This is a genomic window from Bifidobacterium sp. UTBIF-78 (assembly GCF_006408945.1).
Lineage (GTDB): Bacteria > Actinomycetota > Actinomycetes > Actinomycetales > Bifidobacteriaceae > Bifidobacterium > Bifidobacterium myosotis.
Window position 1 is genome coordinate 1 of record NZ_JFAO01000023.1, and the last position, 57,671, is coordinate 57,671.

A 57,671-nucleotide genomic window follows, 5' to 3' on the forward strand; every position below is an offset into this window, starting at 1 on the left:
CTTGTCGTTGCCCTCGTACCAGCCGGACAGCGTCTTGGCGGTGTACTCGCCCTTCAGAGCGTCCTTCTGGGCCGCGGTCTGGGAGTATTCCTCCAGACCGGCCGGCAGGTCGACCTTGGAGCCCTCGTACACGTACAGCACCTGCTGGGCGTCGGCGATGTCAGCGTAGCCAAGGTTCAGCACCAGCTTCGCGGCATGGGCGCTATCCCAGCCGGCGGAGATCTTCAGGATGTTGCCGGCGGTGATGTGGTCATGCTGCCCGGACAGCGGCTTGGAGAAATCGACCGGGGTCCGGGTGCCGGCGTAGTACCAGCCGGTGAACACGTAGCCGGCCTTGACCGGGGCGACCGGCTTGACCGGGGCCTTGTCGGCGGTGGTGACCACATCGGAGGTGGAGGACGGCGTGCTGACATGGCCCTCACGGTCGCCGATGGTCGCGTACGCGCCGTTGAAGTTGTACTGGACGGTAGCGTTCGCCAGAGCGTTGGACTTGGACGCGATGATGGTCAGATCAGGATCCGCGCCAGCAGGATCACCCTGCGGGTGGCTGCCCGGCACGTTCACGACGTTCTTGGTGAAGTCGTAGTCGGAGCCGTCAGTTTTCTTCCAACCCGCGAACGAAGCGTCCGGGAAGGACTTGGCCCAGGTCTCCGGGGCGCGGAAGCCCTGGAACACGGAGTCAATCAGCGTGTAGCGGGTCACGTAGTTGTCCTTGTTGCCCTGCTCCTGGAAGCGGACCACGGCCAGGTTCTCGCCCGTGTCGTAACGCGGGTACAGGGTCGTGTCCGCGGTGATCGGGGTGCTGTTGTACAGGTCGCTGGTGCCCTTGTGGGAAGCGGACGGGGTCAGCGTCCAGCCAGCGAACTCGCCGGCCGGGTCGGTCGGCTCGTTCGCGTAGCCGTCACTGTCGGTGTCGAGGGCTGCGAGGTAGTCCTCGACGGTCAGCGCCGAGCCCTTCGCGATCTTCACGGACGCGTCACCGGCATCCGCCTTGCCATCCTTGTTGGTGTCGAACGTGACCTTGACCGCGTCCTTGTAATGCGCGTACAGCTTCACATCACCAGTCACCACATACGGGACCGTGGCCTTCTCAGCACCCGCCTGGTCATAGGACAAGTAATCCAGCACACGATTCGCAGCGGCAAAGCTGTCGAAGTAGGCCTGCGTCAAAACATCGCCATACGACTTCGACACAACCGCAGGAGCGTTGTAACCATACGCGACCTCAGCCGTGGAACGATCGGAGCCGGTCAGCTCGTACGGGTAGGTGGCATCATAGATCTTCACCGTGGCATTGCCGACCGTGTCGGTACCGGGCGTGAACGTCGTCTGCGTATCCGGAACGGCCGGAGTCAGCGCGTTCGCCGTGCCGGCGGCCACGCCCATGGTCGCGATCATCGCGACCGAGGCGAGGCCGGCGAGCGGCGCGCGCCAAACCTTGTTGTTTCCTGTCATAGTCAGGAACCTTTCTTCTAGGGACATCGGGTTTTTGTATGGAGACCTTCTCCATCCCGACTAAGTTACTTTCTACCCCCACCCCCCAGACATTGTCAACCTCGGTCCTGCAGGCAAGTCAAAAGACCCTTTATGAGCTTTCCCGGCTCAGTCCCACTTACCATTCATCGTTCGTTAAACAGCCGAAGCGCCAATTCACAACTATTGCACCATCCTTGCCCTTGGAATTACGGGTGTCTACGTAAGTTATCCACAGCTCTCATAACATGTGGTTTCACGCAGTTCGGCGCCTTTAAGTTTCTTATCTGTTTCAGCGTGCTATAAGAGAACAGAATATCTTCGGCGTGTCGTAGGACTTCCAACCCTACAAACAACGAATCGATGCACGCCACAACAGTCGCGACACGCCCAATACACACGCAAGGCGAAATCTGCAATTCTGTCCATGAATAGCCTTATCGTTCGATGCAGGCGCAGGATTTGTGTGCGAGCATAGGTTTTGTACCTGTAGCTGTGATGCATAACGCAAATGCGTCACATACTTTTCGGGACATCGCGGTGTTGTCAGCCTCCACAGGCATTCAGTCTGTGGAGGCTGACAACATTCTGGAGCAATTTCATGTCAGCACCAGCCAACGAGCTACGCGCATACAAATCCCCAACTCACCACAGAATACAAAGGGTGTGTGAAGTCTTCACATCTATAGACTCCACACACCCCTTATTCATGACACCTCAGCCAACGGCGTACCAGCCAATGCCTTCATCATGCCAGCCATGCGCTACCAAATTAGACACCTCATCCTTGCTGAGGGTGTAATTATGGGCACCGACGACCGCATTCGGGTTATATTGCCGGTACACGGGGAAGTTTCTCTCCGTGTCTGACGAATACCATCCAATACCTTCGTAACGCCAACCACGGCCGACCAAATCATCACGTTCCTTAACGGACATAGTGTAATGGTGATCAGAAGCATTTGGATTATACAGGCGGTATACAGGCGTATTCGAATGCGATGGAGCTATCCAGCCGCCATCTTCATGTCGCCATCCAGCGCCGCGAAGCTCGTTAAGCTCTTCCGCGCTTTCGGTATAGAAATGTTCACCGGTATTAGGGTTGTATAGTCGATACACAGTGACTCTTTCGATTGCTTCACTTCCCTGCTCCGCTATACGCCACTGCTGCCCGGCCGTGCCGATCTGCGTGTACACCTGCAACGCCTCGCCGGAAACGGCGTTACCAGAGGGCACGTCAAGAGCCTTGTTGGACTTGGCGTTGATCAGCGTTGCCACGCCATTGCCGGCATTACGGACCAGCCAATGCTGCGCAGGGGTGCCATTGGACTGATACTGCTGAACTACCGCGCCGTTGCCGATCATACCGTTGTAAACGTCGATGCTCTTGCCGGAGTTGACATTGCGAATCTCGTACGTGCCGTTACCAGCCTTGATGAACCTGAACGACTGAGCGTCTGATCCGTTCTTCTTGTAGAGCTGCAGAGCAGTGAAATTCTCTGTGGAAGCACTGGGCACGTCAATCACCACATCCGTGTTCTTGGCGGAGGCGATGGTGACAGTCTTATCCTCATATACATTCACACCAGCGGACGCCAGCAGATACCCCTGAGCAGCGGTACCGTTCGGAGTCCAGACCTGCAATACAGTGCCATTGGCAGTGGACCCGTTCATGGCATCCAGCACCAGATTGCCAAGTGCAGACTGCAGGTAGTATGCCGCTCCTGCTGCATCCGACCCAGCATCACGGATGAACCAACGCTGGCCAGTTGTTCCATTCGAGTCATACTGCTGCACGGCGGCACCCGCAGCCGCACGGCCGTCGGCCACCTCCAACGCCTTGCCAGTGCTGACATTCGTAATCACATAGCTGCCATCAGCCTGGCGAGCGAAATGGAACTTCTGGCTGCTCTCGCTACCGTAACCCCACAGTTGGGCGCGAGCGCCATTCGTTGCGCTGGCATTCGGAATATCCACACTGGAGGAATCCTTGGCCCATGAATTGATGTAGTAGTCGCCGTCGCTGACGATCACCGCATTAAGTTTGGTGGCGTCAATAACCGTAGTCGTGCTGCCACCGGAAGCGGAACCATCCGTAGTACCAAAAGCATTAAGGTCAGCCGATCCCGCAATACCAGGCACATTGCCGCCGGACGTGTATTGCCAGCCACGCTTGGTCGTGGACCAACCCGTAAAGCCCATATAACCGGCATACTGGGCCACCCAACTCGTTTTAGAGTGGATGTTGGAGCTGTTCAGTGGACCGTTGAGATATGTGGTATATGAATACACACCCAAGTTGTTGTATCCGGCAGACTGCATCTGGCCGTACCAAGCGTTGACAATAGTGTCATATACAGCCGGACTGGTCGGCGGCGTGTATCCAGTCCACGACCATTGCTCAAGGTCGTAATACACCGGGTAGGAAAGATCGCTTGGACTCACGCCAGCCTGCTGCAGCAGCTGGGCGGTGTACTGGCCTTCTCCGACGGCTCCGCCCTGGTTGTAAGCGTACGAATACATGTAAATGCCAAACGGGATGCCAAGACGCTTGCATTCACTGATGTTGTACAACGCATACTTATCGTATCCGTTGCCCCAACCGTATGTGAGGCGGATGATGGCGCCTTCAACGCCATTGGCCTTGGCCTTGGCCCAATCGATCTGCCCCTGCCATTCGGACACGTCGACCACGCCCTTGGCGTTCTTGACGAAGACGTTACCGCCGGCATCGAAGAAGGCTGGCGAACCGTTGTAGCTGCCCCAGTAGGCGCCGTATTCGTTGTTGCCGAGCGCCGCGAGACGGACCTTTGCTTCGGTGCTTGTCGCGGAGTTCTGGGCTTTGGCCTTTGTCCCGTTCTCGGCCGTATTCTTGTCCGCGCTTTTGGCCGCGGCAGAATCGGCGACCGCCTGCTTGACGTCCGAAGCCTTAACCGGGATGAACGAATCGCCGTTGGTCTTGGCCAGCGGGTCGGGCTGCTTGTCCTTGGTGCCCACCAGCTCCGGATCGGTGACGGTCTTGCCGGTTTCGAGGTCCTTCACCTTGCCGTCGTTGGTGACGGCCAGATTCTCGGACACCACCGTGGCGTTATCGGGAATCTTGCCGCTGACCTTGTTCGGCAGGTCGGCATTCGGATTGCCGGGCATGGCGTCTGTGGTAGACGTCGTCTCCTGATCGGCCAAAGTGACGGTGCTACCGCCATCGGCGGATACCGGCGTATCGGTCAATGCCGAAGCCGGAGCGGCTCCCACGACGCACAGCAGCGCGGCCGAAGCCAATGCCGCGCAACATGCTTTCAATTTCAGTCTCATTCGCGGTTTCCCTCAACTTCCCAAGTACGATCATTGGCCCAAGATAGGCACAACCGGGCACTAGCGTAGCCGGTTTTGCTTGGGGTGGCTGAGTGGGTGACCGCATATTCATGCAAAACACTGACAATGTTTGCAGGAGAACGGCTTACGGCAGAGGCATCCGAAACGGCTAATCCGCCGCACGGCTATGGCAAAGTCGCTTGGCACGGGCGATGAGCCATCTGCCAGCCATCACCGCGACCGCCACGGCCACGTATACGACCACGGCTTTGAGGAAAGGAAGACTGCTGAGTTTGCCCAAAACACGGGACAGTATGTCTGGATGAATCCAGTTGATTACGAGGATATGGAAGAGGTACACGCCTAGCGATGCGCCTGAGACCAGCTTCAGCCACTGCATGGCTTTTGCCGATATATTCCGCAGCTTTGGTTCGAACGACTGGAACAGCAGGAACAAGGCTAGCGTCTGCAGCACGCAGAGTGGAGACGTGATGCCCGCATAGTATGAGTCGTAGGCTCCTGCATGTCCGTACTCGTTGGAACGGAGCCCCATCCACGTCATGCCGATCACGCACAGCACGAACACCGTGCCAGCGAGCGCCGCCTGATGCCTGACGGGCTTCCAATACACATGGAAATAGTATCCGGCGAGGAAATACAGCAGCGAGATCGAAGAGAACAGTGGCCAGCCGAACAGGGTGTTGACGTATGCGGGCGCAAGATGGAAGCGCTCCGCCAGCGGAAACACCACCGCGACCAATGCGGTCAATGCCAGCATGTATTCGACGCAGCGCCGGTTCCTCACCACCAGCGACAGCACCGGGGTAAGCACATACAAATAGATGATCGAGTAGAAGAACCAGTAGGTGTCGTTGATCTGGTTGGTTAGGAACCTCTTGACGAAATCCACGATGCCGAACTTGCCGATGAAGGAGTCCGTGCCGTAGAACGAACTGGAGAACAGGCCGTAAAGCAGGTAGCACACCACGCTACCGAGCAGGATGGCCCGTCCCACGCGCCACAGGCGCTTCCTGAAGAAGGTCTCCGTGGAGTACCGGTCACGGTAGCCCAGCAGATTCATACCACTGATCATGAAGAAGATCGGCACGGCGAAGATGGCGAGCGCCTGCAGCCCGACCATCCTCATCCACAGGTGCGTAGGCGTAGGGCCGTACACAGGAAGCGTGGTGTGCAGCAGCACGACCGCGAAGCAGGAGAGGATGTTCAGGCAGTATACGAACACGAGCGGCGCAGACCTGTCTGCTGTGGGTCGGCCTGCGGGCTTGCCATCATCACGGACTGTTGCGGCTGTTGCTACCGTTGCCGACGAGGTCGATGCTGTCGGTGACATCGCGGTCATTGGTGTGGGGTCCTCCATGGGGTAGGTCTTATGCGTTCTTCTGATCATCGGGCTCTTTGGCTTGGCCGTCGTTCGTCTGCGCCGTGCGTCCATCGTGCGTCGCAGCCATCCCGATCAGAATCACACCCATCACCGGCAGCACGCACACCAACGGCAGTACGTACCGCACGGCCTCGTTGTACAACGACGTGGGGCCTGCCCACAGGGACAGCACGGTCATGGCAATCGGCATGAGCATCACCAGTGCTTGAGCCTTCCTGCGGCCACGCTTCATCCGAAGCACGATGAACACCAGGAAGAACGGAATCACCGAGGCCCAGAGGCTCTTATAGAACAGCGCGCTCACCAAAGGCATCCCCAAGAACGCTTCACGGTACATCCGATACATCTGCTCCCCCGCCAGCGTGTCCGAATCCCAATGGATCAGTGCGTCCAGCTGTTCCATGTGGTGCGACGAATTCGGGAATGCCCGCAGTAGCGTCCAATCGGAATTCGAAAGCGCATCGAACGAGAACCATCCGGCTACCAGTCCGCCCCACGCGCCGAAATAGTCGGACGGATGTTTGAGTCCCTGCTGTGTCCACATACGGACAAAAGCCGAGCGGTCGGTTCGCGCCGGCCCGCTACCCTTTACCGGGTCCGCGGCCATATATGAGTACGCTTTGCCCAGCTTGTCCATCGACATGTGGTAGGTGCGGTTCATCATGGCGAGCTCGTCATGGGAGAAACCCGACGGGTCGTTCTTGGCCACGTGAGCCAGCTGCTGCAACGGTACGGCGAGCATCTCGCTGCTCTCCCCCGGCTGCACATGCAGGGCGGGCAGCACTGCCTTCGGAATGGCCACGACCATGATGGAGGACAGCAGAATGGTCACTGCCACCAACGCGATCCTGCTTTTCGCCTTTTGCCGGAGCAGCAGCATGACCAGCAGCGTGGGGACGATGATGTACACGCCGGTCTTCTTGGTCAGGCAGGCCAGCAGCGCCATCACAATCAACAACGTGTAAAACACGCACGGGCGCGCAACAGCTCCCTTGACACGAATACTCTCACAGACCAACAAGCAGAAGATGATGAAGAACGGGGCTGCAACGCTGTCCTTGGACAGCGACGAGAAAATCGTCGGGAAGAAGGGAAACAGGCAGAAGAAGGCATACACGGCGATCCCGATTCCCCAAGGAATCCGGAAGCGGGCCAGATATCCGGCGGCACAGGTCAACGCCGTTACCGCGAGAATCTGCTGAATGACGATCAGAATGAACAGGCCGTACATCGGGTTGTTCCACAGATTGTTCCCTATTTCGGCGAACCATCCGAACAGGTAGGTGTCCATGAACGGGTGGTGGTCGGTGATTGCCTGCGGCGACTGGAAGTATTGGTACAGCTGCCACGAGGTGTCATACCAGTACAACCCCGGAAAATAGCCGATGAGATACGGCAACCAACACAAGAACATCACGCCGGATTGTACTGCCACGGTGCGGGGCCTCAGATCCGTGGGGAACCAGGTTCGCGCTTTGCCGCCTGTTGTTTTTGCCCCGTCTGACCATCGGGAGACATAGCGCAGCAGCAGCCGGCGAGCGAATCGGAAAGCCACGCAGAACAGCACTCCGTACAGCACAAAGTAGGCCATGAAAAGCGGCGATCCCATGGTCAACTCGCCCTTATTCCCACCGGAATACGTCCCGACGGCAAAACAGAACGCCAGCAGCAACGGGATGCCATACGACCAGCGGACGCTTCGCAGCATCGTGATTACAGACATATCTTCTCTTCCCCACGCATAGGCACTGTTCGCTTCCGCGCCTTCCTGACCAGTGCCATCCTATAACCCATCACACGTTATCGTACCGTCGGTTATTCGCCATCTTTTTTTGAAAGTGTGCCTCCTCTCACAAGACGCACATAGCGATGACCGTGAACTACGTTGTCCAATGTAGATGGGTACAGTTTCTGATTTTCATTGATTACGACTGCCATACTGTAGTTGCCTACACCGTCTATAGTGGGCTGCATGCCAGGAGAACAGAGGAAACCATCCATCGCCGTATTACTGCCTTGTTACAACGAGGAAGTGACCATCGGCAAGGTGGTGCGAGACTTCCGCGCCGCGCTGCCGGACGCGACTGTGTACGTATATGACAACAACTCCACCGATCGGACCGCTGAAATCGCCACAGCTGAAGGCGCTGTGGTACGCCGTGAGCCGCGGCAGGGCAAAGGCAATGTGATTCGTGCCATGTTCGAGGACATCGACGCCGACGTGTACGTGATGGCCGACGGCGACGACACCTATCCGGCGGACGCCGCCCCGGCCATGGTGAATAAAGTGGTCGAGGGCTACGACATGGTCATCGGCGACCGGCTTTCCTCCACGTATTTCCAGGAGAACAAGCGCCCGTTCCATAATTTCGGCAACCGTTTGGTGCGCGGATCCATCAACGGGCTGTTCGGTGCGCATGTGACGGATATCATGACCGGATACCGCGCGTTCTCGTTCACGTTTGCGAAGACCTACCCAGTGCTTTCGCGTGGGTTCGAGGTCGAGACCGAGATGACCATCCACTCGCTGAACAACAACCTCAAGCTGTACGAGATGCCGATTCAATACCGCGACCGGCCGGCCGGGTCCGTATCCAAGCTGGACACGGTGGGCGACGGCATCAAGGTGCTGTCGACCATCTTCCGCATGATCCGCGAGTACAAGCCGCTGCCGTTCTTTGGCGGATCGGGCGTGATTATTGGGCTGCTGGGATTCCTGCTGACCGGCAGCGTGCTGGTCGATTTCTGGCACACCGGCATGGTGTCGCGTTTCCCGACTCTGATCGGCTCCGTGATGATGATCGTGGCAGGGCTGCTGTTGATTTCCACCGGGATTATTTTGGACAACATGGCGAAGAACGACCGGAAACGGTTCGTCATTGATGCGAATAATGCGGCGTTCTTGCGGCGGCATGTTATGGGAGAGTCGGATTAGGGTTTTGCTGTGGACTCCCCCCAGTCGGCTGCGCCGACAGCTCCCCTCAGAGAGGGGAGCCTGCTTTTAGTTAGCTGTAGGCACGAAATACACAACATCTCCATGGCTCCCCTCTCTGAGGGGAGCTGCCAACATAGCTGGCTGAGGGGAGGAGCGGAGCCAGAAGTATGATTATGCTTTACCTCCACGGAGCCTGCATTCGGTCGGCTGTAGACACGAGATATAAGTCGCTCTATGGCTTCTCCGGAGATGTGAGAGGTGCTCTTGTCTTTACTGGAGTGTACCGACGGTGAAGGTGACGGCTTTGGTGGTGCCGTCGAACTTGGGGACCATCACGGTGTTGGAGTCGGAGGCGATGGTGGGGCGGGAATAGCCCTGCACGGCTCCTAGGTATTCGACTTCGGAACGCTGCCAGTTGAAGGCGTACATGCCGGCGTTGTCGGCTTGGGAGCCGGAACCCCAGACGATCCAGTCGTTGTTCATCGAGGCGACCACACTGGCGGATTTAACGTGAATCCAACCGAGGTTGGTCTTGAAATCGTCGGCCCAGAGTCCGATGTAGTTGCCGGACTGCTGGGTGCCGTCGGAGAAGGCCACGGCCCGGTATGTGCCGTGGGCCCAGACGCCGGCAATGCCCCATGCGTTGTTGGCTGAGTGGACAGTGAAAATTGTGGTGGGCGCGGCGGGCTGGGTGCCGGAGTTGCTGGATTGGGCTGGCGCGCCGGACTGATCACGGTCGCCGGTGGCCGTATCTGTGGCTCTTTTGAGCGCAGCATAGGCACGGAAGTCATTGTTCTGGGTAGCATCCGTGGCGAAAATCACGCCGTCATCCACTGCGGCGGGGAAATTGCCGGCTGCAACGATTCGCGATCTGGAAGTGCTCTCGGCACTTTGGCCGGCAACATCCAGCGGGTATTGGAGAATTGACTCCTGCCATACATTGTTCTTGAATACGTTCGCGGCGAAATAGGCATTGCGCTGGTTGAACGTGGGAACCACCTCGCCATAGGTGGGCGGCGTGTCATCGCGACCGTTCAGGTCTTTCGCCGTGCCAAGCGTAACAGCCTTGCCATCGGCCTTGTTCCACGTTTGCAACCGCCAATTATCCACGTTGTTCTGGGCCACGGTGTTCATCGTGGACGATCGCCATACCACGCGATTCGTGTCGCCGGTGCCGTCCTGCGGTTCGTAGAACGTGCCGGATTGGGCGTCGGGGTCGATGTTCTGGGCAGTGGCGCTGTGGTCGTTGACCCCGTTACTTCCCGCGTTTCCGGCATTCTCGCCACGGTTGATGAGCGCGGCGTAATAAGCCCGCAAATCATCAGGATTGGTAGTTGAGGAGCCGAAGACGGTGTTCGCGGAGACCGGTAACGAACCGATCTGCGAAAAATCACCGCCGAACGTCCAGGAATCCCCGAGCGAGGCCGGCTGCGCACCTTCCGCAACCTCTACGACGTCACCATTAGCGGGCACACCGTCAACGGAGAACGGGAGAGCGGTCGAAGTCAAAGGACCTTTATTCTGCTGCGTGACGGAGGCACCGGCAGACCGGGCGGATGTGATGGCCGGCCCCTCATATTCGGGGTGCGGCCATACGATAATCCCAACGATTGCCGCGATTATTGCCGCAACCGCAATCGCGGCAATAATCAACGTTGCTCGTCGGATACGTCGCTGATTCGACTGCTGATTGTGCACTGCCGGCTCTGTATCTGCCATGTACCAGTGAATCCCACTCAGCGCGCGGTGATGATGGCAGCAGGATCGCTGTCAAGGCTCCACGTCATGTAGTGCTCGCGGAACGGGCCAAGACGATCCCAGAACTTCTGCGAGCCACCATACGAGGCCAACGGGTCAGCGATTAGCACGCCATCATCCTGAGTGTTGTATGCGTCAACCACCATGGCGTGGCCAAACGAGGCATTCGCATGGCCATTGGGATGTGCGCCGCCACGGCGCTCGTAGGTAAACAGCATCGGAGCGTAACCGGTCTCATACGAATGCATGACCTCATTGCGCAGCGCCTCATAGCTGGGGTAGCCGTGTGCCGTGAACATCGGCGTGCCGACCCAGTTATTCATGCCGTTCACGGCGTCCGCCTCCCACGTACCAGCGGGCAACGCCGTGTGCATGTACTGGGCCATGGCTTCAATCGAGAGCGGCGCGCCACCGGCGGCCGTGTTACGACCGGCAGTGGCAAAAATCATATAGCCGGAAGCCGGCGCGCAATAGAAGTTATTCGGCTGACCGGCCCACCGGACGTTATGCGAATACACGCCTGCCGGCATGCCGCCCTGCCAATACGAGCCATGCTCGAAGTCCTGACGGGTGTGGCCACGGTCGTTGTATTCTTCAGAAGTTGGAAAACCGCGATCACCACGCTCAGCATTTTGAGACTGATAACGTCGGAGGAATTCACCGGAAATGGTGTATGAGCCGATGTGTGGACGCCAATAGATTGCGCCATGCTCAAACGACTGCCACACACCCTTCCTCACAGTCGCAGTCTCATGTGACGTCGGCAATCCAAGTTTGCCGTCTGCGCCACCCTGTTTGGCGTATTCGGTAAGGATACCTCCATGTACATCGCAAATATCGCCGGTTCCGGAAACGTAGACTATGCCGCCTCTGAATTTCTGTAGGTAACCGCTCTCGCCCATGGTTTCAACATCATCAATGGGTACGCCAAGATAACTTGCTATGCCACCAAGTTTGAACCAGTAGTCGTAGATGTCACCATCCATTACTGTCGCGGCGGATGCATCGGTCTCAGACGTGGTAAAAATCGCGCCCTTCGTGTACTCGTGAATATAATACTTCCCGCTTTTCACCGTGATATTGCTGGAAGATGTTCCAAGCGACCAGCTGCCAGTCTGCGCGTACTTGCTACGAATACTCGGCACTGTGTCACCGTTAGGATAGACATAGACCGTACCGCCGTCAAACTCCTGCGCCGTACGACCACCAGCAATCTCAGCACTGGTCTTAGGCCAGCCGAGCCAGCCGGTCGCGCCCTTTTGGGAAATCCAATAATTGGAAATCTCCTCGCTCATGGCGAGGACGTTGCTGCCATCATTGCGAGAGATGATGCTGCCATGTTCAAAAGTCTGGGCGATTCTATCCTTGGACGTTTGTACATCCGTAATTGGGTAGCCAAGCCAGCCTGTTGGCCCACCTTCCTCGGCATACAAACCGTACATGGAGCCTTGCACGGAGTATACGGCGCTCTTCACATCGTCATCGGTCTTGGCGTAAACCGTACCGCTGGCGAATTCCTGAATCAAATAGTGATCCGCATTCTGCTCATTGGCTTTTGGCTCACCAAGCGTTTTATGCTGCTGCCAATAGGATTCAACAATTCCATATACGTAGGGAGACGTATCCAATGACCAACGCTGGGCGTTGGAACCATTAGCTCGGTACAGTCGCACATTGGTCTTGTTGCGGGCCAGACCGCCGGCAACATCCAATACTAGATTCGCATCCAAGCCTGAGTGAAACACGTATCCGTTGCCGCCACTCGCAGGTACCGCCACCCAGCGTTGAGCTGCAGTGCCATTGGCAGAATACTGCTGCACATTGGCTTTAACCTTGGCGGCAGCGCCATGCACATCTAGAACCTTGCCGCTCTTCAAATTAGTCAGCACGATGAAACCATCGGCATCATGCGTTACCTTCCAGCGTTGGGCGGACGTGTGATTGTTGCTATACGTCTGCACATTGGCGCCATTAGCCCCCGAACCAGCGTTTACATCCATTACTTGACCGCCACCGACACCACTGGCGAATGCATATATGCCATCTTTGATGACGTCTTTATTGTCTGCGGCCAGCTGCGCGAGCACTTCGTATTCGGTTGTGGGGGTGCTTGCGCTTTTTGCTTGGCTGTCGTCGATTGGTTGTGACGCATTAGTGGCGTTGCTTTGCCGGCCCTGTGATGCCTTTTGAATAGTCGGCGTGTACGCCGCGCCCTTTGACAGGTTGTCTTGAGCGTCGGGCGTCAGCGAGGCATGAGATTGCTCCGCTGACTCTTGTGATGTTTGCTGATGATCCGGCTGCTGGGACTGCACGGTGGCCGCGCTGCCGCTTTGCGGCTGCGACGACTCATTGCCATACGCTGTGACAGCGGGCACCGCACCCAACAGGCATACGGCAATCGTTGTCATGGCGCCGATAAGGCTCTTCCTCATCCCCTGAACAATGCGAGGCATAACTCTCCAAATCCTCGATGGTTCTTCTCTCCCGGCCGAACTTGCGGAGGCACCCCTTCTCCAGTCGGCGACTACGGCCATGATAACCCTTTTGGCGCGCGGCGGCGGGCGATATTCCGGGGTTTCTTGGGGTGTTAGGCGAACGGAGGGTGAACAGTTTTGGTGGAATCTGTTCGACGGTATGGCTGTCGTCGGCTAGAGTCGTTAAGAATATGGCTACCCCTCAACCCCCTCAGACCGCTTCGCGGCCAGCTATCCCTAATGCCGACTTATCAAACACACTGCGCACGTTCACACGTCGCTGCTACACCCGCCGCAACAACCTCTGCAACGGCTTGAGGAGGAAATTGTCGGCGATGAGGGCGAAGAGGAGGGCAGCCAGCAGCGTGGCGAGGAACATGAGGACACTCACACCGGCGTATTCGAGGTCGTTGGTCGGGGTGGGCAGGAAGCGGCCGATTGCCACCTTGGAGAGCGGCGAATGGACCAGATAAATGGTGTAGGAGTAGCCGGCAAGCCAGATGATGGCCTTGCGCACACGTTCCGAGCGGATGTGCACGTCGTAGCGGAAGAACAGGAACACGGCGGAGACCACCACGGCATAGGCCACGGTGAGCGTGCGGTTGACTTGGGCGGGATGGCCGGGGAACAGCGTGGGCGTGGCGACCGTCCATGCGAGGGCGAACGGGGCGATCGCGTACAGCGCGTGACGGGCTCGCTTGCTCGGCGGATAGTATTCGAGCACGTATCCCAGCAGGTAGTAGAACAGCAGTCCGCGCCACGGGAACGAACTCAGGAACGTGAGCGGATAGCCGGCGAGCGCGCAGATCTGCTCGGCGGCTGCCACCGCGGCGGCGAGTCCGATGAGCAGCCATGCGCCGGTGCGGCCGATGCGTTGCATCATCGGCGCGAGGAACGGCGTGGCCAGCACGAATCCGGCGAGCATGAACACGAACCAGTACACGGAATCGTCGTACCCGGAGAACAGGTCGAACAGCGTGCCGGCCACCGCACCGCCCACCGAACGATGGTCCATCACCAGATATGCCACGAAACCGAGGCCGCCCGCGTACAGCAGGTATGGGACGATTAGCGACACGAATCGCTTGTAGTAATAGCGGAAATAGGGGGCGAGGGCCGCACGGACCGATGGCTGGTCGCCGTAGGACGGACGCGAATCATCGGCCTGTTGTGAGGTCGTCTGTTGTAAGGTCGCCACTCCCGATCCATCCCCGTCCGGAGCCGATTCCGAGCCCGACGCTGATCCCGACGTCCCGGACAGCCGGTTGTCATCACCATTCGCCTCTTCACTGCGACGGAAGCCAGCCTCTCCGGCGGCCTCCCCCACGCGGAACGTAAGGTTGAAGCGGCCGGAGACCATGATGAACAGCGGATTGCACGTCATGAACAGGGCGAACAGCGTGAACCGCACGGTTTCGGCCGGGCCGGTGAGCGTCATTTTGACGGGCATGTAGTTGTTGACCACATGCACGCCGATCACCAGACACATCGCCGCCACGCGCAGCAGGTCGTAGTTCACGTCGCGCTGATGATGCTCACGAGACTTCGCGTGTCTCGCCATGAGCATCACCACCTTTCACCGCATAATCCATCACCATCAGACGGCACCGGCGAGGGTTTTAATGTCCACCGGGCAGGAGAGTTGGCTCTTGAGCTTGTCTAGGGCGTTGAGGCCGGCGGTCGGATCCTTGACGGTAGTGCCGGCGGTGCCGTTCGCGGTAGTGCCGTTCTGTCCGTTGGCCGACTGGCCGCCGAGCTGGCCCGCCTGGCCGTTCGTCGTCGTGCCGGTGCCGTCGTTCGCGGCCTGACCATCCGTTTGCGTACCGGTCTGGCCGTTTGCAGTGCCGTTTGCGCTATCGCCCGCAACGCCATCCGCACCGGTGCCGACGCCGGCACCCGTGCCGTCAGTGCCAGCCGCAGCCCCGCCGTTTGCCTGTGCGGCGGCGGAACCCGTGCCGCCGGCGGGACATTCGTCGGTCACCTTGCCGTCCGAGCCGGTTTCGATGCCGTCCTTGTTCACCACCGGCGTGGTCACCACGTCGAGCGGCTGGGTGGCGGTGTTCTTGACGCGCACGGTGAAGGCGATGGTCCGCTCCTCACCCGGCGCAATCCAGTCCTGATCGAACGACAGGTACTGGCGGTCGTACAGCGTGCCGTAATTGGCGCCCCACTTGACCGCATCGGCCTGTACCACGGTGATCTCGCCGCCCACGGGCGCGGTGAGCACCACACGGTACAGCTGGCCGCCGGGAATCTCGGAGTCCGTGCCGCCGGTGATGAATTCGGGGAAGGTCTTGGCCTCCTCCTTGGTCATCGTGTTCCTCATCGTGAACGTCACGGTGTATTCCTCGCCCAGCTGATCGGCCGGAATCGTGCTCACCTGAGTACCGATCACCGGCTGGATGATGCGGTTGTCGAGCGAGCCGGTCGCGGCGGCGTTATCGGCCGCGAACGTGTCCCCGCACGTCTTGGTGACGGTCGTGGTGGTCTTGAGATACCAGTCCTGCTTGCCCTGCTGCAGCTCGGACAGGTAGATGCCGGCCTGCGGCTTGGTCTCATCGGTGGACAGCTCGCCGCCGGCCTTGTCGTCGATGAGGCCGGTGGAGATCAGCGAGTACTGCTCGGCCTGATTCGCCATCCACAGCTTGAGGTGCCCGCCGGCGGACGTTTCGCGCACCGACTTCAGCAGCGCGGAGAGAGTGGAACCGTTGGCGTTGCCCAGCACATGGGTCATGATCTCGTGCGCGGCCTCGGACACGTACTTGTTCTGGTCGTCGAACTTCGGGTGCTCGATGTACAGGTCGTGCAGCATGAACGGCACGGTGGTGTCGCCGTTGAGCACCTTGCCGTCCGAGAGCGTCACCTCGCCGGTGGCGTCGAGCAGCGACTCGAGGAACACCGGGTCGAGGCCGATCACGCCTGCCACGTTCTTGTTCTCATGGCCCTTCTGGTGCAGCCACAGGTACTTGTTGTACTGGGCCACGCGCTGGAATTCCGGGTTGATGGTGGTGGTGGCCGGGTACTCGTCGAAGGTGTGGCCGAAGACGTCGCGCTCCTGATACACGGTGTCGTCCAGCGGCTCATCCGGGATGTCCCAGTTGATTGTCGAGGCGAAATCGCCGATCGTCACTTTGCCGTTGTGTGCGGTCACGGCCGCGATCGTGCCGACCATGCCGCCGGCGGACCGCAGCTCGGCAGGGTTCTGGACGAGCACCAGATACGTGCGCTCCTCGTTCTGGCCCAGCAGCTGCGGCAGCAGGTTGACCAGGTCGTCGTATTCGGTCAGCATCGAATCGACCGTCTTAAGCGCGGTCTTCTCGGTGCTCAGAATCGAAGCCACGCGGCCGATGGTCGGCGTATCGATGGCGTCGAGCCGGGCAATCTGCGCCTTCAGGTCCTTGTGCGTATCGGCCACGATGTTCGGCATGTCCATGAGGGCGCTGACGTCCACCGTGCCGTTCTTCATCGAAAAGCCCTGCAGGCGGCCCGCCAGATTGAGCAAATCGGTGAACGGGCCGTTGACGAGCACATCCACCGAGGCGAGCATCTCGCGCGCGGCGGTGATGTCGTTGCCATAGCGCGTGTGGTCGCGCACGAAGTCCCACTGCGGACCGTTCAGCTCCTCGTTGAGGTTGTTCGTGGCATCAACGAGGTCGAGGGCCATCTCGGACAGGCTCTGGTCGCTGCCACAGCCGAGCGCGGTGTTGGCGAGCCCCTGCGCCGAAGTCAGCACCTCCTGCGCGTTCGACACCATGCGCGCGGCGGACGCGGCGTACAGCGTTACCACACAGGAGACCGCGGCGAACAACGTCATCAGGAACACCACGAGCACGCGGGCCCAAATCGGTGTGCGGGCGAGCAGCGAACGCCCCTTGCGGCCCACATGCTGGGGCGTGCCGAACTTCAGATGGCCGCCGGAGCCGGAGGATACGACGTCCTTATTGACGACGTCCTTATTGATGTGATTCTTGCTGACGCCATCCTTGCCGATGCGATTATCGTCATGAGCCGTGGAACCATGCACATCATGGTCACCGTGGTCACCGGTCGCAGCACCCGCGCCATCCACGCTGTTCGCGCCGTTCGCATCACCTGCACCGCTCACGCTGTCGCCGGGCGTTCCGGACAGGCCCTCCAGCCGGCTGTCATCATCCGCGCGGAAACTCCTGGCGCGACGTCCGTGACGTCCTGAACTGGATCGCATACCCACCTGCCCATCTCACAATCGCACATTCGCACAATCTCGCTCGCTGCAACGCTCCGCGCACAGTCCGCCCACGCACGTTCGTATGCACGCTCGCATGCAAACGCACACGCATATGCCACGCACGCCATACGGCTTCCATATAGCTTCCATGCGGCACACCGCACAGGCAGCGACCAGGCAGCAACATGGCGCACATGGCAGCGCGGCACCCGCATGGCGGCGCGACGACGGCCGGACCCAACAGAGCGCAATCTCTTGACAGTGTACCTACTGCCCCGCAACAGCGGGCAAATCGGGCTGCAAACATGGGCAAATCCGCGCACGACCGCCACATCGCGTTCAGCATGTTCTCAGGGTTCGTTGAGAGGTATAACAGTAATGCGCAAGAAAACGGTCACGATGCGCAGCAATAGTGGGAGCCGTATGATTTGTTCGGCTTAGGAGAACGGGAGAAGTAGCACATGTTCGTCCTCAGCAACGCCTGGCGGGCTTTGATGCGTTCGAAGGGGCGCACGGCCCTTACCGCGTTCGTCACGTTGGCGGTCACGTTCGGCACGGTTGCCGGGCTGGCCATCATTCAGGAAAACACCACCGCACACACCACTACATACGACGCGCAGAAGGCCGATTTGGCCATCCGTCCCACGGCCGCCGCATGGAAGAAGGTCTCGGCCACCGACTCCGCCTCCACCAAGCAGTACATGACGTGGACGAGCTACACCGAGTACGCCACGGCCATCCAACAGGCCACCAGCACGCTTGACTTCACGGTCACGGAGACCGTGCCGGCGCGCGTCTCCGGCGACCTCAAGGCGCTGGACGGCGGCCCTCTGGGCTCCGCCTCGGACAATGAGACCGGCGGTCAGCTCATCTGGCGCGCGTTCTGGACCAAAGACGCCGCCAAGGCCAACGACCTCGGCACCTACACCATCACCGACGGCAAAGCCCTGAGCTACGACAACCAGTCCGACAACCCGGACACGACGGGCGCGCTGGTCTCCGCCGCCTTCGCCAAGGCCAATAACCTCAAGGTGGGCGACAAGTTCAAGGTGGCCGCCGCGGCGGACAAGTCCAAGACCACGGAACTCACGGTGCGCGGCATCTACGAGTACACGGCCGACGCGGCCGCGGACAACCCGGTGGTGACCGCCCGCAACCGCGAGAACGCCATCTACACGAATTACCAGACCTTCTCCAAGGCCGGCCTCGACCCGCAGTCCTCCGACGACTCGGTAAGCGGCTGGGCGCTGCCCGATCTCAACGTGGTGTTCAACATCAGCGACGCCGCCACGTACAAGTCGGTGGTTGACACGCTCAAGAAGTCCAAGCTGCCGGCGGACAGCTTCGCGATCTCCTCCCCCGCGCTCGAGCGGTACACGAAGTCGCTGGCACCGATCGAGACTCTGGCCTCCCGCGCGCAGACCGGCGTGATTCTGCTGCTGTCGGCCGGTGGCGTGGTGCTGCTCGCGCTGGTGCTGCTCGGCGTGTGGACCCGCAAGCGCGACGACGAGATCGGCATGGCGCTGGTCTCGGGCGTCACGCGCGGACGCCTCGGCTGGCAGTTCATGCTTGAGGTGTTCATCACCACGCTGCCGTTCTACGCCATCGGTCTGGTGGGTGGCGCGTTCGCGGCCAAGCCGATTGGCACCGCGCTGGCAGCCGGCCACGCCACGCCCGTGACCTCCGATCTGGTCTGGAAGATGGTCTGGTACGGTCTCGGCGCGATTCTGGTGCTGGCGATTCTGGCCGCGCTGCGTCTGCCCTTCTACGGCGCGGACAAGCTGTTCGCCTCCGACGGCGATTGGGGCACAGTGCGCGAGACCGAAAGCATCGAGGCGGAGTCCGCGGCGGATGCGGCCAACGGCGAATCCACGGGGAAGAATGCGGGCGCCGTGGGCGATGCCGGCAACACGGACAATGCGGACGTCGCGGGCGATGCTGGCAGTACGGACGCCGATACCGACTCGGGCAAGAAGATCACAACGAACGGCACGGCCGCGAAGGCCGACGATGATGCGGAGGCACAGGCATGAGCGACGACAAGAACACCGAGAAGGCCCAGCAGACCGACGCTGCTGCGGATGCGACCGAGAACCAGACGGCGGCCACGGTAAGCGATGCGACGTCCGACGCCGCCGCCGAGCGGACGGATGAGCAGGCACCCGATCAGGCCGCCGGGCAGACGGCCGAGCAGGATGAGGCCACGGATGCCGCCGACGCGGCCGTGGATGATGCGAGCAATACCGGCGATACCGACGATGCCGACGATACTGCAACGACTGAGGCTGCCGACAAGAGCGCGCTGCCGGAATCAGTCCAATTCAGCGTCGTCTTCGACGATGACGACGACAGCGAAGACGACGCAACGGTTAACGCCGGCGGCGACATCTACAGCAGCTTGGCGTCGGCCGAGCAGTCGGTCGCCGATGCCTCCGATGACGGCGAGGCGGAGGAACCCGCCGACGCGGTCATCGATAAGGACGACGTCACGGCGGCGCTGATTGCGGCCGCCACCGGCGCCGACCCGACCAAGGTCAAGGCGGCGGCCGGACTGTCCAAGTCCGCGGCGAAGGTTCCGGACGCCAATGACACGCATGGTGAAGGCCCGAATACTGCGGAAGATGGCCAGTCCACTCAGCAAGGCGGCGATGCGACGGTCAGCTCGGCCAGCGACACCAGTGACGCCAGTGACGCAACCGACGGCACAAGCGCGAGCCCGTCGGCAGGGCATCACCACGCAGCAGATGCCTCGGACACATCGGAAACGGCCGAATCCGCCGGAGCCGCCGACACCGTTGCATCCGCCGACTCCAAGGCTTCCGACGAGCCTACCGAGGCCGAGCGCGACGCCCTTGCCTCGGCCAATGCCTCCGCCGAAGTGACCGAGCGCAACGCCCGTCGCGTCAACGAGACGCTGGCTCTCGCCAAGCGCGACAAGAAGGACGAACTGGCCGATCATGAGGCCTCCGGCGCCAAGAGCGAGCCCACCATGACACTGGCGTCCCGCATCGATCGCGTGCTGGTGGGCGGTGGCGCGGACGACGTGTTGCTCAAAACCTATCCGACATTCGCCCTCAACAAGGTGAGCGTGCAGGACGGCAAGGGCAAAATCGTGCTCGGCGGCGTGGAATTTGCTTGCTATGCCGGCCACGCCTACGCGCTGCTCATCCAGGACGACCCGGATTCGGGCGTGACCGCTGACGTCAAGCGTCGCACGCTGATGGGCGTCATGACCGGGCTGGTACGTCCCACCGCCGGCACGGTGATGAACAAGAGTGCGAACATCGCCGATCTCGAGCCGATTGAGGTGCGAGGGCACCGTCTGGGCATTGTGCCGCAGCTGCATGCTGTGCAGCCGGATCTGGACGCCGAGCAGAACGTGCTGTACGCGATGAACGCCTCAAACCGCAACTTCCTCAAGCCCAAGCCGGTCATCGCGCGTGAGCTGCTGGCCAAGGTGGGCTTCACCGAGGCCACATCCGGTCTGGCTGTCGGCAAGCTGCCGCTGGTGCAACAGCGTCTGGTGGCCATCGCACGCGCGATTAGCACCGAGGCCGAGGTCCTGATTCTGGACGAGCCGACGCGCGGACTCGGCGATGACGACACCGTGACCGTGTTCGCAGCACTGGCCAAGCTGGCTCACAGCGGCGACCCGAAGCATTGCGTGATCGTGCTCACCGCCTCTCGCGAAATCGCCGAGGCTGCCGACACCCTGTTCGAGGTCTGACGGCGTGGCTGTAAGGACCGTCGCAATTCGTCGCTGGACGTCGAACGTTCGATACTGAACCGTACCGAGCGCGAGCATCAGACACCGGATGACGAGAATGGCCGTGGAGTTGCCCCTCCACGGCCATTCTCGTCACTGCCGCAAGTCCATATTCGCCTGTCCGGCAGCTATCTGCTTTGCAAGGGGTACATTCGGCCTCTTGCAAACACGTATCTGCCTTGCGAGGGGTACCTCAATCCGCAAAACCCGAGTATGAACGTTGATATTGTCTCGTTTGTACTCGGGTTTTGCGCGTGCAGGTACCCCTTGCAAAGCAGATACCTGTCCGGGATACGAAGAATGTACCCCTCGCAAGGCAGATACAGTCCCGGCGAGCACGTAAACGATCTTTCCAGCCGCAACGCACTTGCACTACCAATCCAAAAGGCCCGAGCCTGGGTGTCGCGCACACCGTCAGAAGAATGCCGGCCGGCCGCGCTACGCTTGGGGCTGGTTCGACTTACGGATTGGAGCGGGCATCATGAGCGGATATATTCCCACGCTGGAGCAAATCGACGAGCTGCATCACAAGATCGCACCTTCCAAGGAGGCCTACGAGCTGGTGCATACGCATTGCGTGATAGTGGCCACCATCGCCCAGCAGATCGCCCGCCGGCAGAACGCCCTGTTCACGCGCCGCTGCACCCTGCCCAAGGACGCACCGGAGTGGGGTGACCGCGCGGCACAGCATAACGCAGACGACGGTACCCTCGAAACCGTTGCGACCCCGCTTGCCGGCTCGGCAGCCAGCCTGACCGGCACCCCCGATAACCCGACATCCGCTGCCGCCGCCCCGGCGACGCAACCCTCCCCCACTTATCTTGTTCCGCCGACCGGCGGCGTGACCGGAGGCCATGTGCCGCCTCGCCTGATTGACGAGCATCTGGTGCTCATCGGCGGCCTGCTGCACGACATCGGCACCTACCGCGTCTTCAAGCACGACGGCACAGACGGTGAACCGCTGAAATTCAGCGGAAAAAAGTATATCCTCCACGGGCTCAAGGGCTACGAGTACCTGCTCAGCGAAGGCGTGGACGAATCAATCGCGCAGTTCTGCCGCAACCACACCGGCGTGGGGCTTACGCGCGAGGACGTCATCGCCCAGGATCTGCCGCTGCCGCCGGCCGACTATGTGCCGGTGAACCTCGAGCAGGAGGTGGTGATGTACGCCGACAAGTTCCACAGCAAGTCAGTGCCGCCGAAATTCCTGCAGGTCGACGCCTACACCGCTCGTGCCGCGCGATACGGCGAAGCGAACAAGCGCCGCTGGCTCGATCTTGTGGCCAAATACGGCGTGCCGGACATCCTGCTGCTGGCCACCAAGTACCACATGCGCATGATTTGAGCTTGAATCATCTGAACGGAACGATTCAGGTTCAGATGGTTCGAGTCCAGATGGTTCAAGCTCAGACAGTTCAGCTTCAGATGGAACGCAGGCGGAAGGTGCCGTTGCGGTTGGAGGCCACGATCATCTGATCGTTCTCCAGCACGTCCCAGTCGCTCTGGTCGTATCCGGAGGAGGACACGACCACACCGGCCGGGTCGCCGTTCTCGTCCTCGAGCGCGCGGTAGCGCATCACACGGTAATCGGCGGCCTGCTCACCACGGCCGTACTCGTCGTAGATCTCGACGATGCGCGGGCTGGTCTTCTCACGACCGGCAGCGCACAGGGCCACCAGCTGGTCCTCGGACTGGATCATGCAGTTGTAGCTGGACTTCGGATACGCCTGGCGCAGTTCGCGCACGGCCTGCGCCACGGCCTCGTCCAGCGGGAAGCCGAAACCGATGTATTCGAGGATCACCGCGAAGAAGATGGCGGAATCGGAACGGCCGCCGGTGGACAGCAGGATGCTGTGATCCACCGGATAGGAACGGTTGGTCACGATGTTGCGGCCGTTGGCGTCCGAGATGTCGCCGTTGTGGATGAAGCTCAGGCCGTTGGCGTAGAACGGCTGCTGGTTCTCCATGATGAGCGGCAGGTTGGAGCTGGCGAGGCGAAGGTGCCACAGCGCGCCACGGGCGGGCTCGTTGGCGAGCGTCTCGAAGGTGGAGTCGAATCGCGCGGCGACGGTTGACTTGTAGATCTTGGTGCCGGTCTCCGGGGTGGGCGCGCCGCCGTCGCGGATGTACGGAGCTTCGGCGGGGTCGGCGAGCTGCGCCACGCCCCAGCCGTCATTGTGGATTTCAGACAGTTCCTGGAAGTCAGCGGTGTTCTCCGAACCCAAAATGGCGTTGAGGCTCACGTTGAACCCCGCCGTCGCGTATCCCAGTAGTCTGCACATACCTTGACAACCTAGTGGAGCATCATCACGAACGCGCGGACGGGGTTATAGAGATTGCTTATATGGTCTTATTGCGCCTTATTTCGCAGTCTTGGCGGAGCTCTTGCCGGACGGCACTGTAGCCTCGGGTGCGTGAACCAGCCGGCCCAGACCGGAGGTGGTGTCGAGCGGATCGGGCACGGCCGCTGGATCGATCTTGGCGCGGGTGGGCTCGGCGGCAACGCGCGCCCCAGCGGCACCGGCGCCGCGCACGTCGGCGACACCGATGCGCTTCAGGCGGGGCGGACGGCGCGTCGAGACGAACAGCGGCTGGACCTCGACCAGCGGGTTGTACGGCGCCAGTCCGAACCACTTGACCGGCGAGCCGGCCACATGGCGGATGGTGTACTTGACCTGCAGCGAAAGCGCACCCCACGCCGAGACCTTGGATTCGGGCATGAGGGCCTTGTGGATCAGCACGTACCGGATGGTGCCGATGTCCGGATCGGCGTCCACCTTCGGGTACAGCGACTTCTGCTTGGGCAGCTCGCCGGTCTTGGACAGGTCGTGCATGATCTGGTGGATGTACGCCGGGATGGACTGGGACACCTTGAAGCCGAGCCGCATGCGCACGCGGTAGATGTAGCTGGTGCCGAAGTTCTCGACGGAGTACTCGCGGGTGAACGGCTCGTCGGTGGTCTCCACGCTCACCGCCCACCAGGCGCGGGCGCGCTTGGGATGGTCGGCGAAGATCGAGAAGAAGATGTCCGTATCGAGTCGCTTGGTCTCCGAATCGGAGGTCAGGTAGACGATGTTGTCCGCGAAATAGGGGATGCGGAAGTCGCTATGGAGCTTGTCCAGCGCGGGCAGGAAGTCCTGCGGCTGCATGTGGCGACGTTGCGCGCGCTCCAGCTTGGTGCCCTGATCCCAGGTGACCATGACGAACAGAATCGCGATGGTCAGCAGGCAGGTGAACCAGCCGCCGTGCAGGAACTTGGCCATGGACGCCACAAAGAACATGGTCTGGATGGCGAGGAACAGCACGATGAACAGTGCCGCGCCCAGACGACGGCCGTTATGCCACAGGTAGACGCCAAGCAGCACGGTGGTGGTGATCATCGTGATGGTGAGCGCCAGACCGTACGCGGCGGAGATATGCTCCGAATCCTTGAAGATGGCGAGCACGAGCAGCGTGGAGACGCACAGCACGCCGTTGATCACCGGGATGTAGAGCTGGCCGCGCGTGCGGGCCGGGTAACGCACCTGCAGATGCGGCATCCAGTTGAGGCGCGTGGCCTCGGAGACCATCGTGAACGCGCCGGTGATCAGGGCCTGCGAGGCGATCACGCCTGCCGTGACGGAGAGTACGACGGCCAGATAGCGCACGTTCGGGTCCATCATCTGGAAGAACGGGTTGAGCGTCTTCATCGTGTTGAACTCGGGGTTGCGGCTGTTGGCGAGGATCCACGCGCCCTGTCCGAAGTAGTTGCACACGAGCGCCACCTTGATGAACGGCCAGGTGAAGTAGATGTTGCCGCGCCCCACATGGCCCATGTCCGAGTACAGGGCCTCGGCGCCCGTGGTGGACAGGAACACCGTGCCCATCAGCGCAATGCCGGCCTCGTTGTGCGGGCTGAAGAGGAATTTGACGCCGTAGACCGGGTTGAGCGCCGCGAATACCGTCCAGTCGTTGGAGAGGTTCACCAGTCCCACGATGGCGAGGAAGCTGAACCAGATGAGCACGATGGAGCCGAATACGCGGCCGATGCTTTCGGTGCCGCGCGACTGCACGGCGAACAGGATGACGATGATGACCACGGTGATCATCAGCGTGAGGCTGGGGTTCTCATCAAAGACCTGTTCCAATGGTGGCAGCGTTTGCAGACCCTCGACGGCCGAGCTGATGGAGACGGCCGGTGTCAGCACCGAATCGGCGAGGAACGCCGCACCGCCGACCATGGCCGGGATGGCGAGCCATGCGCCGTACCGGCGGATCAGCGAATACAGCGCGAAGATGCCACCTTCGCCGTTGTTGTCGATGCGCATGGCGATCAGCACATATTTCACGGTGGTGATCAGCGTGATGGACCAGAACACGAGCGACAGCATGCCGAGCACGGCCTCGCGGTCCGCATTGCCAAGCCCTCCCTGACCGGAGAGGAACGTCTGCGCGGTGTAGAGCGGCGAGGTGCCGATGTCGCCGTAGACCACGCCGAGCGCCACGATGGCCATGCCGAGCGTGACCTTGTCCGGGCCGGACTGCATCCGCGCCCACCACCGGCCGATACGTCCCCTGGCCGCGGTGCTGGCGAGCTTCTCGGCCTCCTTGTTCTCGGCCTCCTTGAGCTTGGCCAGCGCCTCGCGCTCCTCACGGGTCAGCGTGCGACGCGAGACCTTGGGCGCGTTGGTGAAGGTGTCGGCGCGCAGCAGCGCCTCTTCCTCCTGCTTGAGCTTGCTGGCGCCATCGGCCCCGGACTTGCCGGTTTTGGCTGCCGCTTTGGCGGCCTTGCCAGCGGCCGGCTTGGCAACCGCTTTGCCGGCCCTATTAGCAGCCGGCTTGGCAGCCGAAACCCGGCCGGTCTTGCCTGCCCCGCCAATCTTTCCGGTGACGGACTTCGATGTCTGTGACGCTTCCGTCTCCTTGGGCGCTTGACCGTTCGCCACGCTTCGGTCATTGCGATCGTTGCGCCCGTTGCCTGCCGGCTTAGGGGCGCGCGCGGGTTGATTGTCCGACTCAGCCATACATCCGTCCTCCACGCGGGTTCACACCACAGCCCGCGAACTCCTGCTCTCGTCTAGTGTCCCGCGTCAGCAATTTGTTGATCATCTTCTGGCTCCCCTTGTCAGGACGTTGCCGCGAAGCAAACAGCGGAGCTGTTTGCAGGCGACGTGCGAGCCAACAGGCGAGCCAGCTGGCTGCGCGTGTAGCGCGTCCGTAATTGCCGGACGTGCTGGCCCGCGAAGCGGGACTGAGGGGTAGTCATTTCATCAACAAACTTGCTGAGCGGCATACTGGAGATGCCCTACTTTCGAAAGCCATGGTAGCGCCCTAACGAATTCTTAACAACTTACGCGAATAGGGCGAATTGTCTATTTCTTTCTACTAGCCCTTCTCACTACAAGTTGAGGGTTTCGGCTTCTTGTCTCACCCCAGCCAGCCTCGCTGACAGCCCATCCTGCAATTACGGACGCACTACGTGCGCGACATGCCGGCTCACCTGTCGGCGGCTCACCTGTCGGCTCGCACGTTGCCTACAAACAGCTCCGCTGTTTGCTTCACGGCAACGGTCCCTCAGCGGGGCCAATACCATTCAGACCATTACGAAACAGACCACCAGTGGAACGGATCGCGTCGATGACGTTGCCCCGCGCCTTAGATTCCGTATACCGCGCGGGTCGTGGCCCGGGTGCCACGCGCCACCTCGGCCAGCGGCAGATCGAGCGTGTCGGCCATCGCACGCAACGTGTAGGGAATCATGTACGGCGCGTTCGTCCTGCCCCGGTAGGGCATGGGCGTCAGGTACGGGGCGTCCGTCTCGACCATCGCGTGATCGAGCCCCACGATGCGCAGGGACTCGCGGATGCCGTCGTTGCCCTTGTAGCTCACCGTGCCGGAGAAGCTCAGGTACCAGCCGTGCTCGCGCGCGATCTCGCCCATCTCGCGGTCGCCGGAGTAGGAGTGGAAGACCGTGCGCTCGGGTGCGCCGTCTGCGAGCAGCGTCTCGATGACCTCCTTGTGCGAGTCGCGGTCATGAATCTGCATCGGCAGATTCAGTTCCTTGGCCAGCGCGATATGCGCGCGAAACGCCTCGCGCTGCAGCTCCATGGCCCCCGCGCCGGTGCGGAACAGGTCCATACCGGTTTCACCGATGGCCACCACCTGCTCGGGGTATTGGGTGGCGAGGCGATGCACTTCGGCGAGCGCGTCCTCGAAACTCACGTCGTGATAAGGCTTGTATTTGATCGGCAGCCCATCCGGGCCGGGCACGCCGCGATGACCGTGCAGCACGGCTTCGTTGGGATGAATTGCGAGCGCCGCGTGCACATTACCTGGATGCTCGATCGCCATCTGGACCGCGGTCATCAGGTGCGGCAGCTCGCAACCGCAGTCGATGATACCCCCAACGCCGACAGCCTGCGCCTGCGCAAGCAATTGGTCCACATCGTAGACCGGTACGGCGGGCTGTCCCTTGGCCTGCGCCTCGTGATCCATGGCCCTGGCGAAGGGGATCACGGAGGCCACATGCGTGTGGTTGTCGATGACGTGGGCGTCTGCGGGCAGCGCGTCGGGGGCCGGCGCCCAGCTGCGGTCGCGATGGTGTTTGCTCATGATTCCCCAGTGTATGTCACGAATACATGCCGCGCGCGCCGCTCCGTCGGCCCCGGTCGCGCGGGCGACACAACACGGTCACGTCGAACACGGTCCGTCCGCCCTATGTCGCCTCCGGCCGCGCAGACGACACCGCGCGATCCAGGCCGTCATCAGGAACGTGCAGAAGTCGCCTCCGGTCGCGCGGGCGACATCGTGAAAGGGACTGTATGTACGCGGCTCAACGAACATGCCGCGTACATACAGTCCCTTTGGGGCCGATTTCCGACTGTAAGTACGCGAGTACTTCGTTGAGCCGCGTACTTACAGTCGGTTTCGCCGGATTCAACGCGGATTCAACGCGGAATCGGCGCGAAATCCGACAGAAATCCCGCGAGAATCCGGCGAATTCACCAATCGGCGCCAGTATTCGCCGATCACCGCCAGCAAGCCGCGTACGGCAGGCCGGTCAGATGCTCCACCACGCCGCGCACCTCCGGGTCAACATCCGCTTTGGCGCCGCCGTTGCGCAGACGGGTGGTTTCGGCGAGCAGCACGGCATCAGTGCGCTTGTCAATGACCAAATGGGCGGAGATGATCCAGGCGACGATCATCGCGAACGCGAACCAGCCCAGAAGCACGGCCCCCAGTCCGATCTGCGCCGTCGGGGTCTGCGCGGTTCGCGTGGCGTCGAAGCCGACCGCCCCCAGAATCGCACCCACACAGATGGTGCCGAGTCCGGAACCGAGCTGCCGGCACGAGGCCTGAATGCCCGAGAACGTGGCGGAGCGGTAACGGCGGGTGACGATCTGGTCGATGTCCGCGATGTACGGGAACACGGCCCACGGCAGGTAGCCGCACAACGATTTGAACGCGAAGAACCACAGCGCGCCGACGACGGCGAACACGGTCCAGGCCACGCCCGACACCCGCCCCACCAGCATCCATGCGGCGAACAGCCAGCCCACGCCGATGAGGCAGCCGGCGAAGTTGATCGCGTACAGCTTCTTGGGTCCGATTCGGGTCATGGCCCAGCCGAATACCGGCATCAGCGGCAGCGAGACGGCCGCGCAGGAGAGCAGCAGCGAGGCGAACGCCGCGGTGTGACTCCAGTTGTAGACCACGAAGAACACGAAGGTCTGGCCGAACACGTCCATCGAGACCTGCACGAGCAGGTAGATGGACAGATGCTTGCGGAATTCCTTGATTCTCAGCGTGGTGGCGTATTCGCGCAGCACCTTGACCGCGCGGCGCATCCAGCCTGCCGCGCCGATATGGCCGTCATGCCGCTCGCCGCGCGCCCATGCGCCGAAGCCCGCGGCCTCCGGGGTCATCTCCCATGTGGAACGCCAGCAGGCGAACACGGCGAGCGCGAACAGCACGGTGGTGCCGATGGTGAAGATCATGTAGCCGGTGGGCGTGCGCTCCCCCACCACGGCCAGCACCAGACTGCCGGCCAGCGGGATGAGCGTGCCCGCGCCGGTGGAGATGAACAGTCGCACGGTGGACAGCTTGGTGCGGCTGTTGAAATCCGGCGTCATTTCGCCGGGCAGCGGGTTGTAGGCGGTCTGGAACAGCTGCGCGAGCACCACCCAGAACACGTAGACGAGCGCGTACACCGCCACCGGGAAGCCCGGAATCCACAGGAACACGCCCACGAGCAGCATCGGTCCGATGATCATGAGCAGGAAGCGGCGACGGCCGAACCTGCGGCCAAGGCTGTAACGGTAGAGATTGTCATCGAAGACGCCGAACACCAGCGCAGCCACGGCACTGATGAGCGCGCTCAGGCCGATCACCGACTGTGCGGTGGCGATGGACATCCCACAGAACGTAGTCCAGAACAGGGAAAGATAGGTAGCGATGATGGTGAGCTGGCCGCCGCCGTAGAAGTCGCCGATGCCAAAGCCAATAGCCTCGCGCAACGTGATTTTGCGCGGACCGGTGCCGTCCAGCGCCGCCCGTAGCGCGTGGCTGTCAACCTCCGCCATGATTCCCCGCTTTCGCATCGCGCGGCACACGCCCGGCACATACCGCTACCTGACCAGCTTATTGGCCAAAGGCGACGACGTCGTTTCGGCACGGCAGCCGGCGACACGGCTCGCCCCGGCACCTTGCCTTCGGGCCTACCCCTGGTCCTGCCGCCGCTCGCCCACCGACCGGCGCACGATGATCGACGTATCCACGAGGGTGACGGAATCCGAGGCCTCGTCCTCGTTGCGCACGCCGAGTTCGGTAAGCCGTTCCATGAGCTGGGCGTCCGCCGGATTGCGGAATCCGCCGGCCTCCCGGCCGAGCAGCAGCCGGACCGCGGCCTGGCCGAGTTGGGCGCGCGGGATGCGGATCGAGGTGATCGGCGGCGTGACCACCGGTGCGATGAGTGTGTTGTCGAAGCCGATCACGGAAACGTCGTCCGGCACCCGCACGCCGTCCGCGCCGAGGCGGAGCACGATGCCGGCGGCGATGAGGTCGTTATACGTGATGACGGCCGTGGGCTTGGAGCCCTCCAGCGCCAGCGCCGCCTGATATCCGCCCTCCACGGTGGCATGCACCGGGCCGATCTGGTTCACGCGGAATCCCATCCGTTGCCCCACCTCGTGCAGGCAGGACCATCGCGACTGGTTGGCCCACGAGGCGCTCGGCCCGGACACATACGTGATGGCGGTGTGATGGTACCGACGCAGCAGACTCAGCGCCCGCACCACGCCGATGCGCGGGTCGGGCACCACGCTGGGCACGCCGTCCACGGGCCGGTTGAGCACGACCAGCGGCATGCGCTTCGCATAGTTGCGGATGAAGTCGATGCTGGGCGAGTCGGAGGCGAGGATGATGCCGTCCACCTTGCCTTCGAGATGGGTGAGCATCTGCTGGGTGCGGGCCTGCGATTGGCCGGTTTCGATGATGCTGACGGCGCTGTCCGACTCCACTGCCGTGACCTGCGCACCTTTGAGGATCTGCGAGGAGATGCCGTCGGCCGTGTCCTTGACGACGAGCGCGATGATGCCGCCTTCCACGCCTCGTTCGGCGCGCTGCCGCGCACCGCCGCCGGCGCGGGAGGATGCGACGTTCGCGCGCGGTACGGCCGTGCCGCCGCGACGGGATTCCGTATCGTATGGCTGCAGCCGTCCGTTCTCGTTCGCGGTTTGCGAGCCGGACGACAGAGCCGCTGACGATGAGGGGAGCGTACCGGGACCCGTCGCCGATGCCGGCATACGCTCGCCGGCAGTGGCGGACGCCCCGACGGAACCGGCCGGCCGGTGGGCGTCGCCGGCGTCATCGGAGCCGTCATGAGAGCCGATGTCGTCGGCGGACGCAGTGCCGTACATGCCCGCGGAGGCCGCTCCGAGGACGGCGTTGCCGGCACTGCGGCGTCTCGGATTCGGCCGATATCCAAGCCGTTCGGCCACCGCGCGAACATGCTCCACGGTCTGGAAGTTCACGCGGTCGGGATTGCCGAACACACGGGAAACGGTGGAGATGGCCACGCCGGCCTCCTCGGCCACATCAGCCAGACGGACACGGTCCGTCGCCTTGCGTTGGGTCATCGTCACCGCCCTCTCAATGCCTTAAGCAGATATATAGTATCTGGGCTCCCCTCACAGATGGGAGCTGTCAGAGCCCCTTGGATTTTAGTTTGCTGATTTCTCTGGGCTCCCCTCAGAGAGGGGAACCCAGAGAAATCACGCCTCAGCCTGCAATTTCGGACCAGCCTATCGGCCGGACCCATCATTACATCACGGCTGTCGCCGTTCGGCCTCGGCTACAAACAGCCCACTGGGCTGCCGCTTCACGCCTGAACGGCAGCAGCCTCAGCGGCGGCGTGACGCTCGGCGAGCTCGGCCTTGATCTGCTTGAACTTCTCCTCGGTGACCGGGTAGAAGAACATAATCGCTGCGGAGATCACGAAGCCGATGAGCGGCACGAGGCCGGCGGCCAGACGCAGGTTCTCGGCGACGGTCGGGTCCTGGGCCACGTTCATGCCGGACTTGTAGCCGGTGAAGGCGAGGATGGCCGGGCCGAGCCAGGAGGTCAGGGCGCCGAACATCTGGCGGAAGAAGCTCAGGCCAGCCATGGCGGCGCCATCAGTGCGCTTGCCGGTCTTCCACTCGTAGTACTCAACGGTGTCGCCTTCCATGCCCCACACGTAGTTGCCGCAGAACTGGGCGCCGATGGCGTTGAGCGCCATGCCCACGAGGGACAGCCAGACGTTGGAGACGAAGATGAACATCACACCACCGATGATGCCGAGGGCGCAGCCGAGGTACCATCCGCCCTTCTTGCCGAGGTGGCGGGCGATGACCGGACCGAACGGGGAGGCCACGACGCCGATGGAGGCGTTGATCAGGGTGACGATGGTGGTGATGAGGGCCAGCGTGCCGGCGTCGGCGCCATTGGCGAGGACTTCCTTGGCGATGATCGGTCCGATGGAGCCCACGCAGGTGGCGATCAGGTAGAAGCCGGTGGCGAAGCACAGGATGAGCAGGGCCGGGTTCATGACGATGGCCTTGAGGGTGTCAAGGAAGGAGACCTTCGGCTGCTCGGGTACATCGATCTGCTCGATGGTGGTCTTGTACAGGAAGACGTAGATCAGGGCGCCGACGAGGCAGAAGATGGAGACGATCGGCAGCATGAGCTTGGCGAGGGCGGCCTGGTCCTTGACGGTGTTGATGGCCGGGGCCAGCGTGAAGGTGACGATCAGGCCGAACAGGGCGCCGCCGACCATACGGGCGGAGGACAGGCGCTGACGCTCGTTCTGGTCCTGGGTCATGGCGCCGAGCAGGGCGCCGTACGGCACGCCGCCGAGGGCGCCGAGCAGCTGGTAGAGCAGGTAGGTGACGATGGCCCATGCCACCTTGACGCCCATCTCGGCATCGGCCGGAATGGTGTACATCAGGGCGATGGCGACCATCATCGGCACGCCGAACCAGACGACCAGACGGCGGAACTTGCCGTTCTTGTTCGGCTTGACGCGGTCGGCGTAGTTGCCGGCGAGCAGGTAGACGACGGCCTGGAAGAAGCGGGCGAAGAGGAAGATGTTGGCGGTGGTCACCGGGTCGATGCCCATGTAGATGTAGTAGGTGGCCAGGAACATCGACATCATTCGCCAGCCGATGTTGTTCGCAAGATCGCCGGAACCATAACCGACGATGTTCAGCCAAGTCAGCTTCTGCGGGGCCTTCTTGGCCGGCTGCGCTATTGCAGTGCTCATTCTTCAGAACTCCTTAGTTCTTTTTCCTTGTTTTCCGTTCTCAAAGGAACGGCTCGCTCCCCAAGGAGCGATGTCGCCGCCGAAACGACGACAAATCTTGTTGCTAGCGCATCGAATCGGAGGGTGAGCACGAATCACCCTCCGATTGCGCGCGCTGCTGTCCCTTACTTGATCAGGCAGGGCAGAGACGGGCTGGACTCAGCGGACATGCCGATCGCGTTGACCGCGATCACGGATGCCGTGTAGTTGCCGGCCGTGAGCCCGGACACGCTCTTGGCTTCCTCGCCGGCCTCGGCCTTGACCACCTTGACGGTGTTCTCGGTGAGGTTGCGCAGGGTGAGCACGTACGAGGTGACCGGGGTGCCGCCGTCGGCCGGGGCCTGCCAGGTCACGTTCATCGTGTCGCCGGAGGAGGTGACGCCCGGCTTGTTGGGCTTGGCGGGCACTGCGGCGACGATAATCGGCTCGCTCGGCTCGCTGGCCGCGGAGACCTTGTCTTCGCCGGTGGTGGCTTCGATGGTCACCTGATAGGTGCCGCGGGCCACGTCGGCGAACGTGTAGGCAGTGGTGCCGATCGGCGCCCAGGCGGCGCGCTTGGGCAGTTCGGCGGCCGCATCCACCGGGGTCAGGTGGATGTTGGTGCCGCCCTTGCCGAAGCCGGAGCGGGTGTCCACGTCGTTCCAGGAGACGGCCACCGCACCGGATTCGACGATCAGCTCGGCCACCGGGGCCTTGGGCACGGGCAGCAGCATATCCACCTCGTTGGCGGAGGTGCGGCCCACCTTGAACGGCTCGGACGTGGCGCTTTCGCCCTCGCCGATCTCGTTGCGTCCCTGCACGGTCACGGTCCACTCGCCGGCCGGCACGTCGGCGATGAGCGCGTGCGTGTCGGTGCCTTCCACCGCGACCGGGATGATCTCGCCGGCGGCGTTGGTGAGCGTGAGCGTGGTGCCGAGGATCGGCGAGCGGCCGTCGGAGGCGAACGCCCATTCGACCTGCACGTCGTGCGCCTGCACGGAGACGGTCACATGTTCCGGCTCGGACGGGATGGCCGGCATGTGGTGGTCGGCGTAGACGGCGATCTCCACGAGCTGCAGGGCATACTCGTCGTGCTCGTTCGGGTTGGAGCGCAGCTTGGACGCCTCGACCTTGACGAAGCGCACGTCCTGCACCGGGTCGAAGTCGAAGGCGCGCGGCTTGCCGTTGGCGGGCAGCGCGTAGCCGTGCTTGTCGGCCACCTTGGTCCAGGCGTTGCCGTCGGCGGACACGGAGATCGTGAAGTCGACCGGGAAGCCCTGACCCTGGTTCGGGTCGAAGGCGCGGTGTCCTGCCGCGAACTCCTGCACACCGCCGACGCCCTCGCCTTCGCCATGGAAGGCCTCGGCCACGGTGCCGCCGGGGTTCTCGCCGCGCGGGGCGAGTACCACCTGGGCGACGGTGGTCGGGCGGGCGAGCTTCAGGACCACCCACTCGTCGTGGTTTTCGGCGCTGGGCTTGCTGGACCAGCCGAAGTGGTTGTAATCGGCCTTGAACTCGCCGTCCACCAGGGATGCGGCGGTCCAGCCGTTGCGCTCGGAGTTGGAGGAGACGCGCACGGTGGCGCCGAGGGCCTTGTTGGTGGCCTGGCACTGGCACGGCATCTTGCCGGCCACGAAGCGCACGGTCACGGTCACGGTGTCGCCGTTCTCGCCGGTGTATTCGATCTGGCCGGTGTACTCCTTGCCGGATTCGAGCCCAGCCACGTTCACCGTGTAGAACAGCTCCTGCTCGTGGCGCAGATTGCCGGCGAGACGCTCAAAGCTGATGGAGCCGTCGGCGTCGTCCACCACACGGGCGGTCCACTTCTCGCTCAGGGCGCCGCCCTCCTGCTTCAGGTGCAGGCAGTGCTTGACGTTGCGCGAGACCCAATCCACGGTGCCGAGGTCGATGTCCGGACGGGTGGAGCCGATCTTGGCGGGCGCCGGACGGCCGATCCAGCCGAGGAAGTTGTCTTCGGTGAACTTGAGCTTGCCGTTCTTGACCACGCTCAGCGTCTCGACGAGCTTGGATTCGTAGGTCTCCACTTCGCCGGGCACATGGATGGTGATCGGCGTCTCGGTGAACTCGCCGTGGTCCACGGTGAGGGTCTTCGAGCCGGATTCCACCTCGCGCACGGTGCCGTCCTGCGTGTTGACCGCGGAGACGGTCCAACGCACCTCGAGTTCGGTGCCGTCGATCTCCTCGTCGTTGTAGACGATCAGCGTGCGCTGGGAGGCGGTGCCGAGCTGGTAGATGTGGTGGGGCAGACCGAGGCGCGGCTCCTTGTCGAACTCCTTGTCGAACGCGGCCACGTCGGCGTAGGAGTTGGCGAAGTACTGGTAGCCATCGCCCTCGATCCAGCGGGCGTCGCCCTTCGCGGTCGGGTCGAACTGCGGGCGCAGCAGGGCCTTCGGGTTCAGACCGTGCTTGGTGTGCTCCTGATCGAGTTCGATGACCTTCTCGATGTTGTCGTAGATGAACATCGACAGGCAGAACGGCTTCCAGTTGGCCATGCGCGTGGTGCGCACGCCGCGGGTCACGCGGCCCACCTCACGGCCGAAGTCGGCACGGGAGATGGTGTCCGGGTTGCCGTTGAGGCGGCCATGATAGATGTCCTTGATGGTGCCGTCCTCGGCGTACTGCGGGATGCCTGCGGTGGACACGGAGAACTCCTCGCCGGCGCCGAGCGGCAGGTCGCCGTCGATCTGGTAGAGGTCGTAGATGTCCGGGGCGCTGGTCATGCCGGAGGGGTAGCCGCCGAAGTAGTGGCGGGAGTCCTCGTTGGTGATCGGCTTGTTGAAACCATCGTTGATGACCATGCGGGTCGGGTCCTCGCGGTTCGCGGCGGCCTCAAGCGGCGGGATGAGGATTTCGGCGTCGTTCGGGTTCCACGCCTCGTTGGTGGTGGACCACAGCACGATGGACGGGTGGTTGCGGTATTCGCGCACCCAGCGCTCCACCCATTCGGTGTAGTAGCCGATGGCCTCGTCGGAGTAGTTGAGGTAGTACGGCGGCTCGAGGGACACGTTGGAGGTGGAGCCCGGGTTCCAGAAGGCGGTCTCCTCCTCGAGGAGCATGCCGGTCTCGTCGGCGTGGTCCATAAGCACATGGGAGGGCACGGAGCGGATGTGGTTGCGGATGATGTTGCAGTTGGCGTGGCGGTAGGCGTCGAGCCAGACCTTGGCCATCTCGTCCATCGCGTGGTTGTCGTCCAGAATCACGCCGTAGGCGTCACCGATCTCGTTGATGAGGTCGCGGTCGCCCTGGTTGAGCAGGCACAGGGAGTCGCCGCGCAGGCGGATCTTGACGCCGTTGAGGATGTACTTGTCGCCCTCGCGCCAGAACTGGCGGAAGCCGAAGCGGTCGGACGCTTCGTTGACCGGCGCGGCGTCGGCGGGTGCGCCGGCCGCGGCGATGGCGGCGTCGAGCGTGTACAGGAACGGTTCGGTGCGGGACCAGTAGTGGGCGGTCGGCCAGCCCTTGGCCAGCTTGACCACAGTCGCCTTGCCGGCCGGCGCGTGCACGGCGGTCGCGCCGAAGTCGAGCGCGGCGTCCGCGGCGTCACCCTTGACCGGGTGGACGGCGGCCGTGAGCGTCAGATCCGCGTCCTCGCCGGTGTGGTTCACGATGGTGACGTTCACGCCAAGCTCGTCGTCGGACGGATCGGCGTTCTTCTTGAGGTCCGGCATGATCTGCAGGTCGTCGATGCGCAGCTTCGGCTTGGTAACGATCTCCACGTCCTCGCCGATGCCGACGCGGCCGACGATGTTCTCCACGCCGAACGGGAAGAGCAGGCGGTCCGGGCCACCCTCGGTGGCGAGCGCGTCTTCGGGCAGGGCCTTGACGGACCACACCTCGATGCGGATCTCGTTGGTTTCGCCCGGCTTGATGGCATCGTTGATGTCAAGGTCGTACGGCAGCAGGGTCATGAGGTAGCCCTTGGTGGTCAGCGGGCCCACGGACTTGCCGTTGACGAACACCTTGCCGAGCGTGGCGAGCGCACCGACGTGGAGGAACACGTCCTCGTCCGTGATGTTCTCCGGCAGTTCCACGGTCTTGACGTACACGCCGTGGTGCAGGCCTTTCTCCCACTCCTCGGGGTAGCCGGTGGTGCGGCTCAGCGAATCCCACCAAGTCGGCACGACGATGTCGTAACGCCGCTCCCCGCCGTTCGGGTAAAAGTCCCACACTCCATTGAGGTTGAGCCTCATTGCAGTCCCTTTCTTGCACATCCTTGCACTTCGAGCCGAAACCGTCGTCGGTTGTCATCGCTGCTTCGGCCCGCCGGGCGTTCCCGGTTTACGAGTCACAAGATACGGCGTAAACGGTGTTTGCCATTTTTTGCCATCCCCGATTTGTTGCGATTTGCTGCCGTTTGCCATTTCTTGCCAATCCGCGTTTGCGCGAAATAGGTGCGAACTTGCCGGTCTTTGCCAATTCCCATGAATCTTGACTTCATCGGCCTCCCCTCTTCCATGCGCAGGTAAACTCTGCTTTCGGAAAATGGTTTTGGGCCGGTTCGCTCCACGACGATCACCGCCCGTCCGCCTGTTCGCATACTCAGCACAATCGGAGCGTTCGCATGTCTCGCTTGTCTCGCAACGTCCACATTCGCACGGCGACGGCCGCAACGGTTGCCATAGGTCTCATCGGAACCCTCGCCGGATGCGGCGTACCTGGCGCGAACAGCAACGGAGCCGGGACCGGCACGGCGGGCACCACCGAAATCACGTTGTGGACCTGGCAGTCCACCATCGGCGATTTCGTGAGCGCGTTCGAGAAGAGTCACCCGACCATCAAGGTGAAGGTGACCAACGCCGGTGCCAACGAGGACGAGTACATGCAGCTGACCAATGCGCTCAACGCGGGCAACGGCATCCCCGATCTGGTCTATCTCGACTTCAACGCCGTGCATCAATTCGCCATCTCGGACCAGCTGCGCTCGATGAACGACTACGGCTACGCGGACATCCGCGACGACTTCACCAAGACCGCGCAGAACAACGTATCGGTGAACGGCCAGCCGTACGGACTGCCGATCTCCTCGGGTCCGATGGTGATGTTCTACAACCAGGACGTGTTCGCGAAGGCCGGCGTCGCACAAGCGCCGACCACTTGGGACGAGTATCGTGAGGCGGCGGAGAAAGTGGCCGCGCTGGAGGGCAATGCCCATATCACCAACGACACCGGCGACGGCGGGTTCCTCGCCTCGATGCTCTGGCAGGCCGGCGCCAAGCCGTTCAGCGTGGACGGCACCACGGTGGGCGTGGACTTCGGCGGCAAGAACGTGCGCAAGTTCACCTCGATGTGGCAGTCCATGATGGACGACAAGCTCATCGACACCTCCACCGCCATGTGGACGGACGACTGGTGGCGCAAACTGGATGACGGTTCCATCGCCACGGTGCTCACGGGCGCCTGGCTGGTCTCGTCGATGCAGAAGAACCTTTCGACGAGCGCCGGTTCGTGGCGTTTGGCCCCGATGCCGCAATACACGGCGGGCGAGCATGCGAACGGCGAGAACGGCGGCGGCGCGCTGGCCATGCCGAAGGGTTCGGACGACTCCAAGACCCAGGCGGCGTATGAGTTCGCCGAATGGTTCGCGCACGGCGACGGCGTTGCGGTGAACCTCGCGCAGGGCGGTCTGCCGCCGCTCAATTCGGTGCTGTCGGATGACGATTGGCTGGACGAGAAGGATGAGTTCTTCGGCGGTCAGGCCACGCATCAGGTGATCGCCAATGCCGCCAAGAACGTGACGACGGACTTCGAATACCTGCCGTACATGGCCTACGCCAATTCAATCGCCGTCAATTCGGTCGGTCAGGCATATCACGGCAAGGTCACGTTGCAGCAGGGGCTCGACCAATGGGCCGAAGCGCTCAGGGAGTACGGCAAGCAGGAGGGCTTCACCGTCAAGTAGTCGGCTGGACGGTGAAGCCCTTTGATGGGGCGAAACTTCGGGTTGGGCCAGTGGTCTGTCTCGCAATTGTCTGGGTGGCATCGCCTCACCCTCTGATGGCAGAGAATTCCAGCAGGGCTCCTTGACGGCAGTCTGCCGACGCGGCCGCGGAGAAACGAAAACTGCATCAACTGAATCAATCCGTCCCTTCGCACAGGCTGCGCACCGAATGTACACCAGCAATGGGCATGCGCATCCAGCATGCGCAGGATTTATGGAGCCGCATTGGGGTTTCTCGCTTGCAAGGGGTACATTCGACCCGCTGCGGAGAGCTATCTGCTTTGCAAGGGGTACCTCGAACGCCGAAACCGAAGTATCAGAGGCCTTCCTTCAACGCCATTCCGGCGTTTTGGAACGTCTTCTACTTGGGCATGTACCCCTTGCAAAGCAGATAGCTCTCCGCAAAGCAGCGGAAGTACCCCTCGCAACGCAGATAGCCTACCCCAATGGCATTCCATGGGGTGTATCGGCGGTACGAGGGGCTGATGCGGCGAATAATCCACGGATTCGCCGCGCGAGCGCAGTCCCGATAACGGCACGACGACAAAAAACGTGCGGATTCCCAATGTGGGAATCCGCACTCTACATCACATGAAACGGTTCTTGATGTATCGGGCAGCCGCATCGATAAGAGCTCCACCCACACCCACGACCACTACGACGAGGAAGCCCTTGCCCAAGGCTCCACCCAGCTGGGAGAACGTATTGCCCCAATCCACTGCAAGCGTCGCAGCGGCCACCACAACCTGATCCACCATGATCATTCCTTTCCGTTTTCGTCCGTCTTCGGGCCACGCCTCGGCCTGACAGCCGTACGCATCGGGCATGAGCATCTAGCCCATCGCATTGCCGAGCAACGGCATGGGCGCCGCCTGGCCACGTCAGTCCGCGCCGCATCAGTCCAAGCGCTGCCGGCATCGCAGTTGCCAAGTCGCAATCGCCACCGCGGCCTCCAGACCATAACCAGCTCACAGCATATTGCCCATTGCTTTGCCGCTATTTGCCACCAACAGGAAGCATTGTTTGCCATTCTTTGCCGTCGGCGTGGAATCAAGCCTCGCAGATTCAGGCCGGACTGATTTTCACGAGAACATCCATGCGTCGCCTCGTCTTGCGACTCGGAGCCGGCTCCAAGCCGGTCTGCCAGCTAGAGAAGACGCTGTTCAACCAACTATTGGCATACAGGGTGAGTCATGTGGGTTGGATTCCCTTGGGAAATCAGCCCACTCTGACCCCAGATTGGGTAGCGCATGTCAATTCTGGTTTCACAGGGCCAAAGGGCCAAAAAGAAACCCGGCGGAGGGAGCCGCCGGGTGAGAGAGAAGAGAGAAGAAGGGTTCAGTTATGGGGTCCGAATGGGCCTCGCCATGGGATGGACTTCATTGAACTCCATCCGTTAACGTTTCCTATATAACCGCCCGTTCCTTGAGAATTCGATGCACTTATCTGGGAAAACTCTTGACAAACTGTGTCGGGTTTGTGACGTCGTTCGACAATTCCACCGCAACTGTCCTCAACAACCCATATACAAAAGCGGTCGTCACCGCGCGAACACGATGACAACCGCTCATTGACCTGAATCGGCGATTCCAGCAGCCCTATGGGGGCCGGCGCTCATGGTCTCGGAGTCACCGCGCCGAAGCCGAACCGCCAATTGGATGACCCGAAACGCAGTACGCCGAATCATCCGCCGCTCGGCAGCCCCAGCATCACCAAGGCATGCCGACGACTAGTGGTCTGTCTCACAATTGTTTGAGGGGTATCAGCCCTCTCTGATGAGGAGGCTGGCAGCGAATCTGACGGGAAAAAGAAAAGCTGAAGCCCTCAATTATTTAAGAGATGGACCACTAGTGGAATCAGGACCGCGCCGGACCACCGTCACTCGGCGGGCTTGGCGTCCTCGGCAGCCACAGACTCGTCCGCCTCCGCAGCCAGCTTGGCCTTTTCCGCGGCCAGACGCTCGGCTTCGGCGGCACGACGGGCGGCCAGCGCCTCGTCGAAACGCGCCAGCTCCTCGGCCACGGCCTCGGTCGGAATCTTGGCGAAGATCGGCGTCGGCTTGGCCACCGGGGCGCCCACCTCGATCGGCTCGCTCTTCCACGGATGCACGTTCACACCCAGCTCGTAATCACCGGTGATGATCGGGTACGTAAAGCCGGGCTTGTCGAGATCCTCGACCTCGCGCAGCTCGGGCAGCGGCGAGAAGGTGCCGGTGCCGCCCAGCGCCTCCCAGACCTTCTGCGCGGAATGAGGCAGGAACGGCGCGAGCAGGTGGTTCGCGTCGGACACGGCCTGCGCGGCCACATGCAGCACGGTGCCGAGACGGGCCGGGTCGTCCTTGATCTTCCACGGTTCGGTGGAGGAGATGTACTTGTTGATGTCGCCGACCACGCGCATCGCCTCGGCAAGGGCGTGCTTCTGGTGGTGGGTCTCGATGGAGGAGCCAACCACATCGAACGCGGCGGAGGTCTCCTCAAGCAGGCCACGGTCCTCATCGGTCATGGAGTCCTCGTCTAAAGCCGGGATCTCACCGAAGTTCTTGTTGATGAGGTTGGCGACGCGGTTGACCAGATTGCCCCAGGAGGAGGCCAGCTCCTCGTTGTTGTGGCGCACGAACTCGGCCCATGTGAAGTCGGAGTCGGAGGATTCCGGGCCGGCCACGGAGATGTAGTAGCGCACGGCGTCCACCGGGTAGCGCGACAGGATGTCCTTGACGTAGATCACGATGCCGCGCGAGGAGCTGAACTTCTTGCCCTCCATGGTCATGAACTCGCTGGCCACCACCTGCTCGGGCATGTTGAGCGGGCCCATCGGGCCGGTCTCGCCGCCCTTGGAACCCTGGCCGTTGTACGCCAGCATCTCGGACGGCCAGATCTGGGAGTGGAAGGTGATGTTGTCCTTGCCCATGAAGTAGTAGGCCGGGCAGCTCGGGTCGTTCCACCATTCGCGCCACTTCTCCGGGTCGCCCTGACGGCGGGCCCACTCGATGGAGGCCGACAGGTAGCCGATCACGGCGTCGAACCACACGTACAGCTTCTTGTTCGGGTTGTCGATCCAGCCCTTGACCGGCACGGGGATGCCCCAGTCGATGTCGCGGGTGATGGCGCGCGGCTTGACTTCCTTGAACAGGCCGAGCGAGAAGTTGATGACGTTGGTGCGCCAGCCCTTGCGGGTCTCCAGCCACGCCTTGTTGGCCTCGGCGAGCGCCGGCAGGTCGAGGAAGTAGTGCTCGGTCTGCTCGAAGCGCGGGGTCTCGCCGTTGATCTTGGAGACCGGGTTGATGAGCTCGTCCGGGTCCAGCTCGTTGCCGCAGGCGTCGCACTGGTCGCCGCGGGCGCCCTCGGCACCGCAGATCGGGCAGGTGCCCTCGATGTAGCGGTCCGGCAGCGTGCGGCCGGTGGACGGGGAGATGGCCACCTGCTGGGTGCCCTTGTAGATGTAGCCGTTCTCAAGGCACTGCTTGAACATCTCCTGCACGACGTGCTCGTGGTTGCCCGTGGTGGTGCGGGTGAACAGGTCGTAGCTCAGGCCGAGGTCGCACAGGTCCTTGGCGATCACACGATTGTAGCGGTTCGCAAGCTCCTGGGCGGTGACGCCCTCCTTCTCCGCCTCGACCAGAATCGGGGTACCGTGCTCGTCAGTGCCGGAGACCATCAGCACGTCATTGCCCTTCATGCGCTCATAGCGAGCGTAGACGTCGGAGGGCACGCCGAAGCCCGCAACATGGCCGATATGACGGGGGCCGTTCGCGTACGGCCAAGCAACATTCACCAAAACATGACTCATAGGCCCGATTATCCGGCGCGCACGGGACACGCCTCATATGTGGGCCGCCAGATGCGAGCCGCCAGCCATCATCACCACCGTCATGCCCAATCACCATCACTTATCCACCGACTTATCCACATTTTTCATCCGCCCGCCGCCGTCATGCACTTATCCACCATTTCGCCTGCGACGGTGGCGCGACCCAGCGCGGAACGTCTATGGTCGCCCCATGAGACCTTCACACCCGCCGCCCACTGCGGACTCAGCGATGATTCCGGCAGTCCTGTTCACCAAGGACCTGCCCGGACCGCTCAGCATGAACCGCCTCGCCGCGTTCGGCACGGTGCACAAGCTTGACGAGTCCGCCAGCTACTGGTCAGAACACGCCGGCACCCTGTACGGCCGCGCCACCATCGTCTCGACCGTCGCGCCGTTCGGCACCGTGGCCTGCATGCAGACGGCCGCCTGGGTATGGCTCGGCGACGCACCGTTCCCTGCCAGCATCGACGTGATATCCACATCCCACTTCCGCTCCACGTCGGCCGGCCGCCGCATCCGGGTCTTCCGGCGACTCACCCTGCCCGAGCAGATCATCAAACTGGGCAGTCTGCCGATCACCACGCCGACCCGCACGGCCTGCGATCTGGTGATGACGCCGGAGGACGACGTCACGCCGAGCCGCATCAACGACTTGGTCTGTCAGCTGATGTCCGCGTATCGCTTCCGCCCGAACGACTGTCTGGACATCATCAAGGAGCACCGTCATCACAAGTACGCCGGACGCGCGCGGCTGTTCTTCGAATCCATCCAGCGGGAAATGAACGAGGTGGACGCACAGCCGGCGATGCAGCCGGCGACACAAACCTCGGCACAAACCACGGTACTGCAGACCTTGGCGACGCCCGAACGACCATCGCTCACAACGGCACCGAAACCAACGACGCCGAAACCAACAACGTCAGAGCCGACGACATCCGGGGAGTCACGATGATCGGCCGGCGACGAGACAAAGCGAGCAGACTGGATTCGCTCCGGCAACGGCAACGCCTGCCGGAGCCCGCCGCCCAATCGGACGAGCACCTCATCAACGACATGACGGCGCCGCCCGAGCCACCCATCGCCCTGACGCCGGAAGTGGCGTGCTCTCCGGACACCGACCCCGAGATACTGTGGCATATCGCATGGCACGTCCCCGAACTGAGACGATGGCTGGTCGCCAATCCGCAGGCAAGCCCGGAACTGCTCGAATACGTCTCTCAGGCAGGCGGCCCTGGCGTCAGACGCGCGTTGGAAATCCTGCTCGTCTCGATAGAAGAGGACTGAACAGAGGAGGGCTGATCAGCCTCAGAGCAACCCCAAATCACCCCTTGATATCCAGTACGGCCTGATACACCTGCTTGCGGTTGGCCAGCGACCCGTCGGCCTGCGGATGCTCCTGCACCACCTGAGCAATGGCGTCCTTGATGCGCAGGCCGTCCTCAAGCGCGCGGTCGATGGCGAGCACGGCCATGTCCTCCACGCTCAGGCTGCTGGGTGCGGCGGCTTCGGCCTCCTCGTCGGAGGCGCCGCCGATCACCAGCACCATCTCGCCGCGCGGCGGATTGTCAATCACACCCTGACGGATTTCGCCGATCGTGCCGCGCCGGATCTCCTCGTAGTCCTTGGTGAGCTCGCGGCACAGCGCCATCGGGCGGTTGGGGCCGAAGGCGTCGAGCAGGTCATCCATCGAATCGGCGATGCGGTGAGGCGTCTCGTAGAACACGATGGTGCGGCGTTCGCCGAGCATCGTGCGTAGATACTGCACGCGCTCGGCGTGCTTGCGCGGCAGGAAACCCTCGTAGCAGAAGCGGTCGGTGGGCAGGCCGGAGAGCGCCAGCGCGTCCAGCACAGCGGAGGGACCGGGCGCGCAGGTGACCGGCAGACCGCGTTCGATGGCGCGGCGCACGATGGCCAAACCCGGATCGTTGATGGTGGGCATGCCGGCGTCAGAGACCACCAGCACAGTGGCGCCGGTTTCGACCTGGTCGAGCAGACCGTCCGCCTTGCCGCGCTCGTTGTGATCGTGATAGGCGACCACGCGGCCGTTCACATACACCCCGAGGCGCCGGGCAAGGTCGTAAAGACGGCGCGTGTCCTCGGCTGCCACGATGTCGGCGCGTTCGAGCAGGGCGACCAGACGGGCGGAGGCGTCACCGGTGTTGCCGATCGGCGTAGCGGCCAACACCACGGTTCCGGACGGGATGGTCACGGCCGCGGCGCGGGAGTCGGATGTGGGCGCAGCAGACTCGACATCGGAGCTGGCATCAACGGATTCGGATGCAGGTTCGGATTCGGATACAGATTCAGGCGCAGATTCAAATTCGAATCCGGTGGATTCGCCATCCGCGGGTGCCGGGTTGTCGATAATGCCGGAATCGCGGACTGCTGCGGAGCTGGCCGCGTCCGATTCCGCCCGACCATGTCCCCAGACGCCGGATTTTCCGGACTCACCGGACTCGTCGGGCTTCACCTCCGCGGCATCGTCGTTGCGGAGCTGTTCGGGGAAATCGGTTGCACTTGTCATACACTCCAGTATTCCTCAAGTCACGGAACGCGACCCTCAGGCTACGTAAATTCTTCGCAAACGCACGGCACTGAGCACAACCGCCCGAAACAGTTCTCACAGCCACTACGGTTGATAAAGAAAAAGCCTCCCGCGGTGGAATGAAAGCGGGAGGCTAGTGGAGCTGACGGTAGTCGAAACCGCGACCTCTTCGATGCGAACGAAGCGCTCTACCAACTGAGCTACAGCCCCATTGGATTGTTGCTCTGCTCCGCAAAGCAACTCGCATCAATATAGTACGGGGTGCGGTCAAACGCAATTCGCGTGTCCAGTGTGTCGTATCGTCTGTCGTATCACCGGCGTCGTATCGTCATGCTCATCGTATTACCTTCATATCTCCATGCCACCCGACCCTGGTCGACCAGCCGACCTCCCAGCCGACCAACCGACCGGTCGACCGGCCTCAGGCGCCAAGCGTCACCGCTCCGCACCCAGCACATCCAGCACCTTGCGCTCGTTGTAGAACGCGAACACGATGCCGCCGATGCCGCACAACACGGCCGCGCACACCGCCGCGATGCGGTAGCCCATACCGGACGCCACACCAATCGTCGAAACGCCTGTGAACAGCAGCATCGCCACGGACTGGCCCATCTTCATCGCGAACGTGCGGGCGGCGTAGAACATGCCCTGACGATCCTGACCGGTCACGCGCGAGCTGGCATCGGCGATGTTCGCCACGATCGCCTGCGGCAGGATGCCGAACGCGGCCATCGGAATCGCACCCACCACCGAGAGAATCAGTCCCTGCGTCATCGCCGGCAGGAAGGCGAGCGCACCGGAACCGAGCGCACCGGCGAACGCGAACGCACAGGTAAAGATCACGAACGCCACCAGCAGCAGGCTCTTCTTGCCCACGCGGTTGGCCAGCAGATTCACTGGCAGGTAGAACAGCACGGAGACGCCGGTCATGAGCACGAAGTAGATGGTCGTGGTGGTCTCGGGCAGCTTGAGCAGCGAGGTCACGAAGAACGGCAGCCCGGTCTGGAACGTGGTGATGGCCACCCAGTAGACCACATCGGAGCAGACGAACTTGCGGAACTCGCCATCACCGAACGTCTGCTTCAGGGATTCGACGGTCGATTCGGAGGTGGGTTGCGAGTTGACGTAGTCACGCTCGCGGATGGCCAGCGGCGGCACCAGCATGCACACGAACGCCACGGCGGCCATGATGGTGAAAGTCACGCGGATGGCGGTGATGCGGCCCATCGCCGGCACCAGGCCTCCCCAAATCACCGGCGCCACGTACGCGATTGCGGTGCCGGCCACCCATGTGAACGAGATGGCGGTGGAGATGGTGAGCTGCTGCTTGGAATCGTGCCCGAGCTCGGCGATGAGCGCATTGTACGGCGTGCAGTAGAACGTGAGTGCGATGTAGTAGCCGATCACGGTGACGAACAGGAACGCGGCGTTCACCCAGCTCGTACCGTTGATCGGGCTCCAGAACACGAGCACGGTAATCAGGGCGAGCGGCAGGGCGGCGAACTTGAGGAACGGCATGCGCCGGCCCGAGCGCGCGTCGCAGCGGTCGGACAGGGACGCGACGGCCGGGTCCACGAAGGCGTCGAAGAAGCGGGCGAACGCGGTGATGCCGCCCACGACCGTCACGATGCCGAGCACCACAAGTCCCTGCGGCACGAACACGGTCTGGCCTTGGGCAATGGTCTCCTGATCGGGCTGGTAGAAGTAAACCAGCCAGTTGGAAATGATGCCGGACAGCAGCGCCCAACCGAACTGGCCAATCGCGAAGGCCCACACCTTGGGCAGCGGCAGGTCTTTGACCGCTTTGACATTCGCCGTCGCGCCCTCTCTCGTCGTCGCATCGACCGCGCCGCCATGTACGGCAGCACTCGCAGAGTCACCCATGTCGAACCTCCTTGTTGACGCTGTGTCAACATTAGTCTAACACCGGCGGCGCGTGCGGCACGCACCATGCCCAAACCATCTGCGCGACTTACTCAGCACGCCTCCTACGATGGTAGGCATGGACGGACATCAACATCGCCTGCCGCGCACGATGGCATTCCCGCACGCCCTCGGCACAGGGCTTATCATTCAGTCCACATTGGACGGAGACGAGCGCGTCCCCTTGCCGGCGCTATTGCAGGGCGGAAACAACGACTTCGCGACCTGCGACGCCCCGCGGACGGACGGCGCCGCCTCCCCCACACCTCACGCCGCACCCGGCGCCACACCGCCCACCATCTCGCTGTACGACGCCATCGACATCCTCATCGACGAATACGAGGCCGCGCTCTCCCGCTTCCGCGCGAAATCGTTAGTGACGCGGATGCGGCTGGCCGAGCACGGCGGCACCTTCACGTTCCCCGATTGGTGCGGCCCGCTATTCGACCTGTACGACCGGCTGATCGAGGCGACCGCCGGCGCGATCGACCCGTGCGTCGGCGAGGACCTGATTCGTTTGGGGTACGACGCCGCATATTCGTTTACGGTGGATCCGGACGCGTTCGGGGCAGACGGCGACGCGAACGACAACGACAACGACAACCGAACCGTAGCCGACGACGGCCACGAAGACGGCGACGCGACCGGCAACGACACGACCGGCAATATAGGCAACGGCGGGCGCTTGCGGGACAGCGGCCGCCTCGGCGCACTTCACGGCCGCGCGACCTGGCGAGACGATGTGGAGCGGCACGGCACCACACTCATCACGCGCCAGCCAGTCGCGCTCGATTTCGGCGCATGCGGCAAGGGATATCTGGTGGATCTAATTGCGGAGATGCTGGAAGCTACCGGACAGCATCGCACGCAGGTCGCACAAACCGACGAACCAGCAGGCAGAGGCGACGAACGCCGTGATGCGGACGATGAGCCCGACAATGCCGGCCATATCAGCGGCAATCGCCCAGACGCCATACCCACGCAGCCCATGCCGCCATCCCCTCAATACGTGATCGACGCGGGCGGCGACCTATTGATCCACACAGACGAACCGATCACCATCGCCCTTGAAGACCCGGCCGACCCGAGCAACGCTGTGGGCACAGCCGAAATCAGCGCCGGCGCGTTCTGTGCGAGCTCGCCCAGTCGCCGGCATTGGGGCGAAGTTGCCGGGCACCGGCTGCACCACCTGCTCAATGCCATCGACGGCCTGCCCGTCAATGACGTCGCAGCTACATGGGTTGCGGCACCATGCACGGCCTTGGCCGACGGACTGGCCACCGCCTTGTTCGTCACCCCAGCCACGCACCTGCGCGCCCACTTCCATTTCGAGTGCGCAGTGCTCAACGCCGACCACACGGCGGCCCAATCCCCCGATTTCCCCGGCAGCTTCTTCGTGAAATGACGGCCTCACGCCATAGCCCAAAGCTATCTCCGTTGCAAGGGGTACATTAGCGCCTCCGCGGGCACGTATCTGCTTTGCAAGGGGTACCTCATTGCCTGAACCCCATGTATAGACGGCGCAATAGCAACGTTCGTACTCGCGATTCCGCATTCGACGTACCCCTTGCAAAGCAGATACGTGCCCGAAAACCCGCCAATGTACCCCTCACAAGCGAGATATCCTCTCGCCATCGCACGATCGCGTGGCATCAGTCTGCAGCTGGGGTCGAGAGCCATCATCGTTGACCCATATGATGATTCAGCCCGCTCCTTCTACAGTCATTTCGGATTCAAACCCATTCCCGGCACCAACAGTATGTATCTCCGGCTCGCATGACGCGAGCCGGTTCCATATGTACGTCGAAAAGACGCGCCATCAATCAGCGAGCGCAGCGAACCGACTGATGCGCGTGGCTTCAAGGCGCGCCCGCAAAGGCGTACGAAGGTACGTCGCAGCGGGCAGCAACGCAGAAGACGCGCCATCAGTCGGCGAGCGAGAACTGGGAGTTATAGAGGTCGGCGTAGAAACCGCCCGCCGCCAGAAGCTCGTCGTGGGTGCCGCGCTCAATCACGTCGCCGTGGTTCATGACGAGGATCATATCGGCATCGCGAATGGTGGAGAGCCGGTGCGCGATGACGAACGACGTGCGGCCGACGGTCAGCGCGTCCATGGCCTTCTGGATGAGCTCCTCGGTACGGGTATCGACCGACGAGGTCGCCTCGTCCAGAATCAGGATCGGCGCATCCTGCACCATCGCGCGGGCGATGGTGAGCAGCTGCTTCTGCCCGGCGGACAGCGACGACTTGTCGTCGAGCACGGTGTCGTAGCCCTGCGGCAGTGAACGCACGAAATGGTCGAGACCCACGGCATGGCATGCGGCCTCGATCTCCTCGTCGGTCACGCCGGGCTTGGCGTACGCGATGTTCTCGCGCACGGCGCCTCGGAACACCCATGTGTCCTGCAACACCATGGAGAACTGATCGTGCACGTTCCAGCGCGGCACGGACTTGGTGTCCACGCCGTCAATGGAGATCGAGCCGCCGGAAATCTCGTAGAAGCGCATAAGCAGGTTGACCATCGTGGTCTTGCCGGCGCCTGTGGGCCCCACGATGGCGACCTTCTGCCCGGCCGCGACGGACGCGGAAAAGTCGTGAATGATGGGCTTGTCCGGCTCGTAACCGAACTGCACATGGCTGAACTCCACATCGCCACGCACCGGCCGGCCTTCGGCTCCCAGCAGGGCCGGCTTGCCGGACTCGTCGGCCATCTCCGGCTCCTCGAGGAAGCCGAACACGCGTTCGGCGGCCGCCGCGCAGCGCTGCAGGTTCTGGAAGGCCTGGGCGAACTGCGAAAGCGGCTGGGTGAACAGGCGGATGTACATCATGAACGCCACGATCACACCGAACTCGATCTGCCCATCCATGGCGAGCGCCGCGCCCACCACGCACACCACCACGTAGCCGAGGTTGCCCACGAACTGCATGAGCGGCATCATCAGGCCGGAGAGGAACTGCGACTTCCAGCCGGATTCATACAGATCGGCGTTGTACTTCTCGAAGCGTTCGATCGAATCCGCCTCGCCGTTGTACGCCTTGACGATGAGATGCCCGGCGTACATCTCCTCCACATGACCGTTCACATCGCCCAGCGCCATCTGCTGGCGCACGAAGTACTTCTGCGAGGTCTTCATGATCGCCATCATGAGCACCATGCCGAGCAGGCTGGTTCCGATGGCGCACAGGGTCATGATCACGTTGTTATAGAACATCATGACCAGCGCGCCCACGAACAGCGTCACCGAGGTGATCAGCGCGCCGAGCGACTGCCCCAGCGTCTGCCCGATGGCGTCCACATCGTTGGTGATGCGGGAGAGCACGTCGCCGTAGCTCACCTTGTCGAAGTACTTGAGCGGGAGTTTGTTGATCTTGACCGAAATCGACTCGCGCAGCCGCTGGGCCGTGCGCTGGGTGACGTTCGCCATCAGCCAGCTCTGCGCGTAGCCGAGCACCGCATAGCCCACGTAGAGGGCGACCAGCAGCCAGGCGATGCGCCCGACCGCCGCGAAGTCGACCGACCGCATGACCGGCCGCCCGTTGACGATGGCGGGCAGTCCCTTGACGATCTCGTTGGTCATGTCCTTGAGCTTGTCCGGTCCGATGATCTGGCAGATCGTACCGATGGCGCCCAGGATCAGCGCGATGATAATGACGGGAACGTAGTTGCGGCAGTAATGCACGAGTTTGCCCATGACTTTGCCGAAATCATCGGGCTTTTCGACCGCGCGCCCTGCGCCAGGCCCATGCCCCATAGGTCCTTTTGGCATTGTTTCTCCTTATGAAAGTCCGTATCCGCTGCCCTCTGATGAGGGAGATGTGACGAAGCGCCCGCGCCTTACGCGGTAAGCTCCGATTGGCTGAGCTGGGATTCGGCGATCTGCCGGTACACGTCGCAGCTGCCCAGCAGCTCGCGGTGGGTGCCCTGGCCGACCACGCGGCCGTCGTCGAGCACAACGATGCGGTCGGCGTTCATGATGGTGCCGATGCGCTGGGCGACGATGAGCTTGGTGGAATCCTTGGCCTCGCGGGCGAGCGCGTCGCGCACCTCGCGGTCGGTCTTGAAGTCGAGCGCCGAGAACGAGTCGTCGAAGATCAGGATCTCCGGGTGACGGTAGACCGCGCGGGCGATGGACAGACGCTGCTTCTGACCGCCGGACACGTTCGAGCCGCCCTGGGCGATCGCGGCATCGAATCCGCCGTCCATACGACTCACGAATTCGGTGGCCTGGGCCACGTCGGCGGCGACCTTCACGCGGGAGATGCGGTCGCGGGAGGAGACGGATGCGGCATCGGCGCCGGGAGTCGCAACGGCGGATTCAGCACCGGAATCGGCTGTATCACCGGCCACATCGTCGCCATAACTGACATTGCTGGCCACCGTGCCCTTGAACAGCACCGACTGCTGCGGCACGTAGCCAATCTTGCCGCGCAGGGATTTGAGGCCGTAGTCGCGCACGTCCACGCCGTCGACCAGCACCTGTCCGCCGGTGACGTCGTAAAGGCGCGGGACCAGATTGATCAGCGACGACTTGCCGGAGCCGGTGGAACCGATGAACGCGACCGTCTGGCCGGGCTTGGCGGTGAAGCTGATGCCCTCAAGCGTGGCCTCGCGCGAATCCGGATAGGCGAAACTGACGTTGCGGAATTCCACTGTGCCGCGCTCGGCGGTCTCGACGGCCCGTTCGGCGGCGGTTTCGCTGCCGTCCGTGACCATCGGCTTGGTGTCGAGCACCTCGAGCACGCGCTGGGCGGACACGTCGGCGCGCGGCCAGAGCACGAACACCATGCTCATGAGCAGGAAGCTCATGATGACCTGCACGGAATAGTTGGAGAAGACCACCATGTTGGAGAACACGGTGAGCTTGTCGGTGAGCGCGGCGGCGTCGATGAGGTAGGCGCCGATCCAGTAGACCGCGAGCATGAGGCCGTTCATCACCGTGTTCATGAGCGGCATCATGAACGCCATGACGCGGTTGGTGAACAGCTGGGTGTTGGTCAGATCGTCGTTGGCCTTGGTGAATTTGGCTTCCTGATAGTCCTCGGCGTTGTAGGCGCGCACGACCCTGAGGCCGGTGAGGTTCTCGCGCGCCACGAGGTTGATGTTGTCGGTGAGGGCCTGCATGGCCTTGAACTTTGGCATGACCATGGCCATCATCGTCACGATCGCGCCGAGCAGCAGCGCGGTGGCGATGCCGGTGGCGAGTGTCCATTCGAAGCCTTCGCCGGCGATTTTCGCCACGGCCCAGACGGCCATAATCGGCGACTTGACGATGAGCATCAGGCCGATGGTGATGAACATCTGGATCTGCGTGATGTCGTTGGTCGAACGGGTGATAAGGCTTGCGGTGGAGAACCGACTCATTTCGGCCGGCCCGAACGACTCGACCTGCCGGAACTCCAGCGAGCGCAGCCGTCGTGTGAACGACGAGCCGACGCGCGCGGCGAGGAATCCCGTCACGACGGCGCAGGCCACGGAGCCGAGCGAGATGAGCAGCATCTTGCCGCCGGCGATCCAGATGTCCGACATGGCGCTGCCCGGCGTTTCGACCAGCTTGGTGATGTCCGACATGTAGTCGGGCAGCTTCAGGTCGAAGTAAATCTGCCCGACGATGGTCACCAGGGCGATGAGCATCTGACCGATCTCCGCTTTGGAGAGGTATTTCAGGATGCGAAGCATTGGTTTCCCCTTGGTTTGTTGGTGGTTTTGGGTTGATTGGCTGATTAGGTTGATTGGCTTCGGCCGAACGGTCGCGTGAGTTGTGAGTTGTATTACGCGGACCATGCGTTAGCGCACGGGCTGCGTTGATGTATTGCCGACGCCCACTCCGCCAAAATCATCTTTCATTATTAAATTACTTACACTGTAAGATATTACGCGCGGCGCCGACAAGGAGCCATGCACATCGCATATTTCTCCAGGCGTGAAATCGCCAGCCGTCGCACACGGCTATCGGCGCTTATTTCCGCGAGCTCTGACCACTATCGGCCCACTCCGCTTCCGCGCGTTTCGCACGCTCGTCGAACGCGGCCCGCACCTCGTCCGGCGTGGGCCGCGGCTCCCCCGGACGGCAGATTGACATGTAGGTCATGAATTCGCCGGTCAAATCGAGGAATTCACGCGTTCTGCGCTCCCCCATCTGCGAGAAGATCCAGCAGACGGCGTCCCGCATCTCCTGCATATCGCGGCGTCCACGCTCGCGGCCGGCTTCAGTGAGGCTCACCCGGACCACGCGACGGTCGTCCGGATCGACCTCGCGCGTCACCAGCCCCTTTTTCTCCATGGAAGCCAACAATGTGGAGACGCGGCCGGAGGTGGCATGCATGGCGTCCGCCAGTTGCGACGGGGTCATCGTACCGACATGGGCCAGCTGCCGGATGGCGAACGCCTCGCCGTGCGCGCCGCGCACCATCTCGCGTTGCATCGCCGACCTATGCCCCCATACCGTGGTCCACAATTCGTGGACAGCCTCATCCTCAAAGCCCATATCGCCTTCCATTCTCCGGCAGCGCGTCATATAATCACGAGCAGCTTTCGCCGCCTCGCAAGCGACCCCGCTACTCGCCCCGAGCGCATCCACGCCGCCAAGGCATCAGTCGCCGCCGGACGCGCTGCGCCACACAGTCATCCTAGACTACCTCACACTGTAAACAATTCGCGGTATCTGCGACCACTAGGATCGCGCGAATCTTATTCCTTCCTTATTCCTTCCGGCTATACACATCTCCGCACGCTACGAACGTCAAACGGAAGGCAGGGGAAGGCTGGCCAAGCTCTTTGTCAGACGCCGCCATACCCCCGCAACAGGAAGGGGCACATATCGTTGAGCGGCTCCCCCAAACCGTCCGGTCGGGAAAGCCGCTCAACAACGGTTGAACAACTTGCTCGTTGCTCGCTGCTCACATGTTCAATGGCGATCAGTTATCGTCGGCATCGTCGTTCTGATCATCCGAATCGTCTACATCGTCTGCCGAATTGTCGTCAGTCCAGCGACAGGCACCGGCGGGAATCCACGATCATCCATTTGCGCGCATCTCCATAGACGTTGCAGGTATTGTCACACGGTTTCGCGTACCCAGACCTGCATCTGGCCTTCGGTGCGATTGCACCAAGCGTAGTACGGAATCATCGTGATGCAATCGCGACGCCATTCAGACGCGCGAACCGCGGTGACGTACAGGGAGTCCGATTCCGCACTTTCTCGCACACCCTGGAATTGCAATACCTCCACGCCTTCGAGCAGCTTCTCGTCATAACGCTCTTCGACTTCGGCATCCACCGGCATCGCATACGTCCACAGATCGTGGGGATTGTCGGATTCCTCCATGCAGTAGACGACGGGGCCACGCATGACGGCGATCTTGCCCGCATCGGCCTTGACCCGCAGCGATGCGCGCATGCGGCGAACCGACATGTCGAGCTCGAGTCGAATCGAAGTCTGTTCCTTGGAGATGTCCACGGTGATGAACCCATCGATCGGCTGCACATGTGTGCGCCGACCGTCCACCTCCAGCACCCAGCGGCGGGACCATCCGGGGATGCGCACGGCCAGCTTGCGGGATAGACGGTTCGGGTTCTCCACATGGAAGGTGATATTGCCGTTCCACGGGTATCCCTCGCCCTCTTGGGCCTGTTCCACTGTGACGCCATCGCCGAAATCGGCGACATTGGCGATGAACTGGTGAGCGTAGATCGTGTCGCCCTTGACCGTATACAGGTACCGGTCGAGCGAAGCGATAAGGCGCACGATATTCGCCGGGCAGCAGGCGCAATCGAACCATCCGGCACGGCGAGTGAGCACGTGCGCCTTGGTCGGGTTGCCTTTGGTGGCGGCGGGATCCGCCTCGAGCGGATTCACGTAGAAGTAGCGGGTGCCATCCAATTGGATACCGGCGAGCATGCCGTTGAACAGCTCCGTCTCCATCACGTCGGCGATGCTGCCACGCGGTTTGCGGTCCATCAATGCCCTTGCAAAGAACAACATGGCCACCGAAGCGCAGGTCTCGCCGTAGCCGAGGTCGTTCGGCAGATCATCGTCGTAACTGAACGATTCGCCAATCTGGCAGGAGCCCACATTGCCGGTGATATACATGCGGTGCCGCACGATGTTCGCCCATAAACGCTCCGCCGCGGCCAGCATGCGCTCGTCACCAAGGAGGCTGCCCACCTTGGCAATGGCGGTGGCCATGTACAGCAGGCGGACAGCGTGGCCCTCGGCCTTATCCAAGTCGAGCACCGGCTTGTCCATGATGAAATAGCTGCGCGGCATCTCGAGACCAGGGTAGAACTTCGGCCCGCCGGCATAATCCTGCTCGTCGAAGAACTCCGGATCCATGCCGCGCACGCGAATGAACCAAGCCGCAAGGTCGAGCCAGCGGCGTTCACCGGTCGCCTCGTAGAGCCGCGCCAACGCCAATTCGATTTCGGGGTGCCCATCCGGGCCATGCACCTTGCCGCCTTCGTCACCGAAATGACTGTCGATGCACGCGGCGACGCGCTCGGCTATGTCCAGAGCACGATGCGAACCGGTGGATTCCCAATGGGCCACAGCGGCTTCAATGAAATGGCCCATGGTGTAGAGTTCGTGGCTCCAACGCAGGCTCCGGAATCGCTGGTCGGCAGGAAGACCAATCTCGAACTTGGTGTCAAGGTAGCCATCTGAATCCTGCGCATCGGCGAACAGTCCGATCACCTCGTCGACCCGACGCTCGAGCGTGTCGAGATCCGCACCTTCCGTACGCCCCGCGTACCGAAGCGCATAGCTTGCGGCCTCCAGCCATTTGGACACGTCAGTGTCCTGGAAAGGCTGGCCGGAGAACGTGCCGGGCTCGCGGCCTGCGGCGATGCGCAGATTGCGCATGGAGTGGCTGAACTTGCTGCCGTTCTCGCCCCAAGCACCGCCTTCAGGCACGTCCACCGGCACCTCGTCATTCAGGGCACGCCACTGGTACGGCAGGGCGTTGTCGACCGTCATGCGGCGATACCGCCCCCAGAACTTGGAGGTGATGCCCACATTCGGGCAGGCCGACTCCCCCGCCACCACAGTGCGCACGGCACTCCGCGGTGTGATGCCAGTCATAAGATTTCGTCCTCTCTCCCGCATCAGGCGGAAATCAGTCCTTCATACCGCTGGTCTTGATGCCTTCGGTGATGTACTTCGAGCAGAAGATGTACAGGATGGCCGGAGGGATAATCATCAGCATGGAGAACGCCATCTGCAACGGCCAGTTGGTCTGGTTGCCACCGCCGGCGAGCTGGAAGGAGGTCAGCGCGCCCACGGTCAGCGGCTTGAGCTCATCGGAGTCGATGAAGACCAGCGGGGTGAACAGTTCGTTCCACCAGAAGCTGGCGGACATGATGCCCACAGTGATGAAGATCGGCTTGCCGAGCGGCACGATGACCTTCCAGAATGCCTGCCAACGGTTGCAGCCGTCCAGCATGGCGGCCTCATCGATGGAATCCGGAATGGAGACGAAGAACTGACGGAACAGGAACACGTTGTACGGCTGGGCGAAGAAGCTTGGCAGGATCAGCGGCCAGAAGGAGTCCAGCATGCCGAACGCGCGGAACAGCAGGTACTGCGGAATCACCAAGGTGGCGGTCGGAACCATCATCGTGGCGATGATGATGCCGAAAACCACACCGCGGCCCTTGAAATGCATACGAGCCAACGGATAGGCCACGATGGAACTCGAAAGCAACGTACCCAACGTGTTGAAGACGCACAAGATCAGGGTGTTGCGCAGATACAGCAACGTGGAGGGGTTGCTCAGCACTTCGGCGTAGTTGCTCCACTGCGGATCAGAGGGGAACAACTGAGGCGGCCAGGAGGAGATGCCTGTCAGCGTCTTGAGCGAGTTGCAGAAAATCCAGTAGATCGGGAAGAACATGAACAGTGCGACGATGATCATCACCACGTACTGCAGGACGGTGTACCATTTCGGTGCTTTAAACATGATTCACTCTTTTCGTCTGAAGCGGTTCGTCGGAAGCGTGCGCCCGAACCGTCACTTGCGATCCATGAGCTTGAACTGCACCGCGCCGATGACGGCCACGATGAGGAAGAGCACCACGGCCAGCGCGGAGGCCTGACCCATGTTGAAGCTCTTGAAGGCCTTGTCGTAGATCAACAGGCCGAGCACCTTGGTGGCGTCGCCAGGACCGCCGCCGGTCAACGGGTAGAGCAGGGTGAAGGCGCCGTTGAAGGAATTGACCGTGCAGCTGACCACATTGAACAGCATCATCGGGGCGATGCCCGGAATGGTGACATGCCAGAATTTCTGCCAGCCGTTGGCTCCGTCGAGGGATGCGGCCT

At 62.2% G+C, this 57,671-nt stretch carries 31 protein-coding genes, 1 tRNA gene and 4 pseudogenes (1 of these 36 running past the window's edge); 8 read left to right on the plus strand and 28 right to left on the minus strand.

What is annotated here, in order from left to right:
• From BG22_RS06135 to BG22_RS06150, 4 genes are all read right to left on the minus strand, one after another.
• A partial coding sequence (locus BG22_RS06135) for an InlB B-repeat-containing protein (protein WP_181163411.1) occupies positions 1–1,455 on the minus strand: 1,455 nt, incomplete at its 3' end.
• A gap of 735 nt (positions 1,456–2,190) precedes the next feature.
• Complete coding sequence (locus BG22_RS06140; RefSeq protein ID WP_375137707.1) at positions 2,191–4,620, minus strand: RICIN domain-containing protein; 2,430 nt, start codon at positions 4,618–4,620, stop codon at positions 2,191–2,193.
• 334 nt (positions 4,621–4,954) lie between these two features.
• Complete coding sequence (locus BG22_RS06145; RefSeq protein WP_181163412.1) at positions 4,955–6,145, minus strand: acyltransferase; 1,191 nt, start codon at positions 6,143–6,145, stop codon at positions 4,955–4,957.
• 28 nt (positions 6,146–6,173) lie between these two features.
• Positions 6,174–7,601, minus strand: a complete 1,428-nt coding sequence (locus tag BG22_RS06150) for a DUF6020 family protein (protein WP_140494144.1) — start codon at positions 7,599–7,601, stop codon at positions 6,174–6,176.
• A 558-nt stretch (positions 7,602–8,159) separates the two neighbouring features.
• Between BG22_RS06150 and BG22_RS06155 the strand changes: the two genes are divergently transcribed.
• Positions 8,160–9,122, plus strand: coding sequence for a glycosyltransferase family 2 protein (locus tag BG22_RS06155; protein ID WP_140494146.1), 963 nt, complete (start codon positions 8,160–8,162; stop codon positions 9,120–9,122).
• A 270-nt stretch (positions 9,123–9,392) separates the two neighbouring features.
• Here the strand turns inward: BG22_RS06155 and BG22_RS06160 are convergent, their stop codons facing one another.
• The 4 genes from BG22_RS06160 to BG22_RS06175 all read right to left on the minus strand — a co-directional run bounded on the left by BG22_RS06160 (position 9,393) and on the right by BG22_RS06175 (position 17,237).
• The gene (locus BG22_RS06160; protein WP_140494148.1) at positions 9,393–10,631 is read right to left on the minus strand and encodes a hypothetical protein; all 1,239 of its coding nucleotides are present in this window, start codon (positions 10,629–10,631) and stop codon (positions 9,393–9,395) included.
• Positions 10,632–10,858: 227 nt separating this feature from the next.
• Entirely contained in the window at positions 10,859–13,333 is a 2,475-nt protein-coding gene (locus tag BG22_RS06165) for an RICIN domain-containing protein (protein ID WP_181163413.1), read from the minus strand.
• A gap of 304 nt (positions 13,334–13,637) precedes the next feature.
• A complete protein-coding gene (locus tag BG22_RS06170) occupies positions 13,638–14,921 on the minus strand; it encodes an acyltransferase (RefSeq protein ID WP_140494151.1) in 1,284 nt (427 codons plus the stop codon).
• Between the two features lie 30 nt (positions 14,922–14,951).
• A complete protein-coding gene (locus BG22_RS06175; protein ID WP_181163417.1) occupies positions 14,952–17,237 on the minus strand; it encodes a DUF4012 domain-containing protein in 2,286 nt (761 codons plus the stop codon).
• Positions 17,238–18,022: 785 nt separating this feature from the next.
• Here BG22_RS06175 and BG22_RS06180 point away from each other — a divergent pair.
• The 3 genes and pseudogenes from BG22_RS06180 to BG22_RS06190 all read left to right on the plus strand — a co-directional run bounded on the left by BG22_RS06180 (position 18,023) and on the right by BG22_RS06190 (position 22,672).
• On the plus strand, positions 18,023–19,594 hold the full coding sequence (locus BG22_RS06180; RefSeq protein WP_140494153.1) for an ABC transporter permease: 1,572 nt from the start codon (positions 18,023–18,025) through the stop codon (positions 19,592–19,594).
• Between the two features lie 788 nt (positions 19,595–20,382).
• Positions 20,383–21,288, plus strand: a pseudogene (locus tag BG22_RS06185) (ATP-binding cassette domain-containing protein); the annotation flags it as partial.
• 520 nt (positions 21,289–21,808) lie between these two features.
• Positions 21,809–22,672 (plus strand): HD domain-containing protein, encoded by an 864-nt coding sequence (locus BG22_RS06190; RefSeq protein WP_140494155.1) that lies wholly within the window; start codon positions 21,809–21,811, stop codon positions 22,670–22,672.
• A gap of 76 nt (positions 22,673–22,748) precedes the next feature.
• On the opposite strand, the gene BG22_RS06195 is transcribed toward BG22_RS06190, so the two are convergent.
• From BG22_RS06195 to BG22_RS06230, 8 genes are all read right to left on the minus strand, one after another.
• Entirely contained in the window at positions 22,749–23,609 is an 861-nt protein-coding gene (locus tag BG22_RS06195; RefSeq protein ID WP_140494157.1) for a class II glutamine amidotransferase, read from the minus strand.
• 78 nt (positions 23,610–23,687) lie between these two features.
• Complete coding sequence (locus BG22_RS06200) at positions 23,688–26,186, minus strand: KUP/HAK/KT family potassium transporter (protein ID WP_181163418.1); 2,499 nt, start codon at positions 26,184–26,186, stop codon at positions 23,688–23,690.
• A gap of 775 nt (positions 26,187–26,961) precedes the next feature.
• Positions 26,962–27,918 carry a TatD family hydrolase gene (locus tag BG22_RS06205; protein ID WP_140494159.1) on the minus strand — a complete coding sequence of 319 codons (957 nt, stop codon included), beginning with the start codon at positions 27,916–27,918 and terminating at the stop codon, positions 26,962–26,964.
• A gap of 416 nt (positions 27,919–28,334) precedes the next feature.
• The gene (locus BG22_RS06210; protein WP_219846931.1) at positions 28,335–29,888 is read right to left on the minus strand and encodes an MFS transporter; all 1,554 of its coding nucleotides are present in this window, start codon (positions 29,886–29,888) and stop codon (positions 28,335–28,337) included.
• Positions 29,889–30,023: 135 nt separating this feature from the next.
• Entirely contained in the window at positions 30,024–31,442 is a 1,419-nt protein-coding gene (locus BG22_RS06215; protein WP_140494161.1) for a LacI family DNA-binding transcriptional regulator, read from the minus strand.
• 242 nt (positions 31,443–31,684) lie between these two features.
• Entirely contained in the window at positions 31,685–33,106 is a 1,422-nt protein-coding gene (locus BG22_RS06220) for an MFS transporter (protein WP_140494163.1), read from the minus strand.
• 164 nt (positions 33,107–33,270) lie between these two features.
• Positions 33,271–37,335: a fibronectin type III domain-containing protein gene (locus BG22_RS06225; RefSeq protein ID WP_181163415.1), complete on the minus strand. Its 4,065-nt coding sequence runs from the start codon at positions 37,333–37,335 to the stop codon at positions 33,271–33,273.
• Between the two features lie 95 nt (positions 37,336–37,430).
• On the minus strand, positions 37,431–37,682 hold the full coding sequence (locus BG22_RS06230) for a hypothetical protein (RefSeq protein WP_140494167.1): 252 nt from the start codon (positions 37,680–37,682) through the stop codon (positions 37,431–37,433).
• 24 nt (positions 37,683–37,706) lie between these two features.
• On the opposite strand from BG22_RS06230, the gene BG22_RS06235 reads away from it, so the two are divergent.
• The gene (locus BG22_RS06235) at positions 37,707–39,044 is read left to right on the plus strand and encodes a sugar ABC transporter substrate-binding protein (protein ID WP_140494169.1); all 1,338 of its coding nucleotides are present in this window, start codon (positions 37,707–37,709) and stop codon (positions 39,042–39,044) included.
• A 626-nt stretch (positions 39,045–39,670) separates the two neighbouring features.
• Here BG22_RS06235 and BG22_RS10845 read toward each other — a convergent pair.
• The gene (locus BG22_RS10845) at positions 39,671–39,841 is read right to left on the minus strand and encodes a hypothetical protein (RefSeq protein ID WP_181163416.1); all 171 of its coding nucleotides are present in this window, start codon (positions 39,839–39,841) and stop codon (positions 39,671–39,673) included.
• A 1,120-nt stretch (positions 39,842–40,961) separates the two neighbouring features.
• Complete coding sequence (gene metG, locus BG22_RS06240) at positions 40,962–42,869, minus strand: methionine--tRNA ligase (RefSeq protein ID WP_094666585.1); 1,908 nt, start codon at positions 42,867–42,869, stop codon at positions 40,962–40,964.
• Positions 42,870–43,080: 211 nt separating this feature from the next.
• Between metG and BG22_RS06245 the strand changes: the two are divergent.
• Positions 43,081–43,677 (plus strand): annotated as a pseudogene (locus tag BG22_RS06245) (hypothetical protein); the annotation flags it as partial.
• Positions 43,678–43,838: 161 nt separating this feature from the next.
• Positions 43,839–44,174: a hypothetical protein gene (locus BG22_RS06250; RefSeq protein WP_258186238.1), complete on the plus strand. Its 336-nt coding sequence runs from the start codon at positions 43,839–43,841 to the stop codon at positions 44,172–44,174.
• 37 nt (positions 44,175–44,211) lie between these two features.
• Here the strand turns inward: BG22_RS06250 and rsmI are convergent, their stop codons facing one another.
• The 3 genes from rsmI to BG22_RS06265 all read right to left on the minus strand — a co-directional run bounded on the left by rsmI (position 44,212) and on the right by BG22_RS06265 (position 47,319).
• Positions 44,212–45,414 carry a 16S rRNA (cytidine(1402)-2'-O)-methyltransferase gene (gene rsmI / locus BG22_RS06255; RefSeq protein ID WP_308810458.1) on the minus strand — a complete coding sequence of 401 codons (1,203 nt, stop codon included), beginning with the start codon at positions 45,412–45,414 and terminating at the stop codon, positions 44,212–44,214.
• Positions 45,415–45,572: 158 nt separating this feature from the next.
• Positions 45,573–45,645, minus strand: a tRNA-Ala gene (locus tag BG22_RS06260).
• Between the two features lie 225 nt (positions 45,646–45,870).
• Positions 45,871–47,319 carry an MFS transporter gene (locus BG22_RS06265; RefSeq protein ID WP_140494171.1) on the minus strand — a complete coding sequence of 483 codons (1,449 nt, stop codon included), beginning with the start codon at positions 47,317–47,319 and terminating at the stop codon, positions 45,871–45,873.
• Between the two features lie 118 nt (positions 47,320–47,437).
• Between BG22_RS06265 and BG22_RS06270 the strand changes: the two genes are divergently transcribed.
• Positions 47,438–48,763 carry an FAD:protein FMN transferase gene (locus BG22_RS06270; protein ID WP_258186239.1) on the plus strand — a complete coding sequence of 442 codons (1,326 nt, stop codon included), beginning with the start codon at positions 47,438–47,440 and terminating at the stop codon, positions 48,761–48,763.
• A gap of 520 nt (positions 48,764–49,283) precedes the next feature.
• Here the strand turns inward: BG22_RS06270 and BG22_RS06280 are convergent.
• The 7 genes and pseudogenes from BG22_RS06280 to BG22_RS06305 all read right to left on the minus strand — a co-directional run.
• The gene (locus tag BG22_RS06280; RefSeq protein WP_140494173.1) at positions 49,284–51,125 is read right to left on the minus strand and encodes an ABC transporter ATP-binding protein; all 1,842 of its coding nucleotides are present in this window, start codon (positions 51,123–51,125) and stop codon (positions 49,284–49,286) included.
• Between the two features lie 68 nt (positions 51,126–51,193).
• Positions 51,194–52,015: pseudogene (locus BG22_RS11465) on the minus strand (ABC transporter ATP-binding protein); the annotation flags it as partial.
• 210 nt (positions 52,016–52,225) lie between these two features.
• Positions 52,226–53,140, minus strand: a pseudogene (locus tag BG22_RS11470) (ABC transporter permease); the annotation flags it as partial.
• Positions 53,141–53,315: 175 nt separating this feature from the next.
• Entirely contained in the window at positions 53,316–53,843 is a 528-nt protein-coding gene (locus BG22_RS06290) for a MarR family winged helix-turn-helix transcriptional regulator (protein ID WP_140494177.1), read from the minus strand.
• Positions 53,844–54,413: 570 nt separating this feature from the next.
• Positions 54,414–56,435 (minus strand): glycoside hydrolase family 127 protein, encoded by a 2,022-nt coding sequence (locus BG22_RS06295; RefSeq protein ID WP_140494179.1) that lies wholly within the window; start codon positions 56,433–56,435, stop codon positions 54,414–54,416.
• Positions 56,436–56,469: 34 nt separating this feature from the next.
• Entirely contained in the window at positions 56,470–57,312 is an 843-nt protein-coding gene (locus tag BG22_RS06300) for a carbohydrate ABC transporter permease (protein ID WP_140494181.1), read from the minus strand.
• Between the two features lie 51 nt (positions 57,313–57,363).
• Positions 57,364–57,671 carry the end of a carbohydrate ABC transporter permease gene (locus tag BG22_RS06305; protein WP_140494183.1) on the minus strand. It continues 610 nt past the right edge of the window, so only the last 308 of its 918 coding nucleotides appear in the window; the start codon falls outside the window, past its right edge; it ends in the stop codon at positions 57,364–57,366.

Coding starts and splice junctions, on each gene's coding strand:
- BG22_RS06145 (WP_181163412.1), bottom strand. CDS start 6,145: ATGACCGCGATGTCACCGACAGCATCGACCTCGTCGGCAACGGTAGCA.
- BG22_RS06225 (WP_181163415.1), bottom strand. CDS start 37,335: ATGAGGCTCAACCTCAATGGAGTGTGGGACTTTTACCCGAACGGCGGG.
- BG22_RS06250 (WP_258186238.1), top strand. CDS start 43,839: ATGATCGGCCGGCGACGAGACAAAGCGAGCAGACTGGATTCGCTCCGG.
- BG22_RS06165 (WP_181163413.1), bottom strand. CDS start 13,333: ATGCCTCGCATTGTTCAGGGGATGAGGAAGAGCCTTATCGGCGCCATG.
- BG22_RS10845 (WP_181163416.1), bottom strand. CDS start 39,841: ATGGTGGATCAGGTTGTGGTGGCCGCTGCGACGCTTGCAGTGGATTGG.
- BG22_RS06140 (WP_375137707.1), bottom strand. CDS start 4,620: ATGCCCGGCAATCCGAATGCCGACCTGCCGAACAAGGTCAGCGGCAAG.
- BG22_RS06205 (WP_140494159.1), bottom strand. CDS start 27,918: ATGAGCAAACACCATCGCGACCGCAGCTGGGCGCCGGCCCCCGACGCG.
- BG22_RS06270 (WP_258186239.1), top strand. CDS start 47,438: ATGGACGGACATCAACATCGCCTGCCGCGCACGATGGCATTCCCGCAC.
- BG22_RS06235 (WP_140494169.1), top strand. CDS start 37,707: ATGTCTCGCTTGTCTCGCAACGTCCACATTCGCACGGCGACGGCCGCA.
- BG22_RS06210 (WP_219846931.1), bottom strand. CDS start 29,888: ATGGCGGAGGTTGACAGCCACGCGCTACGGGCGGCGCTGGACGGCACC.
- metG (WP_094666585.1), bottom strand. CDS start 42,869: ATGAGTCATGTTTTGGTGAATGTTGCTTGGCCGTACGCGAACGGCCCC.
- BG22_RS06180 (WP_140494153.1), top strand. CDS start 18,023: ATGTTCGTCCTCAGCAACGCCTGGCGGGCTTTGATGCGTTCGAAGGGG.
- BG22_RS06300 (WP_140494181.1), bottom strand. CDS start 57,312: ATGTTTAAAGCACCGAAATGGTACACCGTCCTGCAGTACGTGGTGATG.
- BG22_RS06150 (WP_140494144.1), bottom strand. CDS start 7,601: ATGTTCTTGTGTTGGTTGCCGTATCTCATCGGCTATTTTCCGGGGTTG.
- BG22_RS06290 (WP_140494177.1), bottom strand. CDS start 53,843: ATGGGCTTTGAGGATGAGGCTGTCCACGAATTGTGGACCACGGTATGG.
- BG22_RS06190 (WP_140494155.1), top strand. CDS start 21,809: ATGAGCGGATATATTCCCACGCTGGAGCAAATCGACGAGCTGCATCAC.
- rsmI (WP_308810458.1), bottom strand. CDS start 45,414: ATGACAAGTGCAACCGATTTCCCCGAACAGCTCCGCAACGACGATGCC.
- BG22_RS06230 (WP_140494167.1), bottom strand. CDS start 37,682: ATGCGAACAGGCGGACGGGCGGTGATCGTCGTGGAGCGAACCGGCCCA.
- BG22_RS06170 (WP_140494151.1), bottom strand. CDS start 14,921: ATGCTCATGGCGAGACACGCGAAGTCTCGTGAGCATCATCAGCGCGAC.
- BG22_RS06265 (WP_140494171.1), bottom strand. CDS start 47,319: ATGGGTGACTCTGCGAGTGCTGCCGTACATGGCGGCGCGGTCGATGCG.
- BG22_RS06215 (WP_140494161.1), bottom strand. CDS start 31,442: ATGACCCAACGCAAGGCGACGGACCGTGTCCGTCTGGCTGATGTGGCC.
- BG22_RS06220 (WP_140494163.1), bottom strand. CDS start 33,106: ATGAGCACTGCAATAGCGCAGCCGGCCAAGAAGGCCCCGCAGAAGCTG.
- BG22_RS06195 (WP_140494157.1), bottom strand. CDS start 23,609: ATGTGCAGACTACTGGGATACGCGACGGCGGGGTTCAACGTGAGCCTC.
- BG22_RS06295 (WP_140494179.1), bottom strand. CDS start 56,435: ATGACTGGCATCACACCGCGGAGTGCCGTGCGCACTGTGGTGGCGGGG.
- BG22_RS06155 (WP_140494146.1), top strand. CDS start 8,160: ATGCCAGGAGAACAGAGGAAACCATCCATCGCCGTATTACTGCCTTGT.
- BG22_RS06280 (WP_140494173.1), bottom strand. CDS start 51,125: ATGCCAAAAGGACCTATGGGGCATGGGCCTGGCGCAGGGCGCGCGGTC.